Below are 54,545 nucleotides of genomic sequence, written 5' to 3'. Positions count from 1 at the left end.
CCAGCTCCGAAACCCGCACGGGGACGCATACGCGCACGTTGCCCGAGCTTGACCCGACCAAAACAAAAAAAGAGGGGCCCGGTTCGTGCGATACGAACCGAGCCCCTCTTTACTGTGGGCGATACTGGACTCGAACCAGTGACCTCATCGGTGTGAACGATGCGCTCTAGCCAACTGAGCTAATCGCCCCGGGTTGCTGCCCCGTCCGGCCTCGTCGGCCTGACAAGAAAAACTCTAGCGCATGTTCCGGAGTGTTCGACGCACGCAAACCCGCCCAGCGGGCGCATAGCTGCGTGATCGAGGTCACATATGCTGGTCAACGGGTTCCCACGAGGCTCCCCCATCAGCCATGATCCCCGCAATGAGTAGGAGTTCCCGCCCCCGTGAACCCTCCCGTGGCGACCGCGGATCGACCTCCGCGTGACACGGGCCACTCAACATGGGGAAATCTTTGGTTTCCCCTGGTCATTACAGTGACGAAGGATCGTGGTGCCGCCAAGCGGCGCGCTGGCCCCGCAGGGCGGGCAGCGAGATCTCCGGTCCCACCGACCAAGAAAGTTCCCGTACTCACGTCATAGTCCGCGGACAGCCGCGTAGGAGCGAGTGAGGCGGCAACCGGCCCGCGCCCCAGGACTCTGGGCCGGACGAGAAAAGGTTTGGCGAACATGAACAGTAGCGACACCACTGCCACCGCCGAGCTGGGCCTGCGACTCGTGGTCCCGGAGCGCACCGCGGTTCCCCTGGTCGCGCGACTCGACTACAGCGCTGACGACCCGTACGCGATCCGCGTCGCGTTCCACACCGGCGAGGACAACCCCGTCGAGTGGATCTTCGCGCGCGAGCTCCTCACCGTGGGCATCGTCCGCCCCGTCGGCGAGGGCGACGTCCGCGTGTGGCCCTCCAAGGACGAGAGCGGCGACCGCTCGGTCAGCATCGCGCTCTCCTCGCCCTTCGGCCAGGCCGAGTTCGACACCCAGGTCTCACCGCTGGCGGAGTTCCTCCACCGCACCTACGAGATCGTCCCGGCCGGCCAGGAGGGCCAGTTCGTGGACCTCGACGAGGAGATCCAGCAGCACCTCCACTCCTAGGTACACGGGGGTCAGGAACGCAAAGGGGACGGCGCCGGGGCGCCGTCCCCTGTTTCGCGTCCACACGCGCCTCACCGCGGCGCGGCGTCCGTCACGGGTCGATGTCGGCCGCGGAGCGCTCCGCGAACACGGCCATCGCCTTCCGCGTGACCGGGCCCGGCTCCGTCGACACCTTCTGGTCGTCGATGTTGAGGATCGCCTGGACGTCACGGCCCGTGGAGGTCAGGAAGGCCTCGGTGATCTCGGGGAGTCGCCCCATGGGAACGTCCTCCTCCTCGCCGCCGAACCACTCCAGGACCAGTTCGCGGGTGATGCCCGCCAGCGGACCGGCCGAGAGCGGCGGGGTGACCAGCCTTCCGTCGAGCACCACGAAGACGTTGCTGCCGGTGCCCTCGCACAGGTTCCCCGAGATGTTGCGGAAGACCGCCTCGCTCGCGCCCCTTTGCCGCGCGTACGCGAGCGCGCGCACATTGTCGGCGTAGGAGGTCGTCTTCAGCCCGGCCAGCGCGCCGAACTCGTTGCGGGGCCAGGGCGCCAGGGCCACGTCCGTCGAGGGGGCGATACCCGGGAAGGGACCCAGGGCCACGATGGCGGTCTGCTCGCCCTGGCCCCGGTCCGAACCCAGCGGCCCGGCCCCGTCCGTGACCGTGATGCGCACGCGGGCGTCGGTGATCTCCGGGTTGGCCGCCACCGCCTGGGCGACGCCGTCGGCGATCAGCTCCAGGTCCGGCTCGTCCATGCCAAGCCCACGGGCGGAACGCGCCAGCCGCTTCAGGTGGCGGGTGAGCGCGAACGGACGGCCGTCCTGCGCGCGCACCGTCTCGAAGACGCCGTCGCCGACGGTGATCCCGTGGTCGGCCACGGGGATCCGCGCGTCCTTCTCCTCCAGCACGGCACCCCGGCCGTGACCGGCTCCCGCGATCCACACCCTCATTTCCAACCCCCACGTTCTCTGGGCCCCTGGTCGGGCCGGTGACACCCCGAATCCTGTCACCTCCGCGGTCCGTCCCGCCTGGTGATCACACTGTCGGCCCTACCCGCCGGGGCGCCACCTTGGCAAGGCCCTTGTCCGGCACCGGCCTCCGGTCCGGTAAGTCAACGGGTTTTCACATGGTGTCGGCGCTGGTCAGAGTGGCTTCTCCCGTGGAGCGGCCCACCCTGAAACGATGGCTCGTGCCGGACAGATAAGTTACGAATGACTATCATCTGGGCAACGCTTATGCGGGACCGGTGGCAGCCGCCCCCAGCCGCACCCCCTGCCGGTACACGCAGAGCCTCCCGCAGCACGCGCGTGCCCCTCGCCCACGACCGCACCAGACACAGCGAAGAGAGACATGACCCCACCGAGCACCGCCCGCGGCGAACTCAGCTGGCTGCTGGACGACCTCCTCACCCGCGCCTCGGGCACCCAACACGCCATCGTGCTGTCCACTGACGGCCTCCTCATGGCCACCTCCAGCGGACTCGACCGGCCCGCCGCCGAACACCTCTCCGCGATCGCCTCCGGTCTGCACAGCCTCGCGGGGGGAGCCAGCAAGCAGTTCTCCGCGGGGAACATCCGTCAGAGCATCATCGAGATGGACCGGGCCTTCCTCTTCGTGGCCGCCGCGGGCGAGGGCGCGTGCATGGCCCTGATGTCGGACGCCGACAGCGACGTGGGGCTCATCGCCTACGAGATGAACAAGGTGATCGAGCGGGTCGGCCAGTACCTCTCCGCCCCGCCGCGCCCCGACATGCCGTCCTCACCCGCCCACGTGGAGAAGTAGCTCCTGCCACCGCGGCGGGCCGGCCCGGCCTGCCACGGGCAGGGCGCGAAAGCCCCTGCGCGGAACCGATTTCGCACTTCCCCGAAACTTCCGCTAGAGTTCTAAACGCAGCGAGGGACGCGGCACCGGGAAGCTCCGGAGGCCCGCAACCGCACTCGCCGCGCGGACGTGGCTCAGCTGGTAGAGCATCACCTTGCCAAGGTGAGGGTCGCGGGTTCGAATCCCGTCGTCCGCTCGAGACGATTCGCCTTGTGCTTCCCCGGGTGGCACAATCGAATCGGGTTCGGGGCAACACCCCGTACACACGCGGACGTGGCTCAGCTGGTAGAGCATCACCTTGCCAAGGTGAGGGTCGCGGGTTCGAATCCCGTCGTCCGCTCGGAGTAAGGCACGCATGGGTGCCACGCGGCTCCCCCGTGCTTGTATGCCGGAGTGGCCGAGTGGTTGAGGCAAGGGACTGCAAATCCCTGCACACGGGTTCGATTCCCGTCTCCGGCTCCATGCGCACCACATTTCCATAAGGGCGATTAGCTCAGTTGGCTAGAGCACTACCTCGACACGGTAGGGGTCACAGGTTCGAGTCCTGTATCGCCCACATCAAGCGGAAGCGGGTTCCCTCGGGAGCCCGCTTCCGTCGTTTCCACGGTAGTGCCCTTCCAGGATCGGTGCCCTGCCGAACAGCCGGTCCTGTCGGCCTTCGAGGGTGGCCGCCCATCGATGAAGCGGTTCGCCTGGTCGAGCCGGGGACTCCTCCTGGGCCTAGGGCGCCATGCCGACGAGTTCCGCGCTCCGCTCCCAGAGGGCCTCGCAGCGTTCAGGGGAGAGCGTGTGGTCTGGGGTCACGACGTCCTTGCGGTCCACGAAGAAGCGGCCGTTCACGCCGTCGAGGCCAGGATCGGTCGCCACCCACACGGGGTTGTCGGCTCCCTGCTCTGGCATCTTTCGGAATGGGTTGAGCTGCACCATCGTGGTCAGGACCTTCTCCAATCCGCGTGCGTCGCGGGACAGGCCGGTCCGGGCGATGATCCCGGGGTGGGCCCCGTTGACGGTAATGCCGGTGTCCACCAGTCGGCGTGCCAGGCTGTAGACGAACATCGTGTTCATGTTCTTGGTGCGCGCATAGGCGGCGAAGGGCCGCAGACTGGGAAAGCGGCTGAGCACGCGGGCTCCCTGCGCGTGGAGGTCGTCCAGATCCACTGGGAAACGCCTCAGCACACTGGGACTTGCTCCGACCACCACGAACCGGGCGGGGCGCCCGGTGGCCGCCTCGGCGAGGGTGCGCATCAGCACGTAGGGCGCCAGATGGTTGGTGGCGAGGGTGAGCTGGTTGCCCTCCTCGGTGCGGGCGCGGATGTCCGCGGTGACCGCTGCGTTGTTGATCACCACGCTGGGAGACGTGGTCTCGGCGAGCCGGTCGGCCAGTGCGCGGACGTCCCCCACCAAGGACAGGTCGGCGCGCTCAAGCCGCAGCTCGGCACCCTGAACCCGCGAGCGGACGCGGTCGGCAGCCTCCCGTAGCGCTGTGTCGCTCCGGCCGACCATGACCACGCTCATCCCCTGGGCTGCGAGGCTACGGACGATGGCTTCCCCGATGCCGCGGGTGCCCCCCGTGACGATCGCCTGCTCGCCCTCATTGGTCCGCGATTCCCCGCCTTCAGTTCGCTCGGTCATGGTTTTCTCCTTACGACTTGTCATCCGGACTGGTCAGCGAGGGACTCCAGCCATTCGCGCAGCAGAGCGACCTCCGTTGGACGCAAGGGCTCCAGGGGACCTGGCGGCAATGCGTCCAGGAGCAGACGCGCGGGCCGGGAGACTCCGACCGCTGCGTCGTCGCCCTCGTTGTGGAACAGCGCCTGGGCGATGGTGTCGCGCACGTTCGTCGAGATCGGGTGCGTGCTGTCGGCCCGCTGGGCGACGAGATGAAGGGCTACGCCGACCGCGGCTGCGGACATGGTCTGTGTCGCTACCTCGACCGGCACCTTCAGGTGTCCGTCGGCCCCCCAGGCGGCGACCTGGCGAGCGACTTCGTCCCGCGCCACCACGGCGGCAGGAGTGGTCTGGTCCGCCTGTGGGTTGCCGAACATCAACCGGTAGTGGGCGGGGTGCTCACAGGCGAAGGACACGTGCATGTCCCAACCCGCGCGGAAATCCTCGAACACGTCGCCGCTCCACGCGACGGCGCGCTTTCGCGCGAGGTAGGTGTTGAAGCCTTCCAACACCACCGCGTCCAGTAACGCGTCCTTGTCCTTGAAGTGGTGGTAGAGGGTCGGGGCCGTGACGCCCGCTCGTGAGCAGATCTCACGCGTGGAAATCCGACCATCGGCAGACGAGGCCAGCAGAAGCTCCGCGGCGCGCATCAGTCGGGTGCGGACGTCGCCGTCGATCGCTTCTGCAGTCCCGTTCTCGCTCATGGTTAGCAACGATACCCTAGGCAAGACGAGTTTGGGTAGCGTTGATAAACACCTGAGTGCTAGAGACGTCCGCCCTGTTCGCCGAGGTGATCGGCGATCGTGTGGACCGGCTCCGCCTGATGGTGACCGCCTCGCCATCGAGGCACTCACGCCCGAGGACGAGAATCCCGTCGGGGCGGACCTGACAGCGAACTTCGGCGACTGAACGACGCGGCCACGGCGCGGACCACCCGCACTGTGGTCTGTGGTGGACCGTGGTTGGCTGATTCCCATGCCCGCACCCAGTACCAGAGGGAAAGTGACGAACGAAGGCGGGAAGTCCTGGAGGCAGCGGTCACCTGCTTTGCCCGCAAGGGCTTCAACGGAACCACGACTCATGAGATCGCCGAGAGCGCTGGCATTTCCCGGCCCTACGTGTAGCGTCTGTTCGCCAACAAGAAGGCGCTCTTCGCTGGTGCCGTCCACTTCGTCTCCGATGTGATGACGGACACTCTGGTGAGACACACGGCCGAGGCGCCGACCTCACCCAGATCACCCGCGGAAGCCCTGCGCGCGGCGAGGAGCGCCTACAGCGCGCTCATCGAGGACCGCGACGCTGATGTTTCTCATACAAGCCAACTGCGCCGCAGCCGAGCCGCTTGTCGGCGACGCGGTACACCAGTGCTACGCCAGACAGGTGGAGCTGGTTCGAGAGTTGTTGGGCCCTGACGAGGCGGCCATACGTGAGTGGTTCGGCGCCGGCATGCTCGACAACGTGGTCATCGCCCTCGGTCTCCCCAACATCGACGAGCGCTGGGCGCGCACTCTGTGTGGCCCTTCCATCGGGCAGCCTGGCTGAGTACCCCGATCCGGCCCACCCGTTGGCTCGGCCCGGCTTCGAAAGGGCCGACCCGACGCAAGATAGCGCGGTGCTCCAGGCCCGGGCCGAGGCGGAGAACTTCCCCTTGAGTTCGGGGGCCACGAGTGAGCGGTGCCGAGAGAAGCGGTCGTGTCGGGTGATCCAGGTGACGATCGCTCACATCGCCGATGAACTCAGCATCAATCGCGAGACCCCGCGCAACTGGATCCGCGAGAACGACGACGCACGCTCCCTACAGGCCAGCGCGCTCACCAGGTCCGCGCGCCCCGCCCCGGCTCCGCCACACCCGCCAGCGAGAGCCTGGAAGAAGAGAATCAGGGGCTGCGCGCCCAGGTCGCCGAGCCAACCACCTCACGAACGGATCCGGGAGGGCCCGACGTGCGACTCCCCCGCCTGCTCGGCGGCCTGGCTCAGGAAGCGCCTCAGCGTAGGGAGGACGGGTGAGGGGGCCTACCGGGATGCGCGTGGAGGCAGGAGCTCCACACAGTCCGCCCTCAGCGGGGTCAGTACCGCCTCGGTGATGTCCTCCAGCTGTTCGGACTGTTCGGTGGTCAGGTGTGCGAAGAGGTGGTCGCGCACCTGGGAGGCGTATCCCGGCTCCGTAGCGGCCACGACATCGGCACCCGCATCGGTCAGGCGGGCAAGCGTCCTGCGGGCGTCGGCGGGATCGCTGCTGCGGGTGATCCACCCTCTCTTCTGGAGCCGGGCCACGATCCGCGACAGGTGGGACGGGGTGACGCTGGCGGTGGCCGCCAGGCGGGTCATGTGAACTTCCCGGTCTTCGGTGAGCGACAGCCAACGCAGGACCTGGTACTCCGCGTGGCTGAGTCCCGCGACACGCTCCAGGTAGGCGTCCAACTCGGTCGGCAACCACATCATGACCCCGATGAGCAGGGACCACGTGCGGTCCTGCTGAGCGGACAGTCGTTCCTCTTCACCCATGCCTCCATCCTAGCGAAACTTGCGGCGGCAAGCATTCCTGCATACTGTTCCTTTCCGTGGCAAGGAAAAGCCTTGCGCGACGAGACGGGAGATCCGATGCGGGCCGCACGTTTCCATAAGTACGGAGACCCCGACGTGCTGATCGTCGAGGAAGCCGCCGAACCCCACGCCGGGGCCAACGCCGTTCGGATCAGAGTGCGGGCGGTGAGCGTGAACCCCATCGACTACCTGTTGCGCGCCGGCGCCCTGCGGGAGGCGCTCCCCATCGAGCTGCCCGCGGTGCCCGGACGCGACGCCGTCGGAGTCATCGACGAAGTCGGAGAAGGGGTCTCCGACGCCCGTGTCGGTGACCTCGTCTTCGGTCTCGGAGGCGTGAGCGACACCACGGCGGAGTTCGCAGTGCTGACGGCATGGACCGCCGTCCCTTCCGATTGGTCCATCGAGCAGGCCGCCGCCGCGGGGCTCGCATCCGCCACCGCGGCGGGGGTGATCAACGCTCTCGGGGACCTCACCGGCCGGACCCTGCTGATCGAGGGCGCCTCGGGCGCTGTGGGAAGTGCGGCGGCCGCCTTTGCCCTGGCCGCCGGAGCACGGGTTGTCGGCACTGCCCGACCCGAGAACCACCACCACCTCACCGACCTCGGAGCCGTGGCGACGACCTACGGGCCCGGATTGGCCGAACGCATCGCCGCGCTGGCACCCGAGGGGATCCACGCGGCCCTGCACTCGGCTCCCTCCGCTTCCCTGCCGGACCTGGTGACCATCGTCGGCGACGCCTCCCGTGTGGTGACCGTCATCGACAAGCAGGGAGCCGCGCGTCTGGGCGCCCGCGCGGTGGACGCCGTGAACGACTCCGCTCTCCTCGAACACGCGGCCGACCTCGGCCGACGCGGCCTGTACGTTCCCCGTGTCGACCAGGTCCTGCCCCTCGAATCCATCGCGAAGGCGCACGAGCTGGCCGCGACCGGCGTTGGAAAGGTCGTGGTCACTCTGGTCTGACCACAGGTCAACGCCGCCGGAGCCACGGTTGACGCACAGGGCACGTTGCGAGAGGGGCGGCTTCACTGGGTGTGATCCTGCAGCCTTCGGGGTCGCCGGTCCTCTGGTGGCGAACACCGCCGGGCGCGTCCTCGACAGGATCGGACCGCTCGCCCTCGGGCTGGTCGCGAACACGGTACTGGCGTTCGGTCTGGTCACGGCGGCCCTGGGGGGATGCGAAGGTCTCCCAAAGCCCTCCTCACCCGAGGTTCCCTCCACGGGACCCTCGGGTGAGGGCTCGGAGACACCATCCACCGTCCGCACCCGCTCTGTGCTGGCGGGCCGGGGTGAGCGGAGACCACGGTTCGGGGGGGCTCATCGTCGAGGGCACCCCTCAGACGACGATTGCCGAGCCGCGGGTGAGGGTGGCAGACATGGTGCGGCCCACTACCCGAGGGGAGAGCAGTGGGCCGACGCGACCGGGGAATGGTGTCAGTTCGAGAGGTCGTTTCCTTCGCAAGCCACGAGAGCGGCCCACTCAGCAGCCGGGAAGACCAGTGTGGCCGCTTGCCTGTTCTGTCTGTCGCGAACCAGGGTCTGTGGTCCCTCACTGGCCTCCACGCAGTGGGCGGCGTCGGAGCTGTAGCTGGACTTGTGCCACATCACAGCAGCCTTCCTAGCAGTGCGGACGTTGCCCCGAGTAGGGAGCACAGTCCGATCAGGTTCCTCACGGCAGACACCACCGCCGCAGTGTCCTCGGGTTGTTCCATCAACAGGTTGCCCCGAGCGTAGTCGGACGCCGCTACCGCCGTACCATCGGCCAACCGGTGGACCTGGATGGAAGAAGCGACCAACAGAATCGGGGTTCCATCGGGAATGAGGTGGGCCGCCAGCCGCTCACGCTCCATGCTCCGCAGGATCGTCTTGACCTGATCGATGCGCACGTGGTCAGGCAAGCAGGTGAGAGCCGACATGGGGAACACCGCCGTGATGGACGGGTCGTTCTTGCGGGTCAGCACCTCGTAGCGTGCGACTCGGAGTTGGGCGAAATGCTCCACCTGGTCATTGGAGGCACTGGGGTTACCGGCGCGGAAGACCATCCGTGCGTACATCAGGGACTGGGGTAGTCCCGGCACGAGGTTGGACACCGTCACCGTGTCGATTTCCACCGCCTTCTCTTCAAGGGCACCTTTGGTTCGCATCCAGGGCGGAACCAGCAAGCCGGTAGCCACTGGTTCCCACACACGCACCAAACGGTTCCCCGCCTTGAGTTCTCTATCGAGCTCAACCTTCGCGCGTTTGGGGGTGACGACGCCGTTCTCCCATCGGGACACCGAGGCAGCCGAGGAACCAACTCGGTCAGCCAACTCACCCTGACTCAAACCAGACAATTCGCGGAGCTTGGACAGCAGCGACGTGAACTCGTCATCAGACGCGGTCCGAGGCTATCCACGAAATTGCACGAGGGACCATAACTTTCCAGTTAGCTATTGGTTGCTGTGAAAACGAACTGCTCAAAGACACCGTGGACCCATGGATGTGATCGAACAGCTACGGCAATTCCAAGACGAGCTGACCGCACGGGGCCTGCGCTCGGTGATCAGCGACAAAGTCCACTGGTTCACCATGGGCCCCATCCCCACCCTGACCTGCTGCACCTACCTGGGCCGCGTCACCGTCACCAAAGACGGCCTCTACCAGTGGCTCTCATCGTCTACTACATGATCCCGATCTTCCTGATCGGCTGTCTGATCGGTTGGAGCATCCTTCCGATCCTGGGGGTATGACCGTGCTCGCTCTCAAGCCCCGGGCCTTCACCGTGGTCCGCGCGCTGTTCAAGATCGGCCTCGTCTGTTGTCTTGCGCTCGGAGCGCTCCTGGTCCTGGGACAGATGGCCGGAGTCCTCACCCAACGTCCGGACTGGGTGACCGGAGCCTCCGACCTGCTGTTCGTGCCGAGCATCGGCGCGGCGGCGGCCTTCGGTGTCCTGGGGTTCATCGGCAACTACCTCACACCCGAGGAGCCCGAGCCCGAAGACGACTGACAGAACCGGGGCGGTGGGGTGGGGCGCACCGTCGCCCACCCCACCGGTGACACGAACACGTCGGCGGGGATCGACGCGCCGAGGGCCCAGGAGACGGGGTCAGCAGGGTTCACGTCGGCAGGTCACGGGCGGAACGGCCACACGGACGCGAGATCCCGCCCCGGTGTGTGCGCCGTACCCGGGAACGGTCCCTCGCGATGACTCCGTCGCCTTCCTCACCGGACTGTCCGGCGTCAGGGGACCACAGCTGGGCGACGGTGCGGGCCCTCTCAGCCGTTGGGCACGGTGCCGGAGTTCGTGATGCCGAGTCGTCCTGCCAGTTCGTGGGCGCCGACACCGTACGTCTCCCGGATCCGTACGCCCTCGGCACCGACCTCGAAGACGCCGTGGTCCGTGTAGACGCGACTGACACACCCGACCCCGGTGAGCGGATACGTGCAGTGCGGTACGAGTTTCGGTTCAGCCGAGCGGGTGAACAGGGGCATCATCACGTGGACGTCCTTGGCACCGATGGCGAGGTCCATGGCACCGCCGACAGCGGGAATGGCGTCGGGTTCGCCCGTGTGCCAGTTGGCGAGGTCGCCCTGGAACCCCACCTGGTAGGCGCCGAGGACACAGACGTCCAGGTGCCCGCCGCGCATCATGGCGAAGGAGTCGGCCTGGTGGAAGTACGCCGATCCGGGAAGCTCGGTCACCGGGACCTTGCCCGCGTTGGTCAGGTCAGGGTCAACGGCGTCGCCCTCGGCCCTGGGCCCCATGTTGAGCATGCCGTTCTCGGTGTGGAGCACCACCCCTGAGCTGGCTGGCAGGTGGTCGGCGATCCTGGTGGGCTGCCCGATCCCGAGGTTGACGAAGGCTCCGGCCGGGATGTCTGCGGCGACGACGGCGGCCAACTCGTCCATCGACAAGCGGTGGTCGGCTTTCATCGGCGCTCCGGCGTGCGGGTTGCTCGAGTGGGTCATCGTGCCCCCTGGACGGTGTAGCGACGGGACTCCACCTGGACGATCCGGTCGACGTAGATGGACGGGGTCACGACGGCCTCGGGGACGAGTTCTCCGGGCTCGACGATCTGATCGACCTGAACGACGGTCGTCGTCGCCGCAGTGGCCATGACCGGCCCGAAGTTACGTGCGGTCTTGCGGTAGGTGAGGTTGCCCAACGTGTCCGCCCTGTGCGCGCCGATCAGGGCGTAGTCGCCCTTGATCGGGTACTCCAACAGGTATCTGCGACCGTCGATCTCACGTTCCTCCCTGCCCTCGGCCAGAGGTGTACCGATCGCCGTCGGGCAGTAGAAGGCGCCGATGCCCGCACCCGCCGCGCGCATCCGCTCGGCGAGGTTGCCCTGCGGCACCACTTCGAGTTCGATCCCCCCCGAACGGTAGAGACGATCGAAGACCCAGGAGTCGGCCTGCCGGGGAAAGGAACAGACCACCTTGCGCACCCGGCCCGCCGCGAGCAGCGCGGCGAGCCCGACCTCGCCGTTGCCGGCGTTGTTGGACACGATCGTGAGGTCCTTGGCTCCCTGGCGGATGAGCGCCTCGATCAGATCGAACGGCATACCCGCCAGACCGAAGCCGCCGACGAGGACGGTGGCCCCGTCCTCGACCCCGGCCACGGCGGCGTCGGCGCTCTCAGCGACTTCCGCGCGGCTCATCGGACCCGCTCCGTGACATCGCAGTTCTCCAGCACGACGGCCAGCCCCTGGCCGACCCCGACGCACAACGCGGCGACTCCGTAGCGCTGCCCCGACTCGCGCAGCACCTTGGCCAGGGTGGCGAGGATACGACCACCGGAAGCGCCCAGCGGGTGTCCGATCGCGATGGCCCCGCCCTTCTGGTTGACAATGGCGGGATCGATCCCCCAGGCATCGAGGCAGGCCAGCGCCTGCACGGCGAAGGCTTCGTTGAGTTCGACCGCGCCCACCTGGTCCCAGCCGATCCCGGCTCGGGCCAAGGCGCGGTTGGCAGCCTCGACCGGGGCGTAGCCGAAGTCCTGCGGCTCCAGCGCCATCACGCCCCGGCCAGCGATGCGGGCGATCGGGTCGGCCCCGATCGTGTCCGCGGCCCTCTCACTTCCCAACAGCACCGCGGACGCGCCGTCGTTGAGGGGACTGGCGTTCCCCGCGGTGATGGTGCCGCCCTGCTCCGGTGAACGGAACACCGGCTTGAGTGTGGCCAGTACTTCCGGTGTGGATTCGGCTCGGATGCCTTCGTCGCGAACCAGGTCGGCCCCTCCCACCGGTGCCACCAGGTCGTCGTAGAAGCCTGATTCCCAGGCCTGGTGGGCGAGTCCGTGAGAGCGTGCGGCGAACCGGTCCTGACGCTCGCGGGAGATCCCGAAGCGCTCCTGGAGTAGTTCGTTGGCCTCACCGAGGCCGACCGTCCACTCCTTGGGCATGCGCGGGTTGACCAGACGCCAACCGAGCGTGGTCGACACCGCGGTGACGTCGCCGACCGGGAACGGCCTCGCCGATTTGGGCAGCACCCACGGCGCCCGCGTCATCGACTCCACACCACCGGTCAGCACGACCTCGGCGTCGCCGGACTCGATCGTCCGGCTGGCCGTCATCGCCGCGTCGAGGCCGGAACCGCACAGTCTGTTGACCGTGGTGCCCGGGACACTGACCGGCAGTCCGGCGAGCAGCGCGGCCATGCGGCCGACGTTGCGGTTCTCCTCTCCGGCTCCGTTGGCGTTGCCCCAGACCACATCGTCGATCGCGGCCCGGTCGAACCCGGGCACCTTGGCGAGCGTCGAGGTGATCGCGGCCGCGGCCAGGTCGTCAGGGCGGACGCCGGCCAGCGCGCCGTTGAAGCGACCGAACGGCGTCCGTGTCGCGGCGTACAGGAATGAACTCATGCCAACGACGCTAATCCCTGAGCGCGATATCCTGAAGTACTCATATCCAAGGCTATTGATATGGACCAGATATGGATCTGCGTCATCTCAGGTACTTCGTGGCGGTGGCGGAGGAACGCCACTTCGGTCGGGCCGCCGAGCGGCTTCACATGGCCCAGCCGCCGCTCTCCCAGCAGATCCGCCAACTCGAGGCGGAACTCGGTGTCGAACTGCTGTACCGCACGACACGTCGCGTCGACCTCACGGAGGCCGGTCGGGTCTACCTGGATCTGGCGCGCGGGATCCTCGCCGACGTCGAGAAGGCAGCCCACCACGTCCGCCTCATCGCCTCCGGCTCTGTGGGCCACCTCGCGCTCGGATGTGTGGGATCGGCGACGTACAGCCTCCTGCCGACGCTCTCCCGCCGGCTTTCGGTCGAACTCCCGGGGGTCGACTTCTCCTTCCGGGGTGACATGCTGGGCCCCGACCAGGTCGAGGCACTGCGCAAGGGAACGATCGACGTCGCGTTGTTGCGTCCCCCGGTGGCCGATCGCTCCATCATCGTGCACACACTGCGTCGGGACCGGCTGGTCGTCGCCCTGCCGGTGAACCACCGCCTCGCCCAGCGCAGACGTCTGCGTGCCGAGGACCTCGCCAGCGAGGATCTCATCGTGCACTCCGCCGACCGCCGGTCGGTGATGTACGACATCGTCCTGGGCCTGCTCCGCGACGCGGGCGTCGAGCCACGCATCCGCCATGAGGTCGGCGAGACCTCGACTCTGGTCACTCTGGTGGCCGGGGGTCTCGGTGTGGCGGTTGTGCCCGAACCCGTCACTGCGCTGGAACTCCACGGCGTCGCCTACCGGCCACTCACCGGGGCCGACGCGCACGTGGAACTCGCCGTCGCCCACCGCGCCGACCGTTCCGAGCCCCACCTGGCCCGTACCGTGGAGATCGTCCGGGCGACGGTCTGAGGGATCCCCGGACCGCCCCCACCGGAGGGACGCCGCCCACGCGGGCACGGAAGGGTCACCGGCCGGTCGGTGCGTGAGCCACACCGGACACCGCGGCTTCGATCGCACCGCGGACACTGGCGTCGTTCTCCGTGAATGCCGCCGGGACGACCGGCTGCGAGTGCCTGTGCCTCGCCACCAACCAAGGCTCTCCTGGTCAGGGCCGCCCCCGCCCCGGATGGTCGGCTCCCCGCCGACTCCACTGGGTTCCCAGGCCTGGTTCCGAGGGGCTGGGCGTCGCCAGCAGTTCTTTGGGGTGCCCGCTGGCGGGGTACGATGTGGTCGCCATGTGAACAACTGGAACACATCACGTCAAGGGGCGCCGGAGTGGACATCCAAGCTGTAGACCGCGTGGGCATGATCCTCGCACTGTTCGGTCCGCATCGTGAATCGGTGACTTCGACCGAAGCCGCCGACCTCATCGGACTCAATCGCACGACGACCTACCGCTATCTGACGTCCCTGGTCAACGCCAACGTGCTCGACCTCCGCGATGACCGCACGTATGTTCCGGGGCCGGCGCTCGTGCAACTCGGCGCCTTCGCTCTCGGCCGACGCGACATCCTGCGCCTGGCCGTGGACCCCATGCAGACCCTGGCTCGCGACACCGAGATCACGGCGGTCCTGTCGCTCTGGGGCTCTTCGTCACCGGTCGTGGCTCACGTCGAGGAACCTCCGCGCCGCGAGATCGTCGTCTCCGTGCGGGTGGGCATGCAGCTGTCGACCGCCGCCGCGCAGACCGGCATCTTCCACACCTTCATGGCCGACTCCCCCAGCGTGGCGCGGGCCTCGCGGCAGCTCCCGTCCGGGGAGCGTGAGCGGATCGAGCGCCTGGTGCGCGAGACCTCCGAGCGTGGTTACGCCGCGCAGGTCAGCACCCGGGGCATTGCCGTGCTCGCCACTCCCGTGTGGGACGAGCACGGCCTCGCGGCCTCCCTCGCGCTCCTGAGCACCCGCGACGTGCTCGACGTACACGCCGAGAGCGTCGAACTCGCGGCGCTCCGGAACGCCGCGACCACGATCTCCCAGTCGCTCGGTGCCGAGGACTGACCCGTCAGGTGCGTTCCGCCAACGACTCCCCCTGACCCGGGCCCCTCGGCGCGTGACCGAAGCGTTCGACGTTCCCGAGCCGTCCGTAGGTCGGACCAGCCAGGCGCGACGCCGGATCGATCATCGCGGTGTCGATCTTGAGGCCGTCCAACGCCGACGAGAGCACATGGAACCGCACGACCTCACCCACTGTGAACTGCGCGCCGGCCCGACCGAACTCCACCACGCGCGCGAGCCGACACTCCAGACTCACCCGAGCCGTGGCCAGCCGGGGCACGCTCACCACGTCGCTCGGCTCGGTCCCGAGTCCGAGGATCTCGGCTTCGTCGACGCCGGGGGGATGTACCTCCCCCGACTCGTGGACGTCCCTCCAGTGCTCCCAACCAGGGATGTTCACGACGTACTCGCCCCGCTCGGCGATGTTGCGGGCCGTGTCCTTGAACTCACCCTCACGCCGACCGATGTTGATTCCGACCATGGGCGGATCGTTGGACACCATCGTGAAGGCGCTGAACGGCGCCAGGTTCGCCGCACCGTCACGACTCACGGAAGTCACCCACGCGATGGGGCGGGGAACGACGCAGCCCGTGAGCAGCCGGTAGTTCTCCTGCGCGCTCAGCCCCGAGGGGTCGATCACGGTCATGTCATCAGGCATGGTCGGCGGCTTCCTGACGGACGGCGGCACGGTCGAAGTCGTTGATGTCCTGGATCAACGAGTCGTCGTACAGGTCGGCGGGGTCCACCGGCTCGGTGAGCTCGCCCGCGTCGAGCAGGAAGTCCACGTTGGCCTGTAGCGCCTGCTGATCGATGGCGCCGTACGGATCGTCCTCGGCACCGAGGTTGGCCAGTCGCGCTTCGAGGACGGAGACCGACGACGCGACGGCGACGTCGTCCTCGAGGCCCGAGGGGCGCGCCTCGGGGTGGGCGTCGAAGAGCAGCTCGATGGCGGCCTCGGGGTTCGCCTCGCTGAAGACCACGCCCTTGGCGATCGCGCGTCCGAGCTTGACGTAGAGCTCGCGGTCCTCCTCCAGGTCACTGGTCCGGGCCGCGAGTCCGCCGCTCGTGAGCTCGTCGGTACCCGGGACCTCGATCTCGCGCAGCTCGATCCCCTGGTTCTCGAGGACCTGGAACGACGTGTCCAGCAAGGCGAGCGCGTCGACCTGGCCGTTCTCCACGGCAGTGGCCTGCTGGCCTCCCGTCCCGATCGCGACGAAGGTCACCGAGTCCTCCGGTACCCCCGCCTCACGCAGACCGACCTGGGCCTGCGTGACCGAGGCGCTCGCGAGGCTGATCGCGCCCACCGTCTTGCCCTCGAGGTCCTCGATCGACGTGATGTCGCTGTCCGCGGGGACTCTCAGACCATAGATGTTGTCCTTGTAGTAGGACATGAAGTAGGTCAGATCGAGGTTCTTGCCGGGCTCACGGCCCAGGATCACCGGTTCGGGGCTGACGGCCCCGGTCGCCACCTGCCCGGTCGCGATCTGCTGGACCTGGGTCGTCGCGGAGTCGGCCAGGATGATCTCGACGTCCAGGCCCTCGTCCTCGAAGTAGCCCATCTCCTGGGACACCGCGATCGAGGCGATTCCCGCGTTCCAGGTCGGGGTCGCGAGCGTCATGGAGACCTGCTGGTCGCCACCGTCGCCGCTCGACCCGCCACAGGCCGCGAGCAGGGAGGTGATCATCAGTACGGCGCCGCCCTGCAGCACCTTGCGAGACACACGTGTCATGGGCATGGGTTGTCCTTCGGTTTGAGGGGAGTCAGTTGGCAACGGAGCGGGCGCGGTTCTCTTCGGACCAGAAGGCGAGTCGCCGCCCGCCGAGGACGACCGCGTAGTGCAGCACGAGACCGATGGTCGAAAGCACGACGAGAGCCGCGAACATGGTGGCCACGTCCAGCGAGGTGTTGCTGGCGATGATCAGGTAGCCGAGCCCGGCCTGCGAACCCACGAACTCCGCGACGATGGCACCGATGACCGAGAGCACGACCGCCACGTCTAGACCAGCGACGATGCTGGGGATGGCCGTCGGCAGACGCAACCGAGTGAGAACCTGCAGACGCGTCGCTCCGAAGGAACGCATCATGTTCACCTGGTCGCTGCTGGTGGAGTTGAAGCCGAGCGTGGCGTTGACGAGGATCGGGAAGAACGCGATCAACGCCGTCGTGAGGATCTTCGACTCCATACCGAAGCCGAACCAGACGAGGAACAACGGCGCGAGGGCCACCTTCGGCACGGTTTGCAGCACCACGACGATCGGCAGCACGATCTTCTCGGCCAGACGCGAGGAGCTCACCCACACCGCGACGAGCAGTCCGGAGACGACGGCGATGCCGAATCCGTAGATGATCTCCTGCAGCGTGACCCAGGTGTGGCGCAGGAACGGCCCGTCGGTGAAGCCCTCGACCAGCGCCTGGACGATCCGGGTGGGCGCGGGGAAGAGGATCACCGAGATGTCGAAGGTGCGGACCACCACTTCCCAGACGGTCAGCAGGATGAGCACTGTGGTGCTCGACAGCAACCAGCCTGGAAGGTCGGAGAGCCTGCGACGTGTCTCGGTGTTCCCGGCCTCGCGTTCCACTGTCAGGGTCTGCCTGGACGAGGAGGAGTTGGATGCGGTCATGGGCTGTTCACCACTTCGGCTCTGTCAAGAACGGTTCTGATGCGACGCGTGTAGTCGCCGAACTCGGCAGTGCTCACGACGTCGAGGGTGCGCGGGCGCGGTAGGTCGATGTCGATGACCGCGCCGACGCGGCCCGGACGCGGGGTCATCACCACGACGCGATCGGAGAGGAGCACCGCCTCGGAGATGCTGTGGGTGATGAAGACGACCGTCTTGCGGTCCCGCTCCCAGATCTCCAGCAGGTCCATCGTCAGCTGGTCGCGCGTCATCGCGTCCAGTGCGCCGAACGGTTCGTCCATGAGCAGGATCCTCGGGTCGTGCAGGAGGGCACGGGCGATCCCGACACGTTGTTGCATCCCACCGGACAGCTGGTACGGGTGACTGGTGGCGAAGTCCGACAGTCCGAGCATCTCCAGGAGCTCGCGCGCCCGGCCTTCGTCGCGTTTGCGCTGAGAGCGCCCCTGAAGGATCGAGGGGACGAGCACGTTGTCCAGGACCGTGTTCCAGGGCAGCAGGAGCGGCTGTTGGAACACCATGCCGGTCATCGCCGACTCGTTGCGCGCTTCGGCGCGGTACCTGATGCTGCCCTCGGTCAGAGGTTCCAGGCCCATGATGAGCTTGAGCAGCGTGCTCTTGCCGCATCCGCTCGGTCCGACGATGGAGACGAACTCACCGTCGGCGACGTCGAGGTGGAAGTCGTCGACCGCGACTGTTCCTCCGCGATAGTGCTTGCTGACATGGACGAAGTTCATGACTGGCTCAAGCATGGAGCGACGCCTTTCCCGTGTGGTCCTCGGTTGCCCGCATGCGCCTGAGGGCACTCACGGCGGCCTCGGCGAGCAGTGTCGTGTCGGCGGCACCGACGAAGAAGTCCAACGCCAGTTCGCGGGCGCGTGCGGCGCCATCGGGGCCTCCCGCCGCCCCTGCGGCGATCCCGTGCCTGCGAGCGGCGGTGACGATGGTGAGATCGGCGTCGCCGATGGCACGGCCGGCGTCGAGCCTGAGGTCCGCGGCCCCGAGGAGGAGCCCGGTGATCCCGTCGACCGCGGCGATGTCCTCGACGGACTCCAGCGCGGCCAGTGACTCGATCTGCGCGATGACCTCGACCGGCTGGGACAGGTAGTCGGCTCGCGGGCCCTGCCCCCACGCTCCGGCACGCGACGTCGCACCGGAGCCACGTCGCCCCCCAGGAGCGAATCGCGTCGCGGAGACGACCTCGGCAGCGGCCTCGGGACCATCGACGTGGGGAACGACGATCCCGTCGGCGCCAGCGTCGAGCACCCGTTGGACGAAGGACGGCCCCTGGTCGGGAACCCGCACGAGCGCGCGCATGCCGTGTGCCTGGCCGACGGCGATGTGCCGGGCGATCGCCGACATGTCCAGCATCGTGTGTTCGGCGTCGACGACGATCACCTCGACACCGGCGTGGGCGAGGATGGCCGTGGACTCCCAGGTGTCGAGCTTGACCCAGGCGGCCCACTGCGTGCCCTCGGATCCGTTCACGCGGCTCATCGGAGTGCCTCCGGCACCGGGTAGTCCCCGGCGTTGAGCACCCAGCCCGGACGGCGCGAGAAGTCCTCGCGCGGCCCGGCGAAGATGTCGACCATGCGGTTCTCGTCGGCCCCGACCGCCTCGCTCGTGTGCACCAGCGGCGGCGGGATGATGGTCAACGACGGCCCACCGATCTCACGGTGCTGGTCCGAGCGCCACGCGGTGCGGTCGTTGCCCCACGCACGCCGGATGTGATGGACGTACTCACCGGCGTCGACGAAGCTCAACTGCTCGAAGTCGTCGTGGGTGTGGGGGGACAGAGTGCGTGGATCCCGAGGACCGACGCGTGGGTACAGCAGGTTCACCATGGCGTGACGGCCACGGAGGATGCGCCCCAGGCGTCCTTCCTGCGGGGCGATGTCCTCGATGGCGTCGTAGACGCGGATCGCGGCGTCGCCCGAAGGTGCGGGCCAGGGCTCGGCACGGATGCTGAGTCCGAGGCCGTCGGCATAGGCTTCGCCGTTGAGCGCCTGGTCCAGCACGTCCGATGTGGCCACCGTGTGCAGACGCAGCAGCCGCAGCGCCCCCTCGACCTCGTACCGCCAGGGGCCCGGCTGGACCGTGATGACGCTCGTCGGTTGGACGGTGACCGTCTCCCCCGCCGTGCGCACCGTGAGGCGGCCCGTGGACGGCAGGACCACCAGCATCGTCTCGTCGACGTCCTCGCGGTCGAAGGTGTCTCCGTCGGCGTGTTCGGCGTAGACGACGGCGGCGTTGGCGGCTCGTACCGTCCACAGACGCCCGCCCCGCCCCGTGGTTGCGGTGGGGTCGAGCTCACTGAAGTCGAAGTACTGCGGTTCGTGCGCGGCGTCGGTGTCGAGCCCGCTCGAAGCGGCCAGTTGGCTGCGTGGGTCACTCGCGAGGTAGGCCATCCTTCAGCGCCCCTCGACCGAAGCGGGCCGTTCGTCATCCAGACCGAGCAGGAAGGCGGCGTTGTGCGAGGTGACCTGGCGAAGCTCCTCGACCGACAGGCCTTGATCGAGCAGGGCCTCACCGACGCGCATGAAGGCGTCGACGGGCATGGGGCGCCCTCGTTGTCCGAGGTCCGAGGAAAGCACCGTGTGGTCGGGGCCGATGGCGCGGATCCACTTGACCAACAGTGCCGGGTCCCACTTGCGAAAGCCCTGGGGGTCGTACATGCCGACCTCGTGCTCGATGTAGCCGCCGAGGTCGGCCAGCTGGCGGCACCGCTCGACATCGGCGTCGACGATGAAGTTCGGGTGGCTCAGGATCATGCGTCGCACTCCGCGCTCGGCGGCGGCGGCGAAGAGCTGGGCCGACTGGGCCGGTTCCAGATGGCCCGCCGAGAGGAGCACGTCCGCCTCCGCCACCAGGTCGACGACCTCGTGGGCCGCGTCGACGAGACGTCCTTCGGCATCGACCACGTCGACGATCCGGTTGGGGATGTCGTAGTCGGACTCGGGGAAGCCGTGGTGCTCGTTCTCGCAGTGGCAGCGGCTGGAGAAGGTGGGGAACCACACCGCGCGCCCACCCATCTGCAGCGACATCGCGACCGCGTACGGGTTGAGTCCACCCACCTGGGCGTTGAGAGCGATCCCACCGAAGATCGGCGTCGCGACGTCGTCCAGTTCGCGGTGCATCGCGAGCAGGTCCATGACGGTGTTGTGGTGGTGCGACTTCACCAGGATTCCCCGCATGTTCAGGCGCTCTCCGTCGCGAGCCGCCTCCACGTGATCGAACTCCCTTGAGAAGGGATTCGGTCCCGAGTGGCAATGCAGATCGACGGCTCCGTCGAGTGCCTCCGCGACGGGTGGGAGGGACGTGAGAGTCATAGAGCACACCTCTGAGATCAGGGTCACATGTTCGTATTGAATCATCTATGTTCGGATTGCGACTGTCAAGTGTGGGTGTGAGTTCGCCCCCGCACGGCCCACGAGGCTCGCGTCTTCGCGGGGCACAGCCGCGTTCTCGCAGCGTGTGGCGCCTGCCCTGGCCGGGGGGACACCTCGCGCCGCGATGTCGACGCCCCAGGGGCCGGGTTCCCCGGCTGGCACCACACTTTGTGGACGCGCGTGCTGATTCGGCCCGCGCCCGCCCGTGGCGAGTCGGAGCCACCGGGCGTCGGGAGCGCGGGCGTCGGGACCGTGGGCGTCGGGACCGTGGGGCGCGGCGCCCGCTTCGCGGCCTTCGCCACCGTGACGAGGCGAGGACGAAGGCCGAGCCCCGCACCCCCGGGCGCCCAGGCGGGCGGGGGCCTTGGTGCGCTCGGCGCTCTCCCTGAGTAGGCCCCGGCGGGGTGCACCGGTCCGAGGAGCGACCCGCACCGCTTGGCGGGGCCGCTACGTCCGAGCTACCTCGAAACGGCGGGGGTCACGGATCCGAGTTCTGTGTCGCCCACACCGTTTGACCAGCGAAGGGCTTGTTCCGGATCTCTCCGGAACAAGCCCTTCGCCGTGTCCGACCGCCGCTGGGCGGGTTCACCACCGTGGAGGTTCGGACGCACCAGGGTGGTGATCGCGTGGGGACGTCATGGCCGATCCCGGTCCAGCTGAGCGGTGACCACGAGCCAGCGGGTCACGGTCGTCTCGTCGGGGCTGGTCCGGGCGTAGGCCGCCTCCAGCATCCGCATCCTCTGTTCGTGGGTGAAGACACCGGCGGGACGGGCGAACACCGGGATGGACAACCAGGCCCTGCGCTCCGCCATGGTGGTGTGCTGCTCCTTGACCTCGGCACCCACCAGCGCGAGCCCCGCTTCGGTCAGGTGGCGGGTGACGGTGACCAGGGGCAGCTTCGGGCCGCTGGTCGTCGCCGGTGGCGGGGTGTGGCCGTGGTCCCGGGCAGCGATCACATGGATCAACGAGTCCAGCGACGGTCTGGCGCGATCGTTCGGGTCGGTCAGGCCCGCGAAGCCGCCACCGATGTTGAACACGAACCGGCCACCGGGGCGAAGGACCCGGCGGACCGCCGCGGCCACGGCCGGGACGTCCGTCTTCCAGATGCCCGAGTTGCACACCACGGCGTCGACCCGGTGCGCGGGGACGTGCTCGGTCAGGGCCTCGGCGGGTGCGGTGACCCAGGTCAGGCGTGCGTCGTCCAGGGTGCGTCGGCCGATGCGCTGCATGGCGGCGGCGTTGTCCAGGGAGATGACCCTGGCGTCGCCCGGGACCTGCTCGAGGACCGCCCGGGCGGTCACGCCGGTACCCCCGCACAGGTCCACGACCAGGCGACCGTCGGCGAGGCGGGCACGGCGGGCGAGGTCGCGGCTGGTGTCGCTGTACATGGGCCAGTCCCGCGCGAACGCGGCGTAGGCCTCGGCGGTGGCCTCCTCGTCCCAGCCGGTGAGGGCGTCCGTGGTCATCGCGGGCACCCCGTTCCGCGGTCGGGCGGATCCGAGGGGTACGCGTGCCCGTCCCGGTGGTGGTGAAGTGGCGCGTTGGCCCTCCACGGGCCGGGTCCCGCCAGTAGGCTACGGACCTCTTCACCGCCGTGTGTTCTGGAGCTGATCGTGTCGCTGTTCATCGGTACCCGCCTGTCATCGGGGCATGGGGAGCCTGGCTCCCCGGTTGGTGCGGGGGTGTGCCATGGCGGTCGGTGACGCCCAGATCAGGTCCGTGGTGGCCGACTACCTCAACCGTCACCCGGAGGAGGCGGAGCCACTGGCCGATCCGGTACGCCAGCTGGTCGAGGGGGCTGACTTCGCTTCTCGGCACACCTATCCGATGCACGTCACCGTCGGTGCGCTGCTGGTGCGCGGCGAGGAGGTCCTACTGGTCGACCACCTCGCGTACGGGATCCTGTTGCAGCCGGGCGGGCACCTGGAGCCGACCGACCTCACGCTGATCGACGCGGCGCTGCGCGAGCTGGTCGAGGAGGCCGACGTCGATCCCGGTCAGATCGTCCCGGCCTCCCACGCCCCCGTCTACGTCGAGTACGGACCGGTTCCGGCCCGCCCGGCGAAGGGCGAGCCCGCGCACTTCCACCTGGACATCGGGTACTCCTTCACCGCACCGGCGCATGTGGACGTGGGCCGTATCCAGGGCTCGGAGGTCAGGGGCGCCGCCTGGTATCCGCTCACGACGGCGGAGCGACTGGTGGGGCAACGCGTCTCCCAAGCGATCCGGGGCCCGGCCGACGTCGGCTGACCGGGCCGTCAGAGGTCGAACAGGTGTTCCTGGGTGGGCAGGTTGGCTTTGGCCGTGCGCCCGGCGACCTTCACCAGCGCGGCGAGGTCATGGAGGTCGCCCGCGCGGTCGGCGGCGTCGATGAGCCGTACGAACACCTGCGCGGTGACGTCGACATCGGCGTAGGCCCGGTGTCGGTCCGCCGGGTGCGGGATCGAGAAGTGGGCCAGCAGGGTGTCGAGCTTGTAGTTCTCCAGGCCCGGGACGAGGCGCTTGGCCAGCGGAATGGTGTCCAGGTAGTCGATGCGCGCCAGTTTCGGACAGTGCTCGCGCTGGTGGTGGATGACGTTGGCCTCGGTGGCCGCGTGCTGCGCGACCAGGAGGTACCGGGTGTCCGCGGCGAACCGTCGATCCAACGCGCCCAGCGCTTCGGAGGGGGCGGGGGCCGTCGTGAACTGTTCGGGGCTCAGCCCGCTCTGGGCGGTGTCGGCGGACGTCACCGGCGCGAACTCGGGTGGGCGGATCAGGGACGTGGTCCGGCCCGCCTCGAACCACCCGCCCTCCTGCTCGTAACGCAGCGCGAGCACGGCGACCTCGATGGGCTGGGCCGGATGACCGGCGGGGGTCGTCGTCTCGAAGTCGATGACCCCGAAGGTCGTCGCCAGAAAGGCGGGGTCGCTTGTCAGGGAGCCCATGCGGTTCACCCTCCTGTCGCAGGTGTTCTGGTTCCGTGGCGTCGCCGGTCCCGGGCGGTCATGAGGCGGACCCGGCCGATCGTCTCGGCTTCGCCCCGCTGGTGTCCCCGAACACGCTGCCCGTGCCGTGGGCTCCGGTGGGGGCGAGATGACCGTCCACGACGGTGAGCACCCGCATACCGGCGGCGCGGGCGGAGGCGATGCCCTCGGGAGCGTCGTCGACGGCCAGGCAGGCGCTTGCGTGGACGCCGAGTCGGTGGGCGGCGGCCAGGTACAGGTCGGGGGCGGGTTTGCCGTGCGGGGCGTCCTCACGTGTGACGACGGTCGCGAACTCCTGCCCCAGGCCCAGGGCCCCGAGACCGGGCCCGACCAGGAGGCGGCTGGCCCCGGAGGCCACGGCGCAGGGCAGGCGGGCGCGGCGCGCGGCGCGCAGCAGGCCCAGCACGCAACCGAAGGGCGTGATGGTGTGCACGTGGGCCAGCAGGTGGGAGCGGCTGCGCTGGATGATCTCCTCGTGCGGCAGGCGCCCCCCGCCCGGGAGCGCCGCCAACAGATCGTGGATGGACAGGCCCACGTGGCGGCGGTACCAGTGCGGGTCCAGGTCCACACCGTGCGGGCGCAGGGCCGCCCGCAGTGCCCGCTCGTGGCCGGGTGTGGTGTCGGCGATGGTGCCGTCGAAGTCCAGGATCAGCGCTTCGACTCCGTCGGGGATCGTGGAGGCGCAGCCCGGCGCAACGGGTCCCGGGCAGGTCCAGGGGTGCGGCGCCGCGTTCACGCCGGTACCGGTTCCGCGCCCTGCCCGCAGCACAGGCACGGGGCGTGTGGGTCCTGCCACGGCTCCCGCACACATCCGAGGTCGGCCCCGGCGTCGAGGATCCACGACCGGATCAGCTCGGCCGCCTCGAACTCGTCGACCTGGCGCCGGTCCACGACCCGGTAGCGCGCCGGGTCGGTGGCTGCGAGCCGCTCGTAGAGCTCGCACGCGGCCACCAGGAACGTGGACTGCTCAGGGGTGAGGATGCGCCGGTCGCGCCGTTGGGCGCGCTCGACGGCCTGTGTGGCGTCATCGGTGACCAGGACCGTCAGGTCCGGCAGACAACGGTAGGAGGCCGCCAGGTCAAGCAGCGCCCTGGCCGTGTCCAGGGCGGCCTCCGGGTCGTTGGGACACAGCAGCAGGGCCTGGTAGACGGCCGTGGTGTCGACGCTGCGGCCCTCCACGACGGACCGCCCCGCGGCCAGGTCGGGCAGGACGGTGTCCAGGTCATGGCGTTTCATGGCCAGCAGGAGCAGGGCCTCGGCCATCGGGGTGCCCCCGCGCAGGAACGGATCCCTGCCGCTGGCCTCGCGAAGCGCGTCCAGCAGGTCCTCGCCCAGGCCGTGGCGGCCGTGTACGCGTTCGGAGAACTCGTCGAGCATCAACGGCGGTTCGCGGAGGGTTTCGACGGCGCGGTTGGTCAGGTAGGTCTTGCCGACGCCGTTGACGCCCTCGGCGGAGATCAGCGGACCGCGGGTGCAGGCGGGGTGGACTGCTGTGTTTCGCATACGGCTGGGTTCCGTTCCAGAGGTGGTCGGCGGGGACGGGTCGTGCTTCACCCGGTCCACGCGGCGGCCTCGCGGGCGATGACGTCGGCGCGGTGGTCCAGCACCGGTTCGGTGTCGGACTCGGTCACGATCACGGCGAGCGTGTGGTCGAGGATCTCGGCGGCGCCCCGGCACGGCGCGCCGGGTTGGTCGGTGAACATGGGTCTGGTGTCACAGGGCACGAGCCGGAAGCTGCCGGTGGAGTTGGGCACGCCCCGCTCGGCCAGGTGCTCGGCGAAGGCCCGGGGGCGGGGCAGGTCCAGGCGCAGGAGCGGGGCGTAGGCGTTCCACTCCTCGCCGGGCGACGGGACCAGGGGACGCAGTCCGGGTGTCCCCTCCAGGGCGTGCAACAGGCGCTGGGTCTGCGCGCGGCGACGCTCCACCAGTGCGTCCAGGAGGTGGAGGTTGGCGCGGGCGATCGCCGCCAGTGGAGCGGCCAGGCGGGTGTTGGTCGCCAGACGGCTCTGCGGCGCCTGGCCCTTCGGAGGCGGCTGCCAGTGGCTGCGCGACGCGCGCGCGTGCTCGGAGATCCCGGGGTCCCGGGTGACCAGGAAGCCGCCCTCACCGCTCCACACGACCTTGCCGTCCTTCATGCTGAAACAGCCCACCGTGCCGACCGTGCCCGCGCGCCGGTGGTCGCGGACGGTGCCGATGGCCTGGGCGGCGTCCTCGATGACGGCGAGCCCGTGTGCGGAGGCGAACGCGGTCAGGGCCGCCGGATCACCCATGCGACCCCACAGGTGCACGGGCAGGACGGCCCGGGTACGCGGGGTGACCTTGCGGGCCGCGTCGTCGTAGTCCAGGTCGAGGTCGGCCACGTCGCTGTCGACGAACACCGGACGCGCCCCGAGCGCGGCCAGGGGGGCCACGGTCATGACCACGCTCAGCGCGGGCACCAGGACCTCGTCACCCGGTCCCACGCCGAGGGCCGACAGCCCGGCGTGCAGGGCCGCGGTGCCGGAGGAGACCGCCACCACGTGCTCGGCACCGAGGGCTGAGGCGAGTTCGCGTTCCAGCTCCGTCACCGTGCCCCCGCCGCTGGGGTCGGGCATCTGTTCCAGGACGGGGCCGAGGTGTGTGGCGATCAGCCGTGCGCGGTCGGGCACGGTCGGGAGCCCGGTCATGGCGCCTCCGTGCTCAGTATCCGCGGCATGTCCAGCACCAGGGGCCACATGTTCACGCAGTCCCTGCTGAACTGGTCGCAGTCGTTGCACTTGGGCCGTTCGGCGAAGAGGGTGCGTGCGTCGGCGCCACGGATGGAGCGCCGCCGCTCGGGGGGTGTGGCGGCGATGCGCCGGTCGGAGGGGCAGTCCCACACCGACCCGTCGGGCTGGACGAAGAACAGCCGCGCTCCCCCGAAGCAGCCCGCCACCCGCCCGCTGTCGTGGGTGGAGATCGCCTCCAGGAACCGCCGCGCGTACGAGGGGTCGGGCAGGGTCAGGCCGGACGGGTCGGCGTAGAGGTCATCGAGCTGATCGGCCACGTCCGCCACGTCCGACGGGCGGTGGGCGTGCTTCTCGAAGAGGGCGTGGTCGGGTGCCAGGGAGATCGGCTGGGGAACGTAGTAGTCCACGCCCAGGTCCGCGGCCAGGCGGGCCACGTCGCCGATCTCCTGGGGGCGGGAGCGCATGACCACGGTGTAGATCCCCACCCTCGGGGCGGCCCGGCCCTCCCGTGCCGCCAGCAGGGCCCGGATGCCCTGGAGGACCTGGTCGTAGCCGAACCGGCCCGAGCGTGAGGGCCGCAGCAGGTCGTTGGTCGGGGCGTCGGCGCTGTCGAGGGAGACCGACACGCCGTCCACGCCGAGGGCGACGAGGCCCTCGACGATGTGGGGCCGGGTGAGCGGTATGGCGTTGGTGGCGATCACCACCTGGCAGCCCGCCTGCTTGATGAGCCCGATCACCTCCAGGGCGCCGGGCCAGTCCAGGGGCTCGCCCCCGGCGATGACCACCCGCTCGACCGGTGAGTCGGCCAGGGTGCGGGCGAAGGCGGTCAGTTCCCGGCCGGACAGGTCGTTGCGCGACAGGTGCGACAGGACTCCGAGCTGGTCGGGTGGAGCGTCCTTGTGCTCCTCGATGGTCCCGAAGTAACAGTGGGGGCAGGCGAAGGCGCACGGGCTGCGCAGGCCCCACAGCAGGGTGACGTCACGCGACATGGGCGACCTCCCGCGTCCGGATCAGGTCCCGCACGCTCTGTTCGACGGCCTCGGCGCTTTCCTGCGGGGACAACCCGGTGGTGTCCACGACGGTGTAGCGGTCGGGCTCCCCTGCCGCGAGCACACGGTAGAGCTCCTCGGCCCGATGGATCACGTCCAGGTCCCGGGGCTCGAGCGTGCGGCCGACGCGCGCGGCGAACCGGTCCGTGCAGACCGCCCGGTCGCCGGTGAGCCACACCGTGGCGTCCGGGAGCCGGGACCAGGCGCGCGCCGTGGCCAGCACGTACCGGGCCAACCGGGCGGGGTCCTCCTCGCCGTAGTGGGCGGCCAGGATCGCCGCCTGGCACACCGCGACCGAGTCCGGGCCCCGGTCCTCGAGGATCACGTCCACCCCGGGCAGGTGCCGGTCGGCGAGCCGTTCGGTCTCGCGGACCTTGAGGGCGAGCAGGGCGAGGGTCTCGGCGACCGGGTGGCCCGTGCGCAGGTACACGTCCCCCTCGGCCGCCAGTGCGGCGGTGACCCGGCCGGGCAGGGTCTCCTCGGACCGGTCGGTGAGTTCGTCGAGCAGTAGGCACCGTTCACCCAGCGTGGTGGCCAGGGACCGGGCCACGGTGGTCTTGCCGACGCCGTTGACGCCCTCGATGCTGACCCACAACGGGCGCGGGGGCGCGGGCTCGGCGCGGATGACAGGAGCGGTCATGGCTTCCTTCGGCGGGTAGGGGGCGGGTCGCTGGCCGCCGGGTCCGTGCGGGGGTTCAGCCCTCATTGATGCCGCCCTCCCAGGGAAAGACCACCCACCCGCGGGTGTTCTCCCCGATGTAGGTGATGGTCGCCTCGGCGGGTGCGGAGCCGGCCCAGTTGTCGTTGTTGACCGCGCACACCGCCGTGCGCACCCGGGCGGCACCCGCCTGGGAAACCAGGCGCACCGTCGCCGCCAGGGTGTGACCGGTGCCCGCGACGTCGTCGACGATCAGTACGTCCTGGCCGGTCAGGTCGCCCAGCGACCCCGGGTTGACCGCCACCGGCTCGGGGGTCTTGGCGGCGTGCCGGCTGTCGTCGGCGGTGTGGGTGACCTCGACCGTGCGCACGTCGCGCAGCCGGAGGCGGTGGGAGAGCCACACCGCGGGGGTGGCTCCGCCGCGCAGTACGGCCACCACGACCTGGGGGGCGCCGTCCACCCGGACCTGCTCGGCGACGTGGTCGACCATCTCCCCGATCCGGTGCCACGTCAGGTGCACGACCGCCCGGTCCTGATCGGTACGGGTCGGGGTGCTGTGCTGGCTCATGCGGCTCCCCGGGGTGCGGCGGTCAGGGTGAGGAAGCGCTGGGCCAGCGCCGGATCGCCGTCCAGGCGCCCCCGGTGTTCCAGCGTGGTGGTGCGGGCCGCTTCCATACGTACGCCCCGCATGCTCATGCACAGGTGGGTGCCGTGGACGGCGACCGCCACGTCCGGGGTTCCCACGGCGGCGGCGACCCTGTCGGCGACCTGCCGGGTGAACCGCTCCTGGACGTGCAGACGCGCCGCGCACTCGCGGGCGATGCGCCCGAACTTGGACAGACCCAGTACCTGGTCACCGGGCAGGTATCCGGTGGCCACCTCCAGGCGCATCGGGAGCATGTGGTGTTCGCACAGCGACCACACGCTCATTCCCGAGACCACGACCAGTTGGCCGCTCACCTGGGACTCGGCGAAGCTGGTCTCCATGTTGGCGGCATCCGGTGAGAGGAAGTCGCGGTACCAGGTCGCGACCCGGCCCGGAGTGTCGGCCAAGCCCTCCCTGCCGGGGTCCTCACCGAGCGCCGACAGGAGCTGGCCGACCAGGTCGGTGATGCGGTCGACGTCAACAGGCGGCGACGTTCGGGAGTCGGCTTCGGGCAGCGGGGGTGGGCTCTGTTCGGGGGGCGAGCTGAGGGTGTGCGTCACAGGGGCCTCGCTTCCAAGGGGTCCGGGCAGAACGGAGTGGGCGGGGTCAGCGGCCCCGGGTCTGGGCGAACGCCATGACGTGCAGGCGCTGGGCCAGGTGCCATCGGCGCGCCGCGACGGAGTCGGCGAGAACGCGCGTGGTCGCGATCAGCTCCTCCGGAGTGGCGCCCTCGGGCATCACCCAGATCGGGGCCAGGCCGTACCGTCCGGTGAGGGCGTCGATCTCGTCCAGGTCCGCCTCGGTGCGGGCGACGAACTTGAACACCGCTCTGCCGCTGGCCGCGAAGGCCCGCAGGGTCTCGGGGACGAGACGTCGGTCCTCGGCGACGCCGGAGTTGGCGAGCTTGGGGCTGACGTTGAACCGCACGCCCTCAACCAGCAGTTCCGGGTCGGGGGTGATGGTGCCGTTCGTCTCGAACTCCACGCGGTTGCCTCGGGCCAACAGGCCCCGCACCAGCGGGACCAGGGGCCGTTGTTGGATCAGGGGCTCGCCGCCGGTGATGACGACCAGTTCCACCCGCGAACCGTGCGCCCACGCCAAGAGCTCCTGAACCGTCTGCCGCGAGGACTCCGCGCGCAGGTCGAACCGGGAGGTGTCCCAGGTGTAGGGGGTGTCGCACCAGGTGCAGGTGAGGTTGCACCGCGACAGTCGGATGAACAGGGCCGGAACTCCGCAGCTCGGGCCCTCCCCCTGGAAGGTGGGCCGCTCGACCCCGAAGCGCTCGGCGACGAGCAGTCCGGGCCCGTCCACGCGTTCGGGGCTCATGTGCGCTCCACGTCGAAGCGCGCCCAGCTGCGCGTGGTCTCCCGGACGCGGACGGCGACCAGTCGGCCGGGCAGCTCCGGTTCGACGTGGTGGATGAACCACCCGGCCAGGTACCCGGCCAGGTTCTCCGAGGTCGGCTCGAAGGGGAGGACGTCGTTCAGGTAGTGGTGGTCGAGCTCGGTGTCCAGATACGCCTTGAACGGCGCGAGGTCTCCGAAGTCGGTGACGAACCCGGGCCCGGTCAGGGCCGGGGCGGTGAGGATGACCTCGACCTGGTAGCTGTGTCCGTGCTGGCGTGAGCACTTGTGGCCGGGCGCGAGGCCCTCAAGGCGGTGCCCCGCCTCGAAGTCGAAGGTCTTGCCGATGGTGTGGGTCCCTGCGGGGGGCGAGACGACGGTCTCGTCTGGCATGGGCGTCCTTGTTCTCTCGTGGGGCCACCACCCCTGGCCGTGGCCGGTCGGGGTCGTGGGCCTCGGGCAAGGTCGTTCGCTGACATCGGGGGCGGAACCGGCGGTGTCCCCTCCGGCCCCGGAGGCGCAGGTCGGAGAGGTGCCCGATTCGTCATTTCGAGTACAACCCCGCGGCCTCCCGAGGACAATGGCGAGAGCCGATCCAGCACCGATTCCACAGCGGAGGCGCCCTGCATGTCCGATCGACTGCGCGACGAGATGCGGCAGGAGCGCCGCGCATCGGGACTGGTCTGGGCTCGGTTCGCACGCGAGGCGGGGTTCAGCGCCACCTATCTGCGCAACATCGAGAACGGGAACAGGGCGTTGACTCCCGAGGTGGCCAGGGCCTACGACGGGGTGCTGAGCACGGGCGGCCGCTTCACCAGGGCCCTGCACGACCCCACCCCCGGCACCTGTGGGCTGGTCTGGGAGCGACCGGAGAGCATGGCGGTACTCACCGGCCTGTTGAAGGGCGGGCACGTGGACCGGCGCGAGCCCCTCACCGTGGCGCAGGCCCTGTCGGTCTCGGCGAACAGCTGGGCCAGGGCGCTGGAGTCGGTGCCCCGAGAGCCGCTCGACGTCCCCGGCGGTCCGGGGCTCCTGGCACACATCGGAGACCGACTCGACCACCTGCGCCACCTGGATGACAAACTCGGCAGCGGCGACGTGCTGCACCTGGCCCGCGGCGAACTGGCGCTCATCATCAAGCTGATCCGTTCGGGCCGCTACAACGGAGCCACCGTGACCCGCCTGTACGCGATGGCCTCCGAGGCCTCGCGACAGGTGGGATGGGCCGCGTTCGACCAGGGCAAACCGGGCTTGGCGGGCCGGTACTTCGACGGCGCGCTGCGCGCCTCGGCCGAGGCCAACGATCCCGTGGGCGGTGCCTACGCCGCTTCGTTCGCCGCGATCCAGTGCTATTCCACGGGACCGGGCGACCGGGCGGTGAACCTGCTGGAGGTCGCACACACGCAGGTGCGGGGTAGGGCCACCCCGCGTATGCACGCCATGCTCGCGGCCCGCACCGCCCGCGCGCTGTCCACGACCGGGGCGAAGCGGGAGTGCGCGCGCCAGATCCACCTGGCGCGTACGGCATTGGACCAGGGCCGACGTGAGGACGATCCCGAGGTCCTGTACTGGGTGGACCATGGCGAGATCGAGATGATCGCGGGGTCGGCCGCCCTGAGTCTGGGCGACCCGGCCGAGGCCCTGCGCCGTTTCGAGGCCGCCATGGCCGCCGCCTACCCCGGGGACACGGAGTTCCCGCGTAGCCACGCGATCTATCTGGTGCGGGCCGCGGAGGCCCATCTGGCCCTGGGGGACCTCGACGCGGCGGTCGCCACCGCACGCCACGCGGCCCGGTGCCTGAGCTCGGTCGACTCGGTACGATCAGCCTCCGAGCTCAGGGGGCTGCGCGAGAAGCTGCGGGCCCACACCGCGTACACGGCCGTGCGGGAACTCCTCCAGAGCGAGTAGCTCCCGTCGCAGCAGCCGTTGGAGCAGGGGTCGGGCACCGTCCGGATGGTCGGGACCCAGGGTCCGGCGGGACCACGCGCTGGGGCGCCTTCACGTCCGTTGCTCTCTCACCTCCGAAGGGCACGACACTCAGGGATCCAGGGAACTCGAAACGCTCACGACCTGAACTCCTTGTCGACCCTCGTGGACACGCGCCAGAAGGCGATCATGGCGAACACGAAGGAGAAGGCGAGAAGGCACACCACCGGCGGCACGACCTGACGCAGGTCGCCGCCGCCGACGATGACCTCGCGCAACCCCGTGATGGCCCAGTACACGGGGGTGACCGTGGCCAGGGCCTGCACCCAGGAGGGCATCAGGTCGATCGGGACCAGAGCGCCCCCGACAACGGTCCACAGGAGAGTGACCACCCGGTCGTAGGCGAACGCCTGGCTACGAGAGCGTGCGAGTGCGCACAGCGCCAGGGAGAAGGAGACGACGCACGCCGCGACTCCGACCAGAAGCACGACCAGGGCGACCACGCTCCCCCGCACGTTCAGGCCGAGCAGCAGCCACCCCACCAGGAACAGCACCGAGGACTGCATGAGGACCAGAGTCCCGCCCAGGAGCACCTTTCCGCCGAGGAGATCCCTGGCGGAGAGACCGGAGACCCGCACCCGCTTCCAGGTGTTCAGCTCGAACTCACGGAAGATGGACTCCTTGATGACCCCGCCCATGAAGAAGGAGAACATCAGGGCCATACCGGGAACCGAGAAGTCCGCACCGCTCGCGTCGTCATAGCCGAACTGGGACGTGACGACGGCGTACAGCGGCGCCGTGAAGGACATCAGCAGGCAGGGCGTCAGAAGCAGGGTCACGAACGGCACCGGATCCCGGCGCAACCAGATCAGGTCGTGTCGGAGAACGGACAGTGCGTTGGTCACCGGCCTGGCTCCGTCTTCAGGATGTTGAAGTAGGCGGACTCCAGGTTGGCCCTGGAGATGTCCACGGAGCGCAGTCGATCGCGCTCGACACCCACCAATTCGACGGCCTTGATGATGTCGATGGCGGGATCCGACGTCGGAAGGCGGAGGAGGTCGTCGTCCACCCTCGCCCCGGGCCAACTCATCGTTGGCGGGGATCCGTCGAACTGGAGAACGAGTTCACTTCTGGCATGCCGGGACACCAGGTCTCCCACGCGGCCCTCGTCGAGGAACCTGCCCCCGCAGAGCACGGCGACACGAGCGTCGAGCTCCTCAATCTCTCCGAGGTAGTGGGAGGTGTAGATCACGGTGGCCCCGTCCCGGGCGATCGAGGTCACCAGGCGCAGCAGATCGCGTCGGGTTTCGGGGTCAGCTCCGACGGTGGGTTCGTCGAGCAGGATGATCTCCGGCTTGTGCACGAGTGCGCACCCCGCATGCAACCTGCGTCGCTGTCCTCCCGACAGGTTCCGAACCAGGGTGCGACGAAGCCGGGTGAGGCCGAGAGCCTCCATGACGGCTTCGACCGACGCGCGTAACTCACCACGGCGGACTCCGCCCAGGGTTCCGAAGTACCGCAGGTTCTCGACGACGGTGTGGGTCGGATAGACGGCCGTGTCCTGGGCCGCCAGACCGATCCGACCGCGCACGGCCTTCGGATGCGCCCCCACGTCGACACCGAGGACGCGTACCCGACCGGCGCTGGGCGAGGTGACTCCGGCGATGACGGAGAGCAGGGTCGTCTTCCCGGCTCCGTTGGCACCCAGTATCGCCAGGATCTCACCGCGCCCGACAACGAGGTCGACGCCGCTCAGCACCTGCCGCTCACCGTAGGACTTGGTGAGTCCCTCCACCCGCAGGCTCGGCGTCATACGCCGACCCGTCGGCCCAGCGAGAGCAGCATGTCCGACGAGTTGCGCTCGATCGCCCGAGCGGCCACGGGCTCCAGCATGGGCTTGAGCATCGCCACGCCGATCTCGAACTCGACCTCGAGCGTGGCCTCGGTCACTTCGTCGTCGACCCGGACCACCTGCCAGAATCCCTGGAACACCTCCAGGTCGCCGGATTGCTGGGTGTAGTCGATACGCCAGCGCTCCGGGTAGCGGATCTCCCTCTCGACCCACTTGAGTACGGACCCCTTGATCTGCACCTCCCACTCGGTCACGACCTCGACGTGGCCGTTCTCCAGAGCGGACTCGGACAGCACGCTGGTGCTGATCACCGATTCCATGAACCTCGGGTACGACGCGACGTCACACACCAGGTCCCAGACCTTTTCCGCCGACACCTGCAAACGCTCGGTCACTGTCACAATCGGCATGGACGCTTCCTTTTCATGGAGATCGGCTCACTTGACGGGGAACGAGGGGTCGAGCCGCTCGAGCTGGCGGGTTTCCGGGAGGTCCGGGCGCGGCGGTCGGGCATGCTGCCTAGAGTGGCTTCGTCCAGTCGCTGGGAAGCAGGGGCGGGAGTCCAAGGGAGTCGACGGTTTCGGTCCACCCCCGGACCAACCGGAGCCCTCCGAACATTCCTTGGGGGGAACGGAGCTCGGGCAGGTTCTCGTCCACGCCGAGCCCCCTCTGCACCAGACCGGCCCACTCCTCGAGTCGAGCCAGCCAGGAATCGGCCCCTGAGGGGTCGTTGGCGAGTTCGTTCGCCTCGTGGACGAGTGCGAACCCCTGGACGCGGAGCGGTTCCGGCGCACAACTGATCTGGTCGAGGGCGCCGCCGTTCTCCTGCCAGAAGGGCTCACCCCCGAACTCGAGCCCGCTCACCTGGAGACTCGCCAGAACCAGCTGCCGGGTCTGCGCCGCCACCATCCGCCACTGGCCGGCGCGTACTCCACCGGCGATGTCCTCCAGGGATCCCTGAATGATCACCAGTGTGATCACCGCACCGTGACTGGTTCGGCAGACGTGGGACCGCAGCCCACTCGTACTTCGAACACTCATATGACTCCTGTTCGGAAAAGTAGGCCATGGCATGACGGCCGGGCGGAGGAGAACCCCGCCCAGGCCAAGGGGGACTGCCTCCTCCGGGCCGGTGACCCTCAGGCGCTTCGCGCCGACGGCAACGGGACCGCGAAGGAGTCAGGCAAGCTCTCTTTCCACTCTCGCGGCCGCGATGTCCAGCCTCCGCCCCAGGAACTCCAGTTCGTCGGCGTCGATGAAGGCGGACGGCGTCAATCGCAGCACGGTCGGAGTGGTGAGACACATCGTCAGCAGCACACCCTCGGTCAGGGATTCCCGCATCAGTTCGGCCGTGACATCCGCCTTTCGGCAGTGCAGGCCCAGCATGAGGCCGCGCCCGGTCACGGCGGAGAACAACGTGGGCCAATGGGAGACGAGCCGGTCCAGGATCTCCCTCAGCGACTCACCCGCACGGCTGACCTTTGTCGGTACGTCCAGCTCGGCGATGACGTCCAGCGCACCGAGAACGGCGGCCGACGCCAGGGGGTTTCCGCCGAACGTGGAGGTGTGCAGCAGTGGATCGAGGTCGTACGGACGGAACGCGTCCTCGGTGGCGATCACCGCCGAAGCCGGCATGACACCGCCTCCCAGCGCCTTCCCGCTGAGCAGGATGTCGGGGAGCACGCCGAGACCCTCATGAGCCCACAACGTTCCGCACCGCCCGAGACCGGACTGGATCTCGTCGAAGACCAGCAGGCTGCCCGATCGAGTGCACGCCTCCCGCAGGACCGCCGCGTACTCCCGTTCGAGCGGATACATGCCGCCCTCGCCCTGTACGGGTTCGGCGAACACGGCGGCCGGCCGGTGGCGTTCGATCAGATCGGCGGCCACGGCGGCGTCGTCGCGTGGAAGCCTCACCACCTCCGGCAACAACGGGCCGATTCCCTGTCGGAACGCGCGTGCGTCGGTGAGACTCAGCGCGCCGGTGCTCTTGCCGTGGAAGGAGCCGGAGAGGTGCGCCAGGGGTGTCCGCCCGGTGCGGGCCCTGGCGAGTTTCAGCGCGGCCTCCACTGCTTCGGACCCGGAGTTCAGAAGAAGCACCTTGGACAGGCCCGGTGGTGCCGCCCCCGCCAGCGCGGCCGCCGCACGGGCGTTGACCGGGTTGGGAAGGGTCCTGCTGGCACCGGCCATGAGGTCCAGCTGCCGGGCGACCGCGCCGACCGGCCCAGGGTGCCCGTGGCCGAGGAGGAACACCCCGAAGGAACCGACGTCGAGATAGCGGCTGCCGTCCCGACTCGTTATCCACTGCCCCTTCCCCGAGACCTCCGGGTCGACGGCCCCCATGATGTTGTGGAGGAACGACCGACCGGAGGACTGGTGGGTACGGATGAGATCGACGGGTTCGAGCATGTCAGTGGTCTCCAACCGGCTTCTCGTCCAGCTCGAAACCAAACGGAAAACCGAGGGCCCAACGCCCCAGGAGCTGTCGTGTGGCGAACCGGGTGGGCGGGTGGTAGCGGGCCGCCTGGGCGTCTCGCAGGAGCCGCGCCACCTTGCCGTTCGCCGAGTACGACCCCACGCCGACGAGTTCGGCCGCCATCGCCACGGCGGTGGTCGCCAGCTGGGCCGTCTGCTGCTTGAGGGCCAGCGCCGAGGGGATCAGGGCACGCGGATCGGTGCCCTTCTCGCCCAGTTGACGCGCGAGTCCCGCACAGGCCCATTCCATCGGCAGCACCAGGGACATGATGTCGCCGAGTGCTCCCTGGAAGGAGGGGAGCTGCGCCCGTGACGCGTTCAGGTGCGTGATCCGGGACTTCTGGAGAGCGGCGCGGGACTCGTCGACGGCCGCCGAGATGACACCCAGGTAGGACGCGGTCGAGGCGACACAGAACCAGGCGATGCCGGCGGCGAAGACCTCGTCGCTCTGGGATCCTGGCTCCGTCCGATGGAAGACCAGGTCATCGGAGAACCTGCATTGTTCGAACCGCACGGAGTCCGACTCCGTCGCTCTCATCCCGAGGGTGTTCCAGGTGCGTTCCGTCCTGATTCCGGGACTCCTGGTCGCGAGCAGAGCGACCATCAGGGCGTCCTCCCCGTCCTGCTCGTCCATCATCTGCAGACAGAGCAGGTCACTGCGCTCCGCCAGCGAGCAGGGCACCTTGAGTCCGTCGAGGATCCAGTCCTCACCGGATCTACGGGCGACGCAGTTCGACCGCGTGAGCGCTCCGGCGAGTCCGGGCTCCGCGAACGCGTTGCTCACGATCCGCTGCTGACTGGCGATCGCCTCCAACAGCATCCACGCCTCGTCGTGGTTGCGGTTCCAGTGCTCGACGACGACCCCGACCGAGAAGAGGTGCATGCTCGTGGCGATCGCCAGCGCGGGATCAGCCGCCCCGATCCGACGCTGTACCGCGCAGCACTCCTCGACTGTCGCTCCCTGCCCCTCGAAGTCCCGAGGGACGGGCAGGCCGAAGTATGCGGCCTCACGCAGGACATCGATACTGCGATCCGCCAGTCTGCCGGACCTGTCGTTCTCCTCGGCGTGGGTGGCGAGTTCGTCGATGCTGCCCTGCGAGATCAGATGCGACGTGTCCGACCAGGCAGAAACCCTCGCGGCTTCGAAGGCGTACGCGTCCGTCATACCTGCTCCTTGACCGTCCAGGGCTGTGGGCTTCGCATCGCCAGGCCGGGCAACCGCTCGGCCCAGCTCCGCACGATGGCGGGCAGGGCGGCTTCAATGGGATCGACGTACCAGTTCACGCCGATCGGATCGACCCGGGAGAGGTAGGGAATGAACTCGCTGAGCAGGTCGATGGTGTGCAGTTGGAGATCGGAGAGGTGGGGCCTGGCGAAGGGAAAGTAGAAACGGTTCCACTGGTCAGGTGTGATGAAGGTGGGCGCCTCCAGTTCACCCGCTCCGCGCTCGACTCTCCATTCGTTCAGCGAGGCGAAGGCGAGATCCCAGATCTCCCCCGCGGGTGCCGCGTGTTCCGCGCGGCCCAGAACTACGGGACGTGCGGCGGGCCCCCCGTCGGCGATCGCCAGCACACACTTGGCGACGTCGCAGGTGGTGACGGCCTCGAAGCCGGCGTCCGGCTCTCCCACGAGCACGGGGAGGGCTCCGGTCACCGATGCCTGGAGCAGGGAGTAGAGCCCGCTCCGTCTCCTGACCACTCCGTCCGAACGGCGTCCAAGGATCAGTGGGGGGCGGACGATGCTCGCCGAGTAGCGTTCCCGTGCTTCTCGCTCCGCCGCGGCCTTCGACCATTCGTACGTGTTGCGGTAGTCATGGAGGGAGTCGGAACGTGTGTCCCCTCGCAGACCGATCGAATACGCGGTGGAGATGTGGATGACGTGCGTCCCCCGGCCCACCAGCGGAGCCAGCGCCGCGACGGGTGCCAGGTTGCCACTGACCGCCTCGTCCTGGGGAAGGTTCCAACGCGGCCGGGCGGCGGCGTGCACGATGACCTGCCACTGCCTGTCCAGTCCCGTGGGCGGTGGCTCCTTGCCCATGCGCCAGGCGGTACTGGTGTCACTCCCCCGCGCCGAACAGCCGACGACGTCCCAACCCGCCGCGCGTGCCTGTTGTACCAGTTCCCAGCCGACCACTCCGGTGGCACCGGTGACCAACATGCTGCGCCGCACGTTCATTCGTCCTCCTCATTCCGGTTGACCTGGGAGCTGTCCCGCCTGCTGTACGCCGAGCCAGAGCATGTCCTCACTGAAGAGCGCCTCGACGTCCGGATCCCACGTCTCAGAGAGGCGATAGGTCCAGGTGCCGGGCTCACCGACGCTGCTTCCCGCTGAGATCGCCGCCGCCCGCAGCCCCCACCGGGAGACCAGGTGTTCCTCCCCGAACGACTCCCAGGTGGTGCCGACCGCCGGTTGCAGGCTCAGACGCCAGGAGCTCGTGTCGACACCGCCCAGATAGGAGTGGAGCAGTTCCTCCGTGCTCTCGACGTAGCGCGGCACGTCGACTTCGGAGAGCGGAGGACTCAGCGCCTGCTCGTAGGCCGAGAGCGCCTTCGAGTCCCCCAGGCGTTCCAGCTTCTCCCCCAGCCACTTCCATTTGAAGTACGGTTCTCCCTGCGCGACCGCGTGGCGTTCGAGCGCCGCCATGAGCGCGTCGCCCGCCCGGATTCCGGCCACGAGGGGCTTGTGGGGCAGCAGGGCCCTCGCCGCCGCCCGCATGCGGTACGCGTCCACCGCGTGCCAGTCACTCATCCACCCGTGGACTTCGGTCTTCAGGCGCTGCTGCCAGGCGGTCCACCGGTCTGTGCCGAAGAGCGGAAGGCCCAGCCCGTACCTGGTAATGGCGTCGATCGCCTTGCGTTTGGCCCAGATGTCCCCCGGCTTCACCTCCCGCGGGGGCCACGTGTCCGAACCGAGTTCGCGGTGGCTGTCCAGGAGTTGTCGGGCGCCGCAGAGAACCGCGTCGACACGTGCGCCGTTCGGATACGACATCAGCGGAAGCAGGCTGGCCACGTCGTCCTCCACGACGGTGTACAGGTCGAGGTCACTGGTGTCGTTGCCGAATCCGGAGATGACCGATCCCGCGGCGACCACGAGGAGCGGCTCTCCGAACGTCTCGTCGACCTGGTCCAGTACCTGTTGTTCCGTGAGCCCGTGCCGCTTGATGTATTCCTGGTATCTGTCGAGCCTGACATCGCCCATCGACTAGCCCGTTCTGGTTGGTGCGCTCATGAGCTGGCACTGATGTGGATCACGGCGGGTCTGTTGTGACAGCGACCGTTGTTCGTCCAGGACGGACCTGTGGACACGCGTCGGCGGATCCGCGGAAAGGGGACGGAGGGAATCACACTCGCCGAATGGTCCGGCGACCCGCCACTGGTGTCGGAGTTCGTCTCCGGGCTGACCTGCCGGAGCGGGTCGGATCGGTGGCGGTGCACGGCCGACTGGCGAAAGTGCGCTCGCCCCATGGCGCGATCCCCTTGTTCCTGTCGTCGAAGCGGAGGGAAGTTGCACGTGTCCGTCCTCAATCACCGATGGACGACAAGTCTGCATTCGTTTCGACATCGCTGGGGAGGCGTTGTCCGTTGCCTGTTCTTCGGAGATCGCAGACAACGGCCCTTGTTCGCACAGAAACGGCGAAGTCGCAGATAAATGCGACTAAGGGGCATTCCTCTCCACGAGCGAGGACATCCCAAGGCCGGACGGCGCCCTTCGGGTCGGCCGTTCTCCGCTGCTGCAACGGTGGGCACCACCGCGCGGCACCTCCCCCTCCCGTGTCCCGCACAGAGGCCGGTGCTGAGTCGCCACACCTGCGAGCGGCCTACACAGGTCCGTCGCGCCGCTCCGACTTCACCGCGCCCGCCCGTTCGATCGCGAAGGCACGGTGCAGGGCATCGAAGGAGAACCACCCGTCCCGGTACCGGATCAGGTGCAGGTCGGCCAGTTCGGACAACAGCTCCTCGGCCGCCGACTGTCCGGTGTCCAGGAGTCTCGCGGCGTCGCGGGCCGTGCACCACCCCTCGGTGCGGGTACCCAGCAGCCTGAAGGCCCGGGTGGCCTCTTCGGTCAGCACCTCGTACGACCCCAGCAGCAGGGACCGCAGGGACGTGGAGTCGTCACCGCCCGTGGAGAAGAGCCGCAGCATCGCGGCGCTCTCCCAACGGCAGGGGCTGTCGTAGAACTCCGGGTTCATGTTCCGCCGGGAGGCGATGCGGACGAGCAGGGGTACGTGCCCGCACGCGTCGAGGTACTCGGGCCTTTGGGCCAGGCGGCTCTCGGGGTCGAGGGTGGCCAGGAGTTCCAGACTCTCCTCGGGATCCATGGGCGGGACGTGAAGGCGCAGCGCACCGTCTCTGACGAGCAGGCCCGGCATACGGCTACGGCTGGTGACAACGGTCATGCAGCCGGGACTGGCGGGCAGGAGGGGGCGCACCTGCTCGGGCCGGGTGGTGTTGTCCAGGACGATCAGCATGCGTTTTCCGGTGAGCAGGCTACGGAAGCGAACCCCCAGTTGCTGCGCGTCCCTCCCCTTCAGAGCCGCGCCCGAATCGCCCAGGTCGTGGAGGAAACGGTGGAGCACCTGCTCGGCGGTGAGGGGCGAACCACCCTGCCGGAACCCGTTCAGGTCCGCGAAGAGGGTGCCGTCGCGAAACCTCTCCGCCGCGACGTGCCCCCAGCGCAGTACCGTCTCGGTCTTGCCGATCCCGGCGGGTCCGTCGACCAGGACGAGCGGGGAGCCTCGATACCGCCCGTCGGAGCTTTCCGGGCACATTCCGTCGAGTCGCCGAAGGAGATCGACCCGCCCGACGAAGTCGGTGACCGAACGGGGGAGCTGCCGCACCGTGGGAGCCGTCATGGCCTGTTTCACGCGGCGCGGAACGCTCATGGCGATACGGACGAGACTGCCCTCGCCACCCAGCGCCACGTCACAGTGCCGGGCCAGGTCCGAGGTCGGCTGCTTCTTGCCGTTCTCCACCCGGCTGAGATGGCTCTTGCTGTAGTTGACCAGGCGCGCGAGGTCTCCGAGGGACAGGCCCTGACGGCTCCGCATCGTCCTCAACGCGGGGCCGAACTCCACGGGTTCCACGCTCACCGGCCTCCCACGCTCCAACCGAAGGCCCCGGAGCGGGTTCCGCCTGTTCCCGCGCGGCCTCGCGGCACCGCGTCCGAAGAGTCGTGTTCCATCCGCCGTCCTCTCTCCGTGCAAAGCGTTGCGCTGCGGGACACCGGCCGGGCCCCAGCCACTCGTCCCACCGGCCAGGGACCGTGGAAAGGGTGGGCCAGCGAAGCCGGGTTCGGATCGAGGCGACCCGCGCGGTCCGGGTGTCGCGGCCGTCGGGTTCCGAGCGGACGGGTGGACCGCTGGAGCCCGCGCGGGCGTGCCCGGATCGCCTCACCAGGTGGGGGGATGAGAGAGCCCCCGCGCGGGCCCGGGGCCGGTGGTCAGGACCAGCGTGCGCGGGTCCTGGTCGGCGAGCGGTTGAACCTCGGTGGTCTGTCGGCCCCGGGAGCGTCCGTTGACCGCACGCCCGTCCGGTTCGTTCCGGGCCGTGCCCCTCTTCTGATGGCACCCGCGAGGCGTCGCCGAGCAGGGAACGGGATCCCGTCGACGGCCTCGCGCTGATCGACCCACGTCTGGCCCCTGAGTGCGTCGGTGGGCGGGGACGGGGCGAGCAGGGCCCACGCGGCATCGGTGTGTTCATGACGACCAGGCACGTCAACCAGGATGCCAGGCGGGCTCCCGCCCCACTCCCACTTCCAGGAAACAGGCGCCGGGGTGTTGGAGAGCGGGTCCTGGTCACCACGGGTCGGCTCGGTGCGGGGGCTTCGCGTTAGTGAGGTGCTTCGCGACGATCTGGTGTTGTCCGGTGCCTTTGGACGGACAACCCTGAGACGGTCAACCGGTTCGACCGACTTTGCTCCCTGGTGCCTCACCGCACACGCACGACACACCATTTCAGGGCCAGCCGTTTGCAGTACACGCACCCTACGCTGGGATGACTGTGAGGCGGGCCACGGTGCGAAGCCGCGCGCCGACACAACGAGACCGATGGTGACCCGCGAGCCGTGGTGTCCGCCGCCCGAGCCGTCCAAGTGAGGTATCCCAGCCATGCCCGTGATCAGCACCGACCGCGACGGCGTCGCCCTCGTCAACACCTTCACCGTCGAGCCCGAGAACCACGAGCGGCTGCTGGAGATCCTGCGCGAGGCGACGGATGACGTCATGCGCCACCTCCCCGGGTTCGTCTCGGCGAGCGTGCACGCCAGCCTCGACGGCACCCGGGTGTGCAACTACGCCCAGTGGAGCAGTGAGGAGGCCTTCCGGGCGGCCATCGCCCACCCGGACTCCAAGCCGCACTTCGCTGCCTGCCAGGCGATAGCGAGCTCCGACTCGGCCCTGTACCAGCTGCGCTTCACCGAGGGGTGAGCTGAGCCCCGCCTCCACCCCAGGGGACGTGCGCGCCGGACGGGACCACGGTTCCGGGCCCCTGTGCCGAGCGAGCTTGGAACGCCGAGCGAGCTTGGAGCGCCGGTCCGACCCTCGAGCGCTGACCGAACGGCACCGACGCGGTGGTCGACCCCTCGCTGTTCCCGGCGGTGCAGGTGTCCGCCCCGAACCTTCGACGACCGGCCCGGGGTCCCGGGGCACGCCGGGACCCCGGGCCGACCACGCCTTCGCGGGGAGGTCGACCAGGAGTCCCGCGCCGCGTGACGCCAGCGGTCGCTCAGGCGGGCTGGCTGATAGCGGCCCGTTGGTAGCGGGCCACCACGGCGTGGGAGATCGCCGGGTCCGGGCACAGGGGGTCGGCCACCAGGTCGGCGCCCGTGTGGGCCAGCCGGTCATGGAACAGGCCCGGAGCCAGCAACCAGGTCGCCACGGCCACCCGCCGGTGGCCCCGCTCGCGCAGCTGGGCGACCCTTTCGGTGACGGTGGGCCTTCCGGTGGCGATGAAGGCCACCTCCACCGGGGCCGCCAGGCGTCGTGACAGGCGGGAGGCGGCCTGACGCAGTTCGGCACCGGCGTGGGGGTCGGAGGTGCCGGCGCAGGCCAGCACGACGGCGTCGCCAGGGCGGTGTCCGGCGGCAACCAGGCGGCGCACGGCGGTGTCCAGGACCGCGGGATGGTCTCCCAGAGCCGGGGTGACGACGGCGTCGGCGCGCCCGGCCTGGGCGAGCTGGTGTGGGATGTCGGTGCGCACGTGGTAGCCCGAGGCGAGGAACGCGGGCACGACCACCAGGGGCCCCGGGGTCCGGGCCGCGACCTGGCCGACCGTGGGTGTGCGCACGTCGGCGAAGGCCAGCCTGGTGGGCTGGCTGACCAGTTCGGCCACGTCGCGGGCCAGGGTTCGGGCGACGGCGGTGCCGTGGGGGTCGCGGGTGCCGTGGACGGCCAGGATCAGGGTGTCTCGGTTCATCGCGTGGCGGGCGCGCCCGCCCCATCCTTCCTGGTGCGGATCAGGCGGTGCAGTCGGGTGTGTCCAGTGCCAGCCGGTAGCCGCGCTTGACCACGGTCTGGACGATCCTGGGGTCGCCCAGGGCGGTGCGCAGCCGGGCCACGGCCGTCTCCACGGCGTGGGCGTCGGCGTCCTCTCCCAGGCAGGTGAGCAGGCGGGCCCGGTCGAGGACCTGTCCGGGACGGTGGGCCAGAGCGCGCACGAGCCGCATCAGTGTGGGCGAGAGCGTGCGGACGGTGCCGTCGACCAGGACGGCGTGGCCGCGCAGGCGCAGGCGGTGTCCGGCCACGGTCAGGGCGGGGAAGCGGCCGGGCAGTTCCTCGGAGAGCTTGCGGACCTGGGAGCCGATGCGGGCCCGCTCGGGCCACACCGTGGGGATGTCGTGGGCCATGAGCGGCCGGGCGGTGACCGGCCCCACGCACATGGCCAGGACGTCGCCGCGCAGGGCGCGGACGAGGCCGCCTTGGTGACCGGTGGTGTGGGCGCGTGCGAGCAGTCCGGCGGCGGCGGGCGCGCTGGTGAAGGTGACCGCGTCCACTCCCCCGCTGGTGACGGCCTCGATGAGCCGGTCCAGGGCGGCGGTGTCCTCGGGTTGGGTCCAGCGGTAGACGGGCACCTCGACCACGTCGGCTCCTGCCATGCGGAGCGCGGCGGTGAAGTCGGGCAGGGGTTCGCCGTGCAGCTGGATGGCCACGCGCAGGCCCTCGACGCCCTGGTCGAGCAGGTGGTCCAGCACTTCGGCGGAGGACTCCGAGGGCGGTGACCACTCCTCGGTGAGTCCGGCCGCGCGGATGGCGCCGCGGGCCTTGGGGCCGCGGGCCAGCAGGCGTGAGGCGCGCAGGCTGGCCAGGAGCTGTTCGGCGGTGCCCCACGTCTCACACGCCTCGACCCAGCCCCGGAAGCCGATGCCGGTCGTGGCCACGACGACGTCGGCGGGGCGTCGGGCGAGTTCCTCGGAGACCGAGGCCAGGCGCTGGTCGTCGCTGAGCGGCACGATGCGCAGGGCGGGCGCGGCCACCACCTGGGCGCCCTTGCGGCGCAGCAGGGCGCTGAGCTCCTCGGCGCGGCGGGCCGCGGTCACGGCCACGGTGAAACCGGCCAGTGGTGCGGTGGTGGCGGGTTCGGCGGCCTGGGCCGGGATGGTGTCCTCGGGAACGGCGGGGACGGGGTTCACGGTGTTCCCTCCTCCGTGGCGATCTGCACGGTGGCGCCGCGCTGGCGAACGGGCCAGGTGGTCAGGTGGGTGTCCTCGTCGTCCAGGCCGTGCCCGGTGCGCAGCGAGAAGACGTTCTTGAGCATGGGTGAGGCGACGGTGGGTTCTCCGGCCCTGTCGCCGACGATCCCGCGTGAGATGACGGCGGCTCCGGTTCGGGGGTCGATGTTGTCCACCGCGTACAGGTGGTGGTCGCGGGTGCGGAACAGGGCGGCCTGTCTGCCGTCGGGGAGCAGTACGGCCACTCCGTCCTCGACGCGCAGCAGGTGCGCGGGGCAGACGTCGGTCCAGGTGGTGGCCGGGGCGGTGGTGACGTTCATCGGGTGGCCTCCTGGGGTCGGCGGGCGGGCATGCCCAGGTTCACGGACGAGGTATCGGGTACGCGCTGGTCACGGGTGGTGGTGAAGCTGATGGTGGGGTCGGGGGTGTGGGGGGCGTTGGCGAAGGAGACGAACCGGGAGAGCTTGTCCGGGTCGGCCAGGACCGCAGCCCACTCGTCGGCGTAGGAGGCCACGTGGCGGTCCATGGCCTCCTCCAGTTCGGCGGCGATACCCAGTGTGTCGTGGACCACGACGTCGCGCAGGTGGTCCAGGCCGCCTTCGAGGGACTCGATCCACGGCGCGGTGCGCTGGAGCCGGTCGGCGGTACGCACGTAGAACATCAGGAACCGGTCGATGTAGCGGATGAGGGTCGGCTCGTCCAGGTCCGCGGCCAGGAGTTCGGCGTGACGGGGGGTGAAGCCGCCGTTGCCTCCCACGTACAGGTTCCACCCCTGGTCGGTGGCGATGACTCCGAAGTCCTTGCCCCGGGCCTCGGCGCACTCGCGGGCGCATCCGGAGACGGCGGACTTGAGTTTGTGCGGTGAGCGCAGACCCCGGTAGCGCTCCTCCAGGCGGATGGCCAGGCCCACCGAGTCCTGGACGCCGTAGCGGCACCAGGTGGTGCCCACGCAGGACTTGACGGTGCGCAGCGACTTGCCGTAGGCGTGCCCGGACTCGAACCCGGCCTCCACCAGGCGCGCCCAGATGGCGGGCAGCTGTTCGAGGCGGGCGCCGAACAGGTCGATGCGCTGGCCCCCGGTGATCTTGGTGTAGAGGTCGAAGTCGCGTGCGACCTCTCCGATGACGATGAGCTTGTCGGGGGTGATCTCGCCGCCGGGGATGCGCGGCACGACCGAGTAGGTGCCGTTGCGCTGGATGTTGGCCAGATAGCGGTCGTTGGTGTCCTGGAGGGTGGCCTGTTCACCCTCCAGGATGTGCCCGTTGCCCAGGGAGGCCAGGATCGAGGCGACGGTGGGCTTGCAGATGTCGCATCCGTGTCCGCTGCCGTGGGCGGCGATCAGTGCGGAGAAGGTGGCGGTGCCGGTGGCCCGGACGATCTCGACGAGTTCGGCGCGCGACTGGGGGAAGTGCTCGCACAGGGCCCTGGACTGCTCGATGCCGGACTGGGCAAGGATCTGTTTGAGCACGGGTACGCAGGAGCCGCAGCTGGTGCCCGCCCGGGTGCAGGCCTTGAGGGAGGGGACGTCGTGGTTGCCGCAGGCGACGGCCCGGGTGAGGTCGCCCTTGGTGACGGCGTTGCACGAGCAGATCTGGGCGGAGTCGGGCAGGGAGTCCGTGCCAAGGTCGGCGGTGCCCTCGGGGGTGATCAGGGTGAGCGGGTCCCCGGGCAGGGGTGATCCGACCAGGGGGCGCAGGGTGGCGTAGGCCGAGGCGTCTCCGACCAGGACGCCGCCGAGCAGCGTGGTGGCATCGTCGGAGACCACGAGTTTGGCGTAGCGGCCGCCGGCGGCGTCGTTGACGACCACGTCCAGGGCCCCGGGTGTGCGCCCGTGGGCGTCGCCGAAGCTGGCCACGTCCACGCCGAGGAGTTTGAGTTTGGTGGAGGTGTCGGCGCCGGTGAAGGTCGCCCGGCCACCCAGGAGGCGGTCGGCGACGACCTCGGCCATGGCGTTTCCGGGGGCGATGAGGCCGTAGACGGTGCCCTGGTGGTTGGCGGCCTCGCCGATGGCGTGGACGCGGGTGTCGCTGGTGGTGCAGGTGTCGTCGATGACGATGCCGCCGCGTTCGCCGACCTCGAGTCCGGCGGCGCGGGCGAGATCGTCGCGGGGTCGGATGCCGACGGAGAACACGACCAGGTCGGTGTCCAGGTGGGAGCCCCCGTCCAGGACCAGGCGGGCGGCGCGGCCCCCGGGTGAGGCCTCGACGGCCGTCGAGGCGGTGCCGGTGTGGACCCGCACGCCCATGTCGGCGACCAGCGTGCGCAGGAGGGCGGCGGCGCCCTGGTCGATCTGGGCGGGCATGAGGTGGGGGGCGAGTTCGACCACGTGCGCCTCCAGGCCCAGCAGGCGCAGGGCGTTGGCGGCCTCCAGGCCCAGCAGTCCGCCGCCGACGACCACTCCCGTGCTGGCGCCCCGGGCGGAGGCGGTGATGGCGTCCAGGTCCTCGATGGTGCGGTACACGTGGCAGCCGGGCAGGTCGTGGCCGGGGACCGGTGGCACGAACGGGGTTGAGCCGGTGGCCAGGACCAGCCGGTCGTAGGGCAGTACGCGTCCGGAGGCGGTGGTCACGGTGCGGGCGGCGCGGTCGACGGCGGTGGCGCGTTCGTTGACGTGCACGTCGACGGCGGGGCCGGAGAGGTCGCCAAGGGACAGGTCGTGGGCGCTGGCGCCGTCGAAGTAGGAGGACAGGGCCACCCGGTCGTAGGCGGTGCGGGGCTCCTCGCCCACGACGGTGACGTGCCACCGGCGGGCGGTGTCGCGGTCACGGAGGGCCTCGACCAACCGGTGGCCGACCATCCCGTTGCCGATGACGACGAGTTCTTCCATGGTGTGCGCGGCTCCTCCTGCTGCGGGGGCTGACTGTCCTCAGGCAACCTCCCGGGTGTTTCCCCCGGGTCAGTCAGGCGTGTCGCGACTGTTTCGTTGTGCTGCCACCACAGGTGAGAGGCACGTGATTCCGTGGGTCATGGAGCGGTACGGCCCTGGCACCCCGGCGGGAGGAGCCGGTGCGGCCATGGCGCCCCAGTGGGGCGAGGCATGGAGCGGTACGGCTCTGGCATTCCAGCGGGAGGGGCGTGGAGCGGTACGGCTCTGGCGCCCCAGCGGGAGGAGCCGGTGCAGCCCTGGCACCCCAGCGGGGCCGGGTGGGGCGATACGCCCCTGGCGCCCCAGTGCAGGCAAGGAGCCGTACGCCTCTGGCACCCAAGCGTGGAGAGGCGTGGAGCGGTACGCCGCTGGCACTCCAGCGGGAGAAGCCCGTGCGGCGCTGACGCCCCAGTGGGGCGGGGGCATGGAGCGGTACGCCTCTGGCGCCCCAGCGGGGCCGGGGCGTGCGGCGATACGGCCCTGGCGCCCCGGCGGGACGGACCGGTGGCGGCGCCGAACCCTTCCGCCCCTTCGGAGGGGATGGGGATCACCCCACCTGGGTGCCCCCCATCCCCGAAAGCAGGGCCTGGACGTCGCGCACGCAGCCGCCGCAGCCGGTGGTGGCCCGCGTGCTCTCGGCGATGGCCTCGCGGGTGCGGGCGCCGTCCAGCCATGCCTGTTCGATGTCGTTGCGGCTCACGGCGTTGCAGCGGCACACCTGCGCCTCCCCCGCCTCCTGGGGCTCGGGGGCCGCAGTGGGCAGCCCCTGGAGCAGGGCCAGACGGTCGGAGGGCACCGGGGCGCCGGTGTCGTAGAGCTGGGACAGGGTGGCTGCGACCTCGGGGAAGCCCAGCAGCACCGCGCCCACCACCTTCTCCTCGCACACCGACAGCTTGGCGTAACGACCGCCGTAGGGGTCGCTGATGGTCACGGTCTCCAGGCCCTGGGCGTCCTCGTCCTCGTGGACCCGCCCGAACGCGGTCAGTTCGATGCCCTCGGCCTTGAGGCGGGTCAGCGGCCGGGCCCCGGTGTAGGTCGCGTGGGGAGCGGTGCCGGTCAGCCGTCCGGCCAGGACGGCGGCCTGTTCCCAGCCGGGCTGGACGAGTCCGGCACCTCCACCAGGGTGCTGGGCGCAGTCGCCGATGGCGTGCACGCGGGCGTCGGAGGTGGCCAGGCGGTCGTCCACGACGACGCCGCGGTCGACCACGATCCCGGCTTCGGAGGCCAGTTCGGTGTTGGCACGCACCCCGGCGGTGACCACCAGGGCGTCGCCGGGCAGGACCCGGCCGTCGTCCAGTTCCAGACCGGTGCCGGGGATCCAGCGCGCGGCGACCCGCCAGGAGTGCACCTCCACGCCCAGGGCGGCGTAGCTGGCGGCCAGGACGCGCGCGGCCCCCTGGTCGATCTGTCGGCGCATGATCCAGGGGGAGGACTCCACGAGCGACACCCGCATGCCCCGGCCCACAAGGCCGCGTGCCGCCTCCAGCCCCAGGACGCCGCCGCCCAGGACCACCACGGGGGCGCCGGGTCGGGCCAGGGCGAGCAGACGCTGGCAGTCCTCCAGGTCGCGCAGGGCGCTCACCCCCTCCCCCGGACCCTCGTCCGGGGCGCGCACGCCCGGGATCGGAGGGAGTGCGGCGCGCGCCCCGGTGGCAAGGACGAGTTCGTCGTAGGGCAGTCGGGAGCCGTCGTCCAGGGTGATGGTCCGGCGTCGTGTGTCCAGTGCGGTGGCGGCCACGCCGGTGCGCACGGTGACGCCGGGGCCCCCGGGGGCGGGCAGGCGGATCTGCTCCGGGGTGTAGTCCCCGGCGAGCACGCCCGAGAGCAGGACCCGGTTGTAGGCGGGGTGGTGTTCGGTGCCGACCACGCTCACGTGCACGCGTTCTCCGGCCGGGTCCAGGCGGGCCGTCTCCTCAGCGAAGCGGGCACCGACCATCCCGTTGCCGACGACCACGACCCGGCGCGGGGGCGCGCCCTGCACGGTGTTCAACTGCTGCCTCCTGGTGTGGGGGTGTCGGCCGGGTCGGGGGCTCCCCGGCTGCTCCGGACGGGCGGGGCGGGTTCCAGGCGCACCGCGCTGACCTTGAACTCGGGCATACGGCTGGTGGGGTCCAGCGCCGGGTGGGTGAGGTTGTTGGCGGACTGGGCCCCGGCGAAGTGGAAGGGCAGGAACACCGTGTCCAGGCGGGCGGTGGGCACCAGACGCACCCTGGCGTCGGTGTGGCCGCGGCGGGAGGTGACGCGGGCCCGGTCCCCGGCCGCGAGCCCGGCGCGCGCGGCCGTGTCGGGGTGCACCTCCACGTACGCCTCGGGTTCGGCGCCGTCGAGTTCGGCCACACGGCGGGTCTGGGCGCCCGACTGGTAGTGGCCCATGAGCCTGCCGGTGGTGGCCACCAGGGGGTAGTCGGAGTCGGTGGTCTCGGCGGGGGGACGGTGGGCGACCGGGACGAGGCGGGCCCGCCCGTCCGGGTGAGCGAAGGAGTCCAGGAACAGGCGGGGGGTGGACTCGGTGGGAGTGCGCACCGGCCAGTACAGCGCCTGGCCGTCGGCCAGGCGCTGGGGGGTGACCCCGGAGTAGTCGGCGGCTCCTCCGGCGGAGGCGCGGCCGAGTTCGGACAGGACGGTGTCCGGGTCGGTGGGGAAGCGCTGGACGGGTTGTCCCAACCGCACGGCCAGAGCGGAGAGGACCTCCAGGTCGGTCCACACCCCGTCGGGCGGGGCGAGGGCCCGGGCGCGGCGCAGCACGCGGCCCTCCAGGTTGGTCATGGTGCCGCTCTCCTCGGCCCACTGGGCCACGGGCAGGACGACGTCGGCCATGGCGGCGGTCTCCGAGAGCACGAAGTCGGCCGCGACCAGCAGGTCCAGGGAGTCCAGGCGGGCGCGTACGCGTGCGGTGTGGGGCGCGGAGACCACGGGGTTGGAGCCGAACAGCAGCAGGGCGCGTGGTCCGTCGGTGGTACCCAGGGCGTCGAGGAGTTCGAAGGCCGAACGGCCGGGCCCGGGCAGGGCACCCGGGTCCACTCCCCACACCCCGGCCACGTGGTCGCGGGCGCGGGGATCGTCGATGCGGCGGTAGCCGGGAAGCTGGTCGGCCTTCTGGCCGTGCTCACGCCCGCCCTGACCGTTGCCCTGCCCCGTGATGCACCCGTAGCCCGAGCCCTGGCGGCCGGGCAGCCCCAGGGCCAGGGCGAGGTTGATCCAGGCCGAGACCGTGTCGGTGCCCTTGGCGTGCTGTTCGGTGCCTCGTCCGGTGAGCACGTAGGCGGAGCGGTTGCGAGAGGCCCGGCCCAGGAGGTCCGCGGCGGCGCGAATGCCCGAGGCGGGAACGCCGGTGACCTGTTCGGTGCGTTCGGGCCACCAGGCGGCGGCGTGCTCCCAGGCGGCGTCGAACCCGGTGGTGCGTTCGCCGACGAACTCGTCGTCGCACCAACCCCCCACGCGCGCGGCGTGCAGCAGTCCCAGTGCCAGGGCCAGGTCGGTTCCGGGCCGCGGAGCCAGGTGGATGCCGCCGTGGTCGAGGGCGACCTGCGCGGTGGCCGAGCGGCGCGGGTCGATGACGATGAGGGTGGGCGCGGACAGGTGGCCCATCATCGGCGGCATGGTCTCGGCGGGGTTGGCCCCCGCGAGCACGACCACCTCGGCCTCGGCGACGTCGGTCAGCGGGAAGGGCATCCCCCGGTCCAGGCCGAAGGCGCGCGTGCCCGCGGCGGCGGCCGAGGACATACAGAAGCGGCCGTTGTAGTCGATCTGCGAGGTGGCCAGGGCCAGGCGGGCGAACTTGCCCAGGGTGTAGGACTTCTCGTTGGTCAGACCGCCGCCCCCGAAGACCGCGACGGAGTCGGGTCCGGATTCGGCGCGCAGGGACAACAGGCGTTCGGCGACGTGGTCCAGGGCGGTGTCCCAGTCGGTCTCGACCAGGTCGGAGCCGCGGTCCTTGCGCAGCAGGGGGCGGGTGAGCCGGTCGGGGACGGTGAGGACCTCAGCGGAGGTCCACCCCTTACGGCACAGCCCGCCCCGGTTGGTCGGGAAGGGGGCGGGACGGACGGCCAGGCGCCCGTCCGTCCCCGGTTCCAGGCGCATGGCGCACTGGAGCGCGCAGTAGGGGCAGTGGGTGGTGGTCATCGGGCCGTGGCCCGGACGGGCTCGTCGGCGGAGGCGGAGCGGGAGGGACGCCGCAGGTACACGGTCCAGGTCACCACGGCGCAGAGGAGGTAGAAGGCACCGAAGGCGACGAAGGCCGGGGCGCTGGAGCCGGTCGCGGCGAAGGCCTCGCGGAAACCGACGTTGATGGCCACCCCGCCCAGGGCACCGACCGCGCCGATGAGACCGAGCATGGAGGAGGCCACGCGCTTGGTGCGGGCCAGGGCCTGTTCGCGGGGTTCCCCGGCTGCGATGGCGTCCTCGGCACGGGCGGCGTAGATGGAGGGGATCATCTTGTAGGTGGAGCCGTTGCCCAGGCCGGTGAGGACGAACATCACCGCGAACGCACCGACGAACAGGACCAGGTGCCCGGCCTGGACGGCCAGGACGAGCACGGTCGCGCAGGCGGCCATGGCGGTGAACACCCACAGGGTGACGCGTGCCCCGCCCAGGGAGTCGGCCAGTCTGCCGCCGACGGGGCGGATGAGGGAACCGACGATCGGTCCCAGGACGGCGATCCCGGCCGACTGCACGGGTTCCAGGCCGAACTGGGCCTGGAGCAGCAGCCCGAAGGCGAACCCGGTGCCGATGAAGGAGCCGAAGGTGCCCACGTAGAGCAGCGACATGATCCAGAAGTGGCGGTCGCGGGTGGCCGACAGCTGCCCGGCCACGTCACCGCGCACGTGGACGAGGTTGTTCATGGACCGGTGGGCCCACCAGGCCGACAGCAGGATCAGCGGCGCGTAGAACAGCGGGACCAGGTACCCGGCGGAGGTGGTGAACAGGGCGATGACGGCCAGTCCGACCAGTTGGACGGTGGCGACCCCGATGTTGCCGCCGCCCGCGTTCAGGCCCAGGGCCCACCCCTTCTCCCGCTCGGGGAAGTAGGAGTTGATGTTGGCCATGGAGGAGGAGAAGTTGCCGCCGCCCACACCCGCGGTGGCGGCCAGGACCAGCAGCAGCCAGAAGGGGGTGTCGGGGTCGCGGATGAGGAAGAAGGCGGCGACGGTGGGGACGATGAGCGTCAGGGTGGCGATGACGGTCCAGTTGCGTCCGCCGAAGACGGGCACGGCCAGGGTGTAGGGGACGCGCAGGACGGCTCCGACCAGGGTGACCACCGACAGCAGGAGGAACTTCTGCTCGGGGGTGGTGGAGAAGCCGTGTTCGGGGGTCATGAACAGCACGAGCACCGACCAGATGCTCCACACGGAGAAGCCGATGTGTTCGGAGGCGATGGAGGCCCAGAGGTTGCGGCGGGCCACGCGGCGTCCCCCGTCGTTCCAGAAGCCCTCGTCCTCGGGGTCCCAGCGGGAGATCCAGCTCCTGCCGGTGCGCGGCGCGCGTCGGCCTGTTCCGGGGGTCACGGGGGTGCCTTCCTGCTTGACGGCTGTCGACGAGTCCGAAGGTAGGAAGGCCGCGTTGCCTGGGGGTGTCCAGCAGTAACACGCGGGAAACAGTCGGCTCACTCGGAGGGCGCGGCCGTGGTGAGAAGACCTGTCGGCGCAGGTGGGAAAGTAGTGCTCCGCCTGTGCCACAGCAAGTGGCGTGAGCCCCTTTTGCGCTGATGTGTGCGGAATCACTGCATGAGTCGATCTCCGACGTGCCCGACGAGGATCCCGGTTCGGTACTCGCCTCCTGGCAGGGGGCGTCTCGGAGGAAGTGGTGGGCCTTGACGGAGAGGCGCGAGCGGCCCGGGTGGGGTTCGCGCGGCAAGGCTCAGGACTGGTCCGGTACCAGCCTCATCGTGGTGGCACGGGCGTCCGGGCCCGTGATCCGGTCGACCGCGGCGGAACCCGCCCCGTACTTGGCCCGGTAGGCGGCGTCGATCCGGTCGTCCAGGGAGTGGTCGGCGTCCTCGAAGGCCACGTCGGCCTCCACGCCGTCCGCGCTGACGTGCCCGGCGAGGTGGTCACGGGTTCCCCGGTACCAGGCGGCTCCCGACCCGTTGACGGACCGGACGTAGAGCTCGTCGCCCTCACGCACCACCCAGATGATCCGGGAACGCCGCAGCTCCCCGTCATCGCCTCGGGAGGTGATCCGAATCTCCCCCGTGCCGCCGATCCCGTCGAGCTGCTCCTCGGTCCACCCGCTCATCGGTGCCCTCCCCCGCTTCCGTCACACGACGTCCTCCCCACCCTTTCCAGGGACTCCCGGCCGGACACGGCCCTTTGCCCAACCTGTGGGGAGCGGCTGCCGATTCTTGGGAACCGGAACGGGGCGTGGACCGACCCCCGTGAGGGTCGGTC

At 69.9% G+C, this 54,545-nt stretch carries 56 protein-coding genes and 5 tRNA genes; 16 read left to right on the top strand and 45 right to left on the bottom strand.

Translation table 11 applies throughout. From position 1 onward, the window contains the following. Nucleotides 1-115: 115 nt before the first annotated feature. Nucleotides 116-189: transfer RNA gene (locus KBX21_RS14890), tRNA-Val, on the bottom strand. A gap of 476 nt (nt 190-665) precedes the next feature. Here KBX21_RS14890 and KBX21_RS14885 point away from each other — a divergent pair. After that, nucleotides 666-1,088: an SsgA family sporulation/cell division regulator gene (locus KBX21_RS14885; RefSeq protein ID WP_017546787.1), complete on the top strand. Its 423-nt coding sequence runs from the start codon at nt 666-668 to the stop codon at nt 1,086-1,088. A 91-nt stretch (nt 1,089-1,179) separates the two neighbouring features. On the opposite strand, the gene KBX21_RS14880 is transcribed toward KBX21_RS14885, so the two are convergent. Next, complete coding sequence (locus KBX21_RS14880; RefSeq protein ID WP_210842265.1) at nt 1,180-2,022, bottom strand: aminotransferase class IV; 843 nt, start codon at nt 2,020-2,022, stop codon at nt 1,180-1,182. A gap of 400 nt (nt 2,023-2,422) precedes the next feature. Here KBX21_RS14880 and KBX21_RS14875 point away from each other — a divergent pair, with 400 nt between their 5' ends. The 5 genes from KBX21_RS14875 to KBX21_RS14855 all read left to right on the top strand — a co-directional run bounded on the left by KBX21_RS14875 (nt 2,423) and on the right by KBX21_RS14855 (nt 3,449). Continuing rightward, a complete protein-coding gene (locus KBX21_RS14875; RefSeq protein WP_049567257.1) occupies nt 2,423-2,854 on the top strand; it encodes a roadblock/LC7 domain-containing protein in 432 nt (143 codons plus the stop codon). Between the two features lie 162 nt (nt 2,855-3,016). After that, nucleotides 3,017-3,089, top strand: a tRNA-Gly gene (locus KBX21_RS14870). Nucleotides 3,090-3,160: 71 nt separating this feature from the next. After that, nucleotides 3,161-3,233, top strand: a tRNA-Gly gene (locus KBX21_RS14865). A gap of 47 nt (nt 3,234-3,280) precedes the next feature. After that, nucleotides 3,281-3,355, top strand: a tRNA-Cys gene (locus KBX21_RS14860). Nucleotides 3,356-3,375: 20 nt separating this feature from the next. Beyond that, nucleotides 3,376-3,449: transfer RNA gene (locus tag KBX21_RS14855), tRNA-Val, on the top strand. A gap of 164 nt (nt 3,450-3,613) precedes the next feature. On the opposite strand, the gene KBX21_RS14850 is transcribed toward KBX21_RS14855, so the two are convergent. Both KBX21_RS14850 and KBX21_RS14845 read right to left on the bottom strand, forming a co-directional pair. Further along, nucleotides 3,614-4,525 (bottom strand): SDR family NAD(P)-dependent oxidoreductase, encoded by a 912-nt coding sequence (locus KBX21_RS14850; protein WP_210842264.1) that lies wholly within the window; start codon nt 4,523-4,525, stop codon nt 3,614-3,616. Between the two features lie 20 nt (nt 4,526-4,545). After that, nucleotides 4,546-5,265 carry a TetR/AcrR family transcriptional regulator gene (locus KBX21_RS14845; RefSeq protein ID WP_210842263.1) on the bottom strand — a complete coding sequence of 240 codons (720 nt, stop codon included), beginning with the start codon at nt 5,263-5,265 and terminating at the stop codon, nt 4,546-4,548. Nucleotides 5,266-5,502: 237 nt separating this feature from the next. On the opposite strand from KBX21_RS14845, the gene KBX21_RS27225 reads away from it, so the two are divergent. Next, nucleotides 5,503-5,685 carry a TetR/AcrR family transcriptional regulator gene (locus KBX21_RS27225; protein ID WP_374225728.1) on the top strand — a complete coding sequence of 61 codons (183 nt, stop codon included), beginning with the start codon at nt 5,503-5,505 and terminating at the stop codon, nt 5,683-5,685. A 178-nt stretch (nt 5,686-5,863) separates the two neighbouring features. Next, on the top strand, nt 5,864-6,103 hold the full coding sequence (locus KBX21_RS14835; RefSeq protein ID WP_210842261.1) for a hypothetical protein: 240 nt from the start codon (nt 5,864-5,866) through the stop codon (nt 6,101-6,103). 471 nt (nt 6,104-6,574) lie between these two features. Here KBX21_RS14835 and KBX21_RS14830 read toward each other — a convergent pair whose 3' ends face one another. Continuing rightward, nucleotides 6,575-7,066: a MarR family winged helix-turn-helix transcriptional regulator gene (locus tag KBX21_RS14830; RefSeq protein WP_210842260.1), complete on the bottom strand. Its 492-nt coding sequence runs from the start codon at nt 7,064-7,066 to the stop codon at nt 6,575-6,577. Nucleotides 7,067-7,162: 96 nt separating this feature from the next. Between KBX21_RS14830 and KBX21_RS14825 the strand changes: the two genes are divergently transcribed. Beyond that, nucleotides 7,163-8,065 carry an alcohol dehydrogenase catalytic domain-containing protein gene (locus KBX21_RS14825; protein WP_210842325.1) on the top strand — a complete coding sequence of 301 codons (903 nt, stop codon included), beginning with the start codon at nt 7,163-7,165 and terminating at the stop codon, nt 8,063-8,065. A gap of 471 nt (nt 8,066-8,536) precedes the next feature. On the opposite strand, the gene KBX21_RS14820 is transcribed toward KBX21_RS14825, so the two are convergent. Both KBX21_RS14820 and KBX21_RS14815 read right to left on the bottom strand, forming a co-directional pair. After that, nucleotides 8,537-8,707, bottom strand: coding sequence for a DUF397 domain-containing protein (locus tag KBX21_RS14820; RefSeq protein WP_247665769.1), 171 nt, complete (start codon nt 8,705-8,707; stop codon nt 8,537-8,539). After that, nucleotides 8,707-9,453, bottom strand: a complete 747-nt coding sequence (locus tag KBX21_RS14815; RefSeq protein WP_282104555.1) for a Scr1 family TA system antitoxin-like transcriptional regulator — start codon at nt 9,451-9,453, stop codon at nt 8,707-8,709. The genes KBX21_RS14820 and KBX21_RS14815 overlap by 1 nt, the downstream gene beginning before the upstream one ends. Before the next feature lie 124 nt (nt 9,454-9,577). On the opposite strand from KBX21_RS14815, the gene KBX21_RS14810 reads away from it, so the two are divergent. Together KBX21_RS14810 and KBX21_RS14805 are read left to right on the top strand one after the other, a co-directional pair. Beyond that, nucleotides 9,578-9,769, top strand: a complete 192-nt coding sequence (locus KBX21_RS14810; protein ID WP_210842326.1) for a hypothetical protein — start codon at nt 9,578-9,580, stop codon at nt 9,767-9,769. Between the two features lie 58 nt (nt 9,770-9,827). Next, nucleotides 9,828-10,088: a hypothetical protein gene (locus KBX21_RS14805; protein ID WP_049567302.1), complete on the top strand. Its 261-nt coding sequence runs from the start codon at nt 9,828-9,830 to the stop codon at nt 10,086-10,088. A gap of 269 nt (nt 10,089-10,357) precedes the next feature. On the opposite strand, the gene KBX21_RS14800 is transcribed toward KBX21_RS14805, so the two are convergent. Genes KBX21_RS14800 through KBX21_RS14790 form a run of 3 tightly spaced genes read right to left on the bottom strand, consistent with a single transcriptional unit; the run spans nt 10,358 to nt 12,944 of the window. After that, the gene (locus tag KBX21_RS14800; RefSeq protein WP_374225729.1) at nt 10,358-11,014 is read right to left on the bottom strand and encodes a CoA-transferase; all 657 of its coding nucleotides are present in this window, start codon (nt 11,012-11,014) and stop codon (nt 10,358-10,360) included. A gap of 32 nt (nt 11,015-11,046) precedes the next feature. Next, on the bottom strand, nt 11,047-11,742 hold the full coding sequence (locus tag KBX21_RS14795; RefSeq protein ID WP_210842257.1) for a 3-oxoacid CoA-transferase subunit A: 696 nt from the start codon (nt 11,740-11,742) through the stop codon (nt 11,047-11,049). Then, complete coding sequence (locus tag KBX21_RS14790) at nt 11,739-12,944, bottom strand: thiolase family protein (protein WP_210842256.1); 1,206 nt, start codon at nt 12,942-12,944, stop codon at nt 11,739-11,741. Before KBX21_RS14790 ends, KBX21_RS14795 begins: the two co-directional genes overlap by 4 nt. Nucleotides 12,945-13,015: 71 nt before the next feature. Between KBX21_RS14790 and KBX21_RS14785 the strand changes: the two genes are divergently transcribed. Together KBX21_RS14785 and KBX21_RS14780 are read left to right on the top strand one after the other, a co-directional pair. Then, the gene (locus KBX21_RS14785) at nt 13,016-13,897 is read left to right on the top strand and encodes a LysR substrate-binding domain-containing protein (RefSeq protein WP_210842255.1); all 882 of its coding nucleotides are present in this window, start codon (nt 13,016-13,018) and stop codon (nt 13,895-13,897) included. A 135-nt stretch (nt 13,898-14,032) separates the two neighbouring features. Continuing rightward, nucleotides 14,033-14,986, top strand: a complete 954-nt coding sequence (locus KBX21_RS14780; RefSeq protein ID WP_307869219.1) for a helix-turn-helix domain-containing protein — start codon at nt 14,033-14,035, stop codon at nt 14,984-14,986. 4 nt (nt 14,987-14,990) lie between these two features. Here KBX21_RS14780 and KBX21_RS14775 read toward each other — a convergent pair whose 3' ends face one another. The 8 genes from KBX21_RS14775 to KBX21_RS14740 form a co-directional block, all read right to left on the bottom strand. Beyond that, entirely contained in the window at nt 14,991-15,641 is a 651-nt protein-coding gene (locus KBX21_RS14775) for a flavin reductase family protein (RefSeq protein WP_247665767.1), read from the bottom strand. Continuing rightward, complete coding sequence (locus KBX21_RS14770; protein ID WP_210842254.1) at nt 15,634-16,713, bottom strand: ABC transporter substrate-binding protein; 1,080 nt, start codon at nt 16,711-16,713, stop codon at nt 15,634-15,636. Before KBX21_RS14770 ends, KBX21_RS14775 begins: the two co-directional genes overlap by 8 nt. A 31-nt stretch (nt 16,714-16,744) precedes the next feature. After that, nucleotides 16,745-17,605, bottom strand: a complete 861-nt coding sequence (locus KBX21_RS14765) for an ABC transporter permease (RefSeq protein ID WP_049567332.1) — start codon at nt 17,603-17,605, stop codon at nt 16,745-16,747. Continuing rightward, on the bottom strand, nt 17,602-18,372 hold the full coding sequence (locus tag KBX21_RS14760) for an ABC transporter ATP-binding protein (RefSeq protein ID WP_234003830.1): 771 nt from the start codon (nt 18,370-18,372) through the stop codon (nt 17,602-17,604). The genes KBX21_RS14765 and KBX21_RS14760 overlap by 4 nt, the downstream gene beginning before the upstream one ends. Beyond that, the gene (locus KBX21_RS14755) at nt 18,365-19,117 is read right to left on the bottom strand and encodes an HpcH/HpaI aldolase/citrate lyase family protein (protein ID WP_210842253.1); all 753 of its coding nucleotides are present in this window, start codon (nt 19,115-19,117) and stop codon (nt 18,365-18,367) included. The genes KBX21_RS14760 and KBX21_RS14755 overlap by 8 nt, the downstream gene beginning before the upstream one ends. Further along, nucleotides 19,114-20,028 (bottom strand): hypothetical protein, encoded by a 915-nt coding sequence (locus KBX21_RS14750; RefSeq protein WP_210842252.1) that lies wholly within the window; start codon nt 20,026-20,028, stop codon nt 19,114-19,116. Before KBX21_RS14750 ends, KBX21_RS14755 begins: the two co-directional genes overlap by 4 nt. Before the next feature lie 3 nt (nt 20,029-20,031). Further along, nucleotides 20,032-20,949, bottom strand: coding sequence for a DUF6282 family protein (locus tag KBX21_RS14745; RefSeq protein WP_210842251.1), 918 nt, complete (start codon nt 20,947-20,949; stop codon nt 20,032-20,034). 695 nt (nt 20,950-21,644) lie between these two features. Continuing rightward, nucleotides 21,645-22,475, bottom strand: a complete 831-nt coding sequence (locus KBX21_RS14740) for a class I SAM-dependent methyltransferase (protein ID WP_049567343.1) — start codon at nt 22,473-22,475, stop codon at nt 21,645-21,647. Between the two features lie 223 nt (nt 22,476-22,698). On the opposite strand from KBX21_RS14740, the gene KBX21_RS14735 reads away from it, so the two are divergent. Next, nucleotides 22,699-23,259 (top strand): NUDIX hydrolase, encoded by a 561-nt coding sequence (locus KBX21_RS14735; RefSeq protein WP_210842250.1) that lies wholly within the window; start codon nt 22,699-22,701, stop codon nt 23,257-23,259. Nucleotides 23,260-23,267: 8 nt separating this feature from the next. Here the strand turns inward: KBX21_RS14735 and KBX21_RS14730 are convergent, their stop codons facing one another. Genes KBX21_RS14730 through KBX21_RS14685 form a run of 10 tightly spaced genes read right to left on the bottom strand, consistent with a single transcriptional unit; the run spans nt 23,268 to nt 30,769 of the window. Then, nucleotides 23,268-23,933 carry a PolC-type DNA polymerase III gene (locus KBX21_RS14730; RefSeq protein WP_210842249.1) on the bottom strand — a complete coding sequence of 222 codons (666 nt, stop codon included), beginning with the start codon at nt 23,931-23,933 and terminating at the stop codon, nt 23,268-23,270. A 58-nt stretch (nt 23,934-23,991) separates the two neighbouring features. Continuing rightward, entirely contained in the window at nt 23,992-24,708 is a 717-nt protein-coding gene (locus KBX21_RS14725; protein WP_210842248.1) for an HAD family phosphatase, read from the bottom strand. Continuing rightward, nucleotides 24,705-25,475, bottom strand: coding sequence for a thymidylate kinase (locus KBX21_RS14720; protein WP_049567355.1), 771 nt, complete (start codon nt 25,473-25,475; stop codon nt 24,705-24,707). Before KBX21_RS14720 ends, KBX21_RS14725 begins: the two co-directional genes overlap by 4 nt. Nucleotides 25,476-25,522: 47 nt before the next feature. Continuing rightward, complete coding sequence (locus tag KBX21_RS14715; RefSeq protein WP_210842247.1) at nt 25,523-26,638, bottom strand: DegT/DnrJ/EryC1/StrS aminotransferase family protein; 1,116 nt, start codon at nt 26,636-26,638, stop codon at nt 25,523-25,525. Beyond that, nucleotides 26,635-27,669, bottom strand: a complete 1,035-nt coding sequence (locus KBX21_RS14710; RefSeq protein WP_049567362.1) for a radical SAM protein — start codon at nt 27,667-27,669, stop codon at nt 26,635-26,637. The genes KBX21_RS14715 and KBX21_RS14710 overlap by 4 nt, the downstream gene beginning before the upstream one ends. Beyond that, nucleotides 27,659-28,369: a thymidylate kinase gene (locus KBX21_RS14705; protein ID WP_210842246.1), complete on the bottom strand. Its 711-nt coding sequence runs from the start codon at nt 28,367-28,369 to the stop codon at nt 27,659-27,661. The genes KBX21_RS14710 and KBX21_RS14705 overlap by 11 nt, the downstream gene beginning before the upstream one ends. A gap of 55 nt (nt 28,370-28,424) precedes the next feature. Beyond that, nucleotides 28,425-28,955: a phosphoribosyltransferase gene (locus KBX21_RS14700; protein WP_049567369.1), complete on the bottom strand. Its 531-nt coding sequence runs from the start codon at nt 28,953-28,955 to the stop codon at nt 28,425-28,427. Then, nucleotides 28,952-29,593: a GTP cyclohydrolase I gene (gene folE / locus KBX21_RS14695; RefSeq protein WP_053107245.1), complete on the bottom strand. Its 642-nt coding sequence runs from the start codon at nt 29,591-29,593 to the stop codon at nt 28,952-28,954. Before folE ends, KBX21_RS14700 begins: the two co-directional genes overlap by 4 nt. Nucleotides 29,594-29,639: 46 nt before the next feature. After that, the gene (locus KBX21_RS14690) at nt 29,640-30,359 is read right to left on the bottom strand and encodes a 7-carboxy-7-deazaguanine synthase QueE (protein ID WP_049567373.1); all 720 of its coding nucleotides are present in this window, start codon (nt 30,357-30,359) and stop codon (nt 29,640-29,642) included. Next, nucleotides 30,356-30,769, bottom strand: coding sequence for a 6-carboxytetrahydropterin synthase (locus tag KBX21_RS14685; protein ID WP_049567377.1), 414 nt, complete (start codon nt 30,767-30,769; stop codon nt 30,356-30,358). Before KBX21_RS14685 ends, KBX21_RS14690 begins: the two co-directional genes overlap by 4 nt. Before the next feature lie 234 nt (nt 30,770-31,003). Here KBX21_RS14685 and KBX21_RS14680 point away from each other — a divergent pair, with 234 nt between their 5' ends. Continuing rightward, a complete protein-coding gene (locus KBX21_RS14680; protein WP_210842245.1) occupies nt 31,004-32,284 on the top strand; it encodes a helix-turn-helix transcriptional regulator in 1,281 nt (426 codons plus the stop codon). Between the two features lie 155 nt (nt 32,285-32,439). Here the strand turns inward: KBX21_RS14680 and KBX21_RS14675 are convergent, their stop codons facing one another. The 9 genes from KBX21_RS14675 to KBX21_RS14635 form a co-directional block, all read right to left on the bottom strand. After that, a complete protein-coding gene (locus tag KBX21_RS14675) occupies nt 32,440-33,207 on the bottom strand; it encodes an ABC transporter permease (RefSeq protein WP_049567384.1) in 768 nt (255 codons plus the stop codon). Beyond that, on the bottom strand, nt 33,204-34,115 hold the full coding sequence (locus KBX21_RS14670) for an ABC transporter ATP-binding protein (RefSeq protein WP_210842244.1): 912 nt from the start codon (nt 34,113-34,115) through the stop codon (nt 33,204-33,206). The genes KBX21_RS14675 and KBX21_RS14670 overlap by 4 nt, the downstream gene beginning before the upstream one ends. Beyond that, complete coding sequence (locus tag KBX21_RS14665; RefSeq protein WP_210842243.1) at nt 34,112-34,564, bottom strand: type II toxin-antitoxin system RatA family toxin; 453 nt, start codon at nt 34,562-34,564, stop codon at nt 34,112-34,114. Before KBX21_RS14665 ends, KBX21_RS14670 begins: the two co-directional genes overlap by 4 nt. A 109-nt stretch (nt 34,565-34,673) precedes the next feature. Then, nucleotides 34,674-35,135, bottom strand: coding sequence for a hypothetical protein (locus KBX21_RS14660; protein ID WP_210842242.1), 462 nt, complete (start codon nt 35,133-35,135; stop codon nt 34,674-34,676). A 198-nt stretch (nt 35,136-35,333) separates the two neighbouring features. Continuing rightward, nucleotides 35,334-36,563, bottom strand: a complete 1,230-nt coding sequence (locus KBX21_RS14655) for an aspartate aminotransferase family protein (protein WP_210842241.1) — start codon at nt 36,561-36,563, stop codon at nt 35,334-35,336. Between the two features lies 1 nt (nt 36,564). After that, nucleotides 36,565-37,794 (bottom strand): acyl-CoA dehydrogenase family protein, encoded by a 1,230-nt coding sequence (locus tag KBX21_RS14650; RefSeq protein ID WP_049567400.1) that lies wholly within the window; start codon nt 37,792-37,794, stop codon nt 36,565-36,567. After that, entirely contained in the window at nt 37,791-38,804 is a 1,014-nt protein-coding gene (locus tag KBX21_RS14645; protein WP_210842240.1) for an SDR family oxidoreductase, read from the bottom strand. Before KBX21_RS14645 ends, KBX21_RS14650 begins: the two co-directional genes overlap by 4 nt. A gap of 9 nt (nt 38,805-38,813) precedes the next feature. Next, nucleotides 38,814-39,827, bottom strand: a complete 1,014-nt coding sequence (locus tag KBX21_RS14640) for a hypothetical protein (RefSeq protein ID WP_049567405.1) — start codon at nt 39,825-39,827, stop codon at nt 38,814-38,816. A gap of 619 nt (nt 39,828-40,446) precedes the next feature. After that, on the bottom strand, nt 40,447-41,718 hold the full coding sequence (locus KBX21_RS14635; protein ID WP_049567407.1) for an XRE family transcriptional regulator: 1,272 nt from the start codon (nt 41,716-41,718) through the stop codon (nt 40,447-40,449). Nucleotides 41,719-42,735: 1,017 nt separating this feature from the next. Here KBX21_RS14635 and KBX21_RS14630 point away from each other — a divergent pair. After that, the gene (locus tag KBX21_RS14630; RefSeq protein WP_049567409.1) at nt 42,736-43,053 is read left to right on the top strand and encodes an antibiotic biosynthesis monooxygenase family protein; all 318 of its coding nucleotides are present in this window, start codon (nt 42,736-42,738) and stop codon (nt 43,051-43,053) included. Between the two features lie 298 nt (nt 43,054-43,351). Here KBX21_RS14630 and KBX21_RS14625 read toward each other — a convergent pair whose 3' ends face one another. The 8 genes from KBX21_RS14625 to KBX21_RS14590 all read right to left on the bottom strand — a co-directional run bounded on the left by KBX21_RS14625 (nt 43,352) and on the right by KBX21_RS14590 (nt 54,393). Then, nucleotides 43,352-44,041, bottom strand: coding sequence for a sirohydrochlorin chelatase (locus KBX21_RS14625; RefSeq protein WP_049567411.1), 690 nt, complete (start codon nt 44,039-44,041; stop codon nt 43,352-43,354). 40 nt (nt 44,042-44,081) lie between these two features. Then, the gene (locus KBX21_RS14620) at nt 44,082-45,221 is read right to left on the bottom strand and encodes a uroporphyrinogen-III synthase (RefSeq protein WP_369801051.1); all 1,140 of its coding nucleotides are present in this window, start codon (nt 45,219-45,221) and stop codon (nt 44,082-44,084) included. Between the two features lie 29 nt (nt 45,222-45,250). After that, nucleotides 45,251-45,613 carry a nitrite reductase small subunit NirD gene (gene nirD / locus KBX21_RS14615; RefSeq protein WP_210842239.1) on the bottom strand — a complete coding sequence of 121 codons (363 nt, stop codon included), beginning with the start codon at nt 45,611-45,613 and terminating at the stop codon, nt 45,251-45,253. Further along, nucleotides 45,610-48,120: a nitrite reductase large subunit NirB gene (gene nirB, locus KBX21_RS14610; RefSeq protein WP_049567418.1), complete on the bottom strand. Its 2,511-nt coding sequence runs from the start codon at nt 48,118-48,120 to the stop codon at nt 45,610-45,612. The genes nirD and nirB overlap by 4 nt, the downstream gene beginning before the upstream one ends. A gap of 586 nt (nt 48,121-48,706) precedes the next feature. Then, complete coding sequence (locus KBX21_RS14605; protein WP_210842238.1) at nt 48,707-50,149, bottom strand: FAD-dependent oxidoreductase; 1,443 nt, start codon at nt 50,147-50,149, stop codon at nt 48,707-48,709. Further along, nucleotides 50,146-52,281: a molybdopterin oxidoreductase family protein gene (locus KBX21_RS14600; protein ID WP_210842237.1), complete on the bottom strand. Its 2,136-nt coding sequence runs from the start codon at nt 52,279-52,281 to the stop codon at nt 50,146-50,148. Before KBX21_RS14600 ends, KBX21_RS14605 begins: the two co-directional genes overlap by 4 nt. Continuing rightward, nucleotides 52,278-53,663 (bottom strand): MFS transporter, encoded by a 1,386-nt coding sequence (locus KBX21_RS14595; RefSeq protein WP_049567429.1) that lies wholly within the window; start codon nt 53,661-53,663, stop codon nt 52,278-52,280. The genes KBX21_RS14600 and KBX21_RS14595 overlap by 4 nt, the downstream gene beginning before the upstream one ends. Before the next feature lie 352 nt (nt 53,664-54,015). After that, nucleotides 54,016-54,393: a DUF2255 family protein gene (locus KBX21_RS14590; RefSeq protein ID WP_210842236.1), complete on the bottom strand. Its 378-nt coding sequence runs from the start codon at nt 54,391-54,393 to the stop codon at nt 54,016-54,018. Nucleotides 54,394-54,545: the final 152 nt, after the last annotated feature.

This window comes from Nocardiopsis sp. B62 (assembly GCF_018070675.1).
Lineage (GTDB): Bacteria > Actinomycetota > Actinomycetes > Streptosporangiales > Streptosporangiaceae > Nocardiopsis > Nocardiopsis prasina.
Note: the sequence above shows the minus strand (reverse complement) of the source record. Positions and strands in the feature narration are given on the sequence as shown.

Coding starts and splice junctions, on each gene's coding strand:
- KBX21_RS14885 (WP_017546787.1), top strand. CDS start 666: ATGAACAGTAGCGACACCACTGCCACCGCCGAGCTGGGCCTGCGACTC.
- KBX21_RS14880 (WP_210842265.1), bottom strand. CDS start 2,022: ATGAGGGTGTGGATCGCGGGAGCCGGTCACGGCCGGGGTGCCGTGCTG.
- KBX21_RS14875 (WP_049567257.1), top strand. CDS start 2,423: ATGACCCCACCGAGCACCGCCCGCGGCGAACTCAGCTGGCTGCTGGAC.
- KBX21_RS14850 (WP_210842264.1), bottom strand. CDS start 4,525: ATGACCGAGCGAACTGAAGGCGGGGAATCGCGGACCAATGAGGGCGAG.
- KBX21_RS14845 (WP_210842263.1), bottom strand. CDS start 5,265: ATGAGCGAGAACGGGACTGCAGAAGCGATCGACGGCGACGTCCGCACC.
- KBX21_RS14835 (WP_210842261.1), top strand. CDS start 5,864: ATGTTTCTCATACAAGCCAACTGCGCCGCAGCCGAGCCGCTTGTCGGC.
- KBX21_RS14830 (WP_210842260.1), bottom strand. CDS start 7,066: ATGGGTGAAGAGGAACGACTGTCCGCTCAGCAGGACCGCACGTGGTCC.
- KBX21_RS14825 (WP_210842325.1), top strand. CDS start 7,163: ATGCGGGCCGCACGTTTCCATAAGTACGGAGACCCCGACGTGCTGATC.
- KBX21_RS14820 (WP_247665769.1), bottom strand. CDS start 8,707: ATGTGGCACAAGTCCAGCTACAGCTCCGACGCCGCCCACTGCGTGGAG.
- KBX21_RS14810 (WP_210842326.1), top strand. CDS start 9,578: ATGGATGTGATCGAACAGCTACGGCAATTCCAAGACGAGCTGACCGCA.
- KBX21_RS14805 (WP_049567302.1), top strand. CDS start 9,828: ATGACCGTGCTCGCTCTCAAGCCCCGGGCCTTCACCGTGGTCCGCGCG.
- KBX21_RS14800 (WP_374225729.1), bottom strand. CDS start 11,014: ATGAAAGCCGACCACCGCTTGTCGATGGACGAGTTGGCCGCCGTCGTC.
- KBX21_RS14795 (WP_210842257.1), bottom strand. CDS start 11,742: ATGAGCCGCGCGGAAGTCGCTGAGAGCGCCGACGCCGCCGTGGCCGGG.
- KBX21_RS14790 (WP_210842256.1), bottom strand. CDS start 12,944: ATGAGTTCATTCCTGTACGCCGCGACACGGACGCCGTTCGGTCGCTTC.
- KBX21_RS14785 (WP_210842255.1), top strand. CDS start 13,016: ATGGATCTGCGTCATCTCAGGTACTTCGTGGCGGTGGCGGAGGAACGC.
- KBX21_RS14780 (WP_307869219.1), top strand. CDS start 14,033: ATGCCGCCGGGACGACCGGCTGCGAGTGCCTGTGCCTCGCCACCAACC.
- KBX21_RS14775 (WP_247665767.1), bottom strand. CDS start 15,641: ATGCCTGATGACATGACCGTGATCGACCCCTCGGGGCTGAGCGCGCAG.
- KBX21_RS14770 (WP_210842254.1), bottom strand. CDS start 16,713: ATGACACGTGTGTCTCGCAAGGTGCTGCAGGGCGGCGCCGTACTGATG.
- KBX21_RS14765 (WP_049567332.1), bottom strand. CDS start 17,605: ATGACCGCATCCAACTCCTCCTCGTCCAGGCAGACCCTGACAGTGGAA.
- KBX21_RS14760 (WP_234003830.1), bottom strand. CDS start 18,372: ATGCTTGAGCCAGTCATGAACTTCGTCCATGTCAGCAAGCACTATCGC.
- KBX21_RS14755 (WP_210842253.1), bottom strand. CDS start 19,117: ATGAGCCGCGTGAACGGATCCGAGGGCACGCAGTGGGCCGCCTGGGTC.
- KBX21_RS14750 (WP_210842252.1), bottom strand. CDS start 20,028: ATGGCCTACCTCGCGAGTGACCCACGCAGCCAACTGGCCGCTTCGAGC.
- KBX21_RS14745 (WP_210842251.1), bottom strand. CDS start 20,949: ATGACTCTCACGTCCCTCCCACCCGTCGCGGAGGCACTCGACGGAGCC.
- KBX21_RS14740 (WP_049567343.1), bottom strand. CDS start 22,475: ATGACCACGGACGCCCTCACCGGCTGGGACGAGGAGGCCACCGCCGAG.
- KBX21_RS14735 (WP_210842250.1), top strand. CDS start 22,699: ATGGCGGTCGGTGACGCCCAGATCAGGTCCGTGGTGGCCGACTACCTC.
- KBX21_RS14730 (WP_210842249.1), bottom strand. CDS start 23,933: ATGGGCTCCCTGACAAGCGACCCCGCCTTTCTGGCGACGACCTTCGGG.
- KBX21_RS14720 (WP_049567355.1), bottom strand. CDS start 25,475: ATGCGAAACACAGCAGTCCACCCCGCCTGCACCCGCGGTCCGCTGATC.
- KBX21_RS14715 (WP_210842247.1), bottom strand. CDS start 26,638: ATGACCGGGCTCCCGACCGTGCCCGACCGCGCACGGCTGATCGCCACA.
- KBX21_RS14710 (WP_049567362.1), bottom strand. CDS start 27,669: ATGTCGCGTGACGTCACCCTGCTGTGGGGCCTGCGCAGCCCGTGCGCC.
- KBX21_RS14705 (WP_210842246.1), bottom strand. CDS start 28,369: ATGACCGCTCCTGTCATCCGCGCCGAGCCCGCGCCCCCGCGCCCGTTG.
- KBX21_RS14700 (WP_049567369.1), bottom strand. CDS start 28,955: ATGAGCCAGCACAGCACCCCGACCCGTACCGATCAGGACCGGGCGGTC.
- KBX21_RS14690 (WP_049567373.1), bottom strand. CDS start 30,359: ATGAGCCCCGAACGCGTGGACGGGCCCGGACTGCTCGTCGCCGAGCGC.
- KBX21_RS14685 (WP_049567377.1), bottom strand. CDS start 30,769: ATGCCAGACGAGACCGTCGTCTCGCCCCCCGCAGGGACCCACACCATC.
- KBX21_RS14680 (WP_210842245.1), top strand. CDS start 31,004: ATGTCCGATCGACTGCGCGACGAGATGCGGCAGGAGCGCCGCGCATCG.
- KBX21_RS14670 (WP_210842244.1), bottom strand. CDS start 34,115: ATGACGCCGAGCCTGCGGGTGGAGGGACTCACCAAGTCCTACGGTGAG.
- KBX21_RS14665 (WP_210842243.1), bottom strand. CDS start 34,564: ATGCCGATTGTGACAGTGACCGAGCGTTTGCAGGTGTCGGCGGAAAAG.
- KBX21_RS14655 (WP_210842241.1), bottom strand. CDS start 36,563: ATGCTCGAACCCGTCGATCTCATCCGTACCCACCAGTCCTCCGGTCGG.
- KBX21_RS14650 (WP_049567400.1), bottom strand. CDS start 37,794: ATGACGGACGCGTACGCCTTCGAAGCCGCGAGGGTTTCTGCCTGGTCG.
- KBX21_RS14645 (WP_210842240.1), bottom strand. CDS start 38,804: ATGAACGTGCGGCGCAGCATGTTGGTCACCGGTGCCACCGGAGTGGTC.
- KBX21_RS14640 (WP_049567405.1), bottom strand. CDS start 39,827: ATGGGCGATGTCAGGCTCGACAGATACCAGGAATACATCAAGCGGCAC.
- KBX21_RS14630 (WP_049567409.1), top strand. CDS start 42,736: ATGCCCGTGATCAGCACCGACCGCGACGGCGTCGCCCTCGTCAACACC.
- KBX21_RS14625 (WP_049567411.1), bottom strand. CDS start 44,041: ATGAACCGAGACACCCTGATCCTGGCCGTCCACGGCACCCGCGACCCC.
- nirD (WP_210842239.1), bottom strand. CDS start 45,613: ATGAACGTCACCACCGCCCCGGCCACCACCTGGACCGACGTCTGCCCC.
- nirB (WP_049567418.1), bottom strand. CDS start 48,120: ATGGAAGAACTCGTCGTCATCGGCAACGGGATGGTCGGCCACCGGTTG.
- KBX21_RS14600 (WP_210842237.1), bottom strand. CDS start 52,281: ATGACCACCACCCACTGCCCCTACTGCGCGCTCCAGTGCGCCATGCGC.
- KBX21_RS14590 (WP_210842236.1), bottom strand. CDS start 54,393: ATGAGCGGGTGGACCGAGGAGCAGCTCGACGGGATCGGCGGCACGGGG.